General features: G+C 70.1%; 37 protein-coding genes (2 of these 37 running past the window's edge). 19 read left to right on the forward strand and 18 right to left on the reverse strand.

Annotated elements, in window-relative coordinates:
* The 3 genes from LXT21_RS42630 to LXT21_RS42640 form a co-directional block, all read right to left on the reverse strand.
* Nucleotides 1–683, reverse strand: the 5' portion of a protein-coding gene (locus LXT21_RS42630) for an oxygenase MpaB family protein (protein ID WP_254043992.1). Its footprint begins 259 nt before the window's first position; the window shows 683 of its 942 coding nt (coding positions 1–683); it begins with the start codon at nt 681–683; the stop codon falls past the left edge of the window.
* A 75-nt stretch (nt 684–758) separates the two neighbouring features.
* Entirely contained in the window at nt 759–1598 is an 840-nt protein-coding gene (gene nudC, locus LXT21_RS42635) for an NAD(+) diphosphatase (RefSeq protein WP_254043993.1), read from the reverse strand.
* Nucleotides 1599–1673: 75 nt separating this feature from the next.
* On the reverse strand, nt 1674–2141 hold the full coding sequence (locus LXT21_RS42640) for a DoxX family membrane protein (RefSeq protein ID WP_254043994.1): 468 nt from the start codon (nt 2139–2141) through the stop codon (nt 1674–1676).
* Nucleotides 2142–2306: 165 nt separating this feature from the next.
* Between LXT21_RS42640 and LXT21_RS42645 the strand changes: the two genes are divergently transcribed.
* Nucleotides 2307–3224 carry a LysR family transcriptional regulator gene (locus LXT21_RS42645; protein ID WP_254043995.1) on the forward strand — a complete coding sequence of 306 codons (918 nt, stop codon included), beginning with the start codon at nt 2307–2309 and terminating at the stop codon, nt 3222–3224.
* On the opposite strand, the gene gloA is transcribed toward LXT21_RS42645, so the two are convergent.
* From gloA to LXT21_RS42675, 6 genes are all read right to left on the reverse strand, one after another.
* Nucleotides 3221–3607 carry a lactoylglutathione lyase gene (gloA, locus tag LXT21_RS42650; RefSeq protein ID WP_254043996.1) on the reverse strand — a complete coding sequence of 129 codons (387 nt, stop codon included), beginning with the start codon at nt 3605–3607 and terminating at the stop codon, nt 3221–3223. The two genes, LXT21_RS42645 and gloA, sit on opposite strands and share 4 nt — an antisense overlap.
* A 58-nt stretch (nt 3608–3665) precedes the next feature.
* A complete protein-coding gene (locus LXT21_RS42655) occupies nt 3666–5981 on the reverse strand; it encodes a glycosyltransferase family protein (RefSeq protein ID WP_254043997.1) in 2316 nt (771 codons plus the stop codon).
* Between the two features lie 316 nt (nt 5982–6297).
* Nucleotides 6298–6708 (reverse strand): hypothetical protein, encoded by a 411-nt coding sequence (locus LXT21_RS42660; protein ID WP_254043998.1) that lies wholly within the window; start codon nt 6706–6708, stop codon nt 6298–6300.
* Nucleotides 6709–6810: 102 nt separating this feature from the next.
* The gene (locus tag LXT21_RS42665; protein WP_254043999.1) at nt 6811–8031 is read right to left on the reverse strand and encodes an NAD(P)H-dependent flavin oxidoreductase; all 1221 of its coding nucleotides are present in this window, start codon (nt 8029–8031) and stop codon (nt 6811–6813) included.
* 141 nt (nt 8032–8172) lie between these two features.
* Nucleotides 8173–8637 carry a GNAT family N-acetyltransferase gene (locus tag LXT21_RS42670; RefSeq protein WP_254044000.1) on the reverse strand — a complete coding sequence of 155 codons (465 nt, stop codon included), beginning with the start codon at nt 8635–8637 and terminating at the stop codon, nt 8173–8175.
* On the reverse strand, nt 8637–11483 hold the full coding sequence (locus LXT21_RS42675) for a TonB-dependent receptor domain-containing protein (RefSeq protein ID WP_254044001.1): 2847 nt from the start codon (nt 11481–11483) through the stop codon (nt 8637–8639). Before LXT21_RS42675 ends, LXT21_RS42670 begins: the two co-directional genes overlap by 1 nt.
* 181 nt (nt 11484–11664) lie before the next feature.
* On the opposite strand from LXT21_RS42675, the gene LXT21_RS42680 reads away from it, so the two are divergent.
* On the forward strand, nt 11665–12249 hold the full coding sequence (locus tag LXT21_RS42680; protein ID WP_254044002.1) for a Uma2 family endonuclease: 585 nt from the start codon (nt 11665–11667) through the stop codon (nt 12247–12249).
* A 9-nt stretch (nt 12250–12258) separates the two neighbouring features.
* Here LXT21_RS42680 and LXT21_RS42685 read toward each other — a convergent pair whose 3' ends face one another.
* Both LXT21_RS42685 and LXT21_RS42690 read right to left on the reverse strand, forming a co-directional pair.
* Nucleotides 12259–16869, reverse strand: coding sequence for an AAA domain-containing protein (locus tag LXT21_RS42685; RefSeq protein WP_254044003.1), 4611 nt, complete (start codon nt 16867–16869; stop codon nt 12259–12261).
* Nucleotides 16870–16930: 61 nt separating this feature from the next.
* On the reverse strand, nt 16931–17374 hold the full coding sequence (locus LXT21_RS42690) for an HIT family protein (protein WP_254044004.1): 444 nt from the start codon (nt 17372–17374) through the stop codon (nt 16931–16933).
* Between the two features lie 246 nt (nt 17375–17620).
* Here LXT21_RS42690 and LXT21_RS42695 point away from each other — a divergent pair, with 246 nt between their 5' ends.
* The 9 genes from LXT21_RS42695 to LXT21_RS42735 all read left to right on the forward strand — a co-directional run bounded on the left by LXT21_RS42695 (nt 17621) and on the right by LXT21_RS42735 (nt 36014).
* Nucleotides 17621–19273, forward strand: coding sequence for a carboxypeptidase-like regulatory domain-containing protein (locus LXT21_RS42695; RefSeq protein WP_254044005.1), 1653 nt, complete (start codon nt 17621–17623; stop codon nt 19271–19273).
* Nucleotides 19274–19756: 483 nt separating this feature from the next.
* Entirely contained in the window at nt 19757–21289 is a 1533-nt protein-coding gene (locus LXT21_RS42700; RefSeq protein ID WP_254044006.1) for an Ig-like domain-containing protein, read from the forward strand.
* A 214-nt stretch (nt 21290–21503) separates the two neighbouring features.
* On the forward strand, nt 21504–23165 hold the full coding sequence (locus tag LXT21_RS42705; protein WP_254044007.1) for an Ig-like domain-containing protein: 1662 nt from the start codon (nt 21504–21506) through the stop codon (nt 23163–23165).
* 152 nt (nt 23166–23317) lie between these two features.
* A complete protein-coding gene (locus LXT21_RS42710) occupies nt 23318–23788 on the forward strand; it encodes a response regulator (protein WP_254044008.1) in 471 nt (156 codons plus the stop codon).
* Between the two features lie 114 nt (nt 23789–23902).
* Nucleotides 23903–27715, forward strand: coding sequence for an nSTAND1 domain-containing NTPase (locus LXT21_RS42715; RefSeq protein ID WP_456094096.1), 3813 nt, complete (start codon nt 23903–23905; stop codon nt 27713–27715).
* 190 nt (nt 27716–27905) lie between these two features.
* Nucleotides 27906–28877, forward strand: coding sequence for an ADYC domain-containing protein (locus tag LXT21_RS42720; RefSeq protein ID WP_254044009.1), 972 nt, complete (start codon nt 27906–27908; stop codon nt 28875–28877).
* 207 nt (nt 28878–29084) lie between these two features.
* Complete coding sequence (locus LXT21_RS42725; protein WP_254044010.1) at nt 29085–30683, forward strand: efflux RND transporter periplasmic adaptor subunit; 1599 nt, start codon at nt 29085–29087, stop codon at nt 30681–30683.
* A gap of 39 nt (nt 30684–30722) precedes the next feature.
* Nucleotides 30723–33923, forward strand: coding sequence for an efflux RND transporter permease subunit (locus LXT21_RS42730; RefSeq protein ID WP_254044011.1), 3201 nt, complete (start codon nt 30723–30725; stop codon nt 33921–33923).
* A 126-nt stretch (nt 33924–34049) separates the two neighbouring features.
* Entirely contained in the window at nt 34050–36014 is a 1965-nt protein-coding gene (locus tag LXT21_RS42735) for a 4-alpha-glucanotransferase (RefSeq protein ID WP_254044012.1), read from the forward strand.
* A 145-nt stretch (nt 36015–36159) separates the two neighbouring features.
* On the opposite strand, the gene LXT21_RS42740 is transcribed toward LXT21_RS42735, so the two are convergent.
* Both LXT21_RS42740 and LXT21_RS42745 read right to left on the reverse strand, forming a co-directional pair.
* Complete coding sequence (locus LXT21_RS42740; RefSeq protein ID WP_254044013.1) at nt 36160–36966, reverse strand: AMIN-like domain-containing (lipo)protein; 807 nt, start codon at nt 36964–36966, stop codon at nt 36160–36162.
* Between the two features lie 108 nt (nt 36967–37074).
* On the reverse strand, nt 37075–38085 hold the full coding sequence (locus LXT21_RS42745; RefSeq protein WP_254044014.1) for a DUF1028 domain-containing protein: 1011 nt from the start codon (nt 38083–38085) through the stop codon (nt 37075–37077).
* Between the two features lie 376 nt (nt 38086–38461).
* Here LXT21_RS42745 and LXT21_RS42750 point away from each other — a divergent pair, with 376 nt between their 5' ends.
* The 3 genes from LXT21_RS42750 (at nt 38462) to LXT21_RS42760 (ending at nt 42444) form a co-directional block, all read left to right on the forward strand.
* Nucleotides 38462–39760, forward strand: coding sequence for a pyridoxal phosphate-dependent aminotransferase (locus LXT21_RS42750; protein WP_223749812.1), 1299 nt, complete (start codon nt 38462–38464; stop codon nt 39758–39760).
* A gap of 149 nt (nt 39761–39909) precedes the next feature.
* Complete coding sequence (locus LXT21_RS42755; RefSeq protein WP_254044015.1) at nt 39910–41205, forward strand: NTP/NDP exchange transporter; 1296 nt, start codon at nt 39910–39912, stop codon at nt 41203–41205.
* 45 nt (nt 41206–41250) lie between these two features.
* Nucleotides 41251–42444 (forward strand): NAD-dependent epimerase/dehydratase family protein, encoded by a 1194-nt coding sequence (locus tag LXT21_RS42760; RefSeq protein ID WP_254044016.1) that lies wholly within the window; start codon nt 41251–41253, stop codon nt 42442–42444.
* Between the two features lie 44 nt (nt 42445–42488).
* On the opposite strand, the gene LXT21_RS42765 is transcribed toward LXT21_RS42760, so the two are convergent.
* Nucleotides 42489–43025: an SHOCT domain-containing protein gene (locus LXT21_RS42765; RefSeq protein ID WP_254044017.1), complete on the reverse strand. Its 537-nt coding sequence runs from the start codon at nt 43023–43025 to the stop codon at nt 42489–42491.
* Between the two features lie 169 nt (nt 43026–43194).
* Between LXT21_RS42765 and LXT21_RS42770 the strand changes: the two genes are divergently transcribed.
* Nucleotides 43195–44703, forward strand: a complete 1509-nt coding sequence (locus LXT21_RS42770; protein WP_254044018.1) for a hypothetical protein — start codon at nt 43195–43197, stop codon at nt 44701–44703.
* 294 nt (nt 44704–44997) lie between these two features.
* On the opposite strand, the gene LXT21_RS42775 is transcribed toward LXT21_RS42770, so the two are convergent.
* Entirely contained in the window at nt 44998–45195 is a 198-nt protein-coding gene (locus LXT21_RS42775; RefSeq protein ID WP_254044019.1) for a hypothetical protein, read from the reverse strand.
* Nucleotides 45196–45742: 547 nt separating this feature from the next.
* Here LXT21_RS42775 and LXT21_RS42780 point away from each other — a divergent pair.
* Nucleotides 45743–50965 carry a DNA topoisomerase 3 gene (locus LXT21_RS42780; RefSeq protein ID WP_254044020.1) on the forward strand — a complete coding sequence of 1741 codons (5223 nt, stop codon included), beginning with the start codon at nt 45743–45745 and terminating at the stop codon, nt 50963–50965.
* Nucleotides 50966–51418: 453 nt separating this feature from the next.
* Nucleotides 51419–52813, forward strand: coding sequence for an MBL fold metallo-hydrolase (locus LXT21_RS42785; protein ID WP_254044021.1), 1395 nt, complete (start codon nt 51419–51421; stop codon nt 52811–52813).
* Between the two features lie 14 nt (nt 52814–52827).
* On the opposite strand, the gene cls is transcribed toward LXT21_RS42785, so the two are convergent.
* Nucleotides 52828–54282, reverse strand: coding sequence for a cardiolipin synthase (gene cls / locus LXT21_RS42790; protein ID WP_254044056.1), 1455 nt, complete (start codon nt 54280–54282; stop codon nt 52828–52830).
* A 478-nt stretch (nt 54283–54760) separates the two neighbouring features.
* Here cls and LXT21_RS42795 point away from each other — a divergent pair, with 478 nt between their 5' ends.
* Nucleotides 54761–55582 carry a M57 family metalloprotease gene (locus LXT21_RS42795; RefSeq protein WP_254044022.1) on the forward strand — a complete coding sequence of 274 codons (822 nt, stop codon included), beginning with the start codon at nt 54761–54763 and terminating at the stop codon, nt 55580–55582.
* Nucleotides 55583–55729: 147 nt separating this feature from the next.
* On the opposite strand, the gene LXT21_RS42800 is transcribed toward LXT21_RS42795, so the two are convergent.
* Complete coding sequence (locus LXT21_RS42800) at nt 55730–56113, reverse strand: DUF5335 family protein (protein WP_254044023.1); 384 nt, start codon at nt 56111–56113, stop codon at nt 55730–55732.
* A gap of 120 nt (nt 56114–56233) precedes the next feature.
* Nucleotides 56234–57379, reverse strand: coding sequence for an AAA family ATPase (locus LXT21_RS42805; protein WP_254044024.1), 1146 nt, complete (start codon nt 57377–57379; stop codon nt 56234–56236).
* A gap of 191 nt (nt 57380–57570) precedes the next feature.
* Here LXT21_RS42805 and LXT21_RS42810 point away from each other — a divergent pair, with 191 nt between their 5' ends.
* Nucleotides 57571–57671, forward strand: partial view of a hypothetical protein gene (locus tag LXT21_RS42810; protein WP_254044025.1) — the beginning only. It continues 397 nt past the right edge of the window; the window shows 101 of its 498 coding nt (coding positions 1–101); its start codon is at nt 57571–57573; the stop codon falls past the right edge of the window.

Raw genomic sequence — 57671 nt, forward strand, 5'->3', positions numbered from 1 at the left:
CGCGGGTAATGGAAGGCGTCCAGGAGCCCGTCCTCCATGAGCGTGCGCGCGAACAGCGTGACGAGCGACTTGGGCGCGAGGTTCGACGGAGGGAAGGTGGTGAGCAGCTCCAGCGTGGCGTCGGCGACGGCGCGGCTGCGTTCGTCGTAGGCGAAGTGCTTCGCCTCGTAGTCATCCATGAACGTGGTGAAGTCGTCGTACGTCTCCGGGATGTCCCGGATGCCCATGTGGCGCCCCATGGCGCGGTAGTAGTGGGTCCACGCCGTCACCTCGTGGGGCGTCAGGGCCCTCCAGCCGAACTCCGCGAGCCAGCGCACCGGCGTGACGACGAAGGTGCACAGCACGTAGCGCATGTCGTCGTTGGAGATGTCATAGGCGCCGTGCATCTGGTTCATCCGGCGCAGGGCCGTGCGTCCCGCGGGGCTGGCCATGCCGTGCTCGAGGATGGCGTCGAGCACGAGCACCGTGTCGTCGTAGCGCTTCTGGGTGCGCGCGGTGAACTCACCGGTGTCGTGCAGCAGCACGCCGATGCTCGGCACCGCGTAGGTGCGGAACAGCGCGAAGCTGAGCGCCTGGGTGATGTCCCAGGGGAACTCCTGGGTGGCGAGGATGCGGACGATGTCCTCGTACTGCGTCACCGCATCCAGGCGGTCGGTTCGGTCGCGCAGCGCGAAGCGCTTCATCCGGGTCCCTCCTGCGAGAGCTGGCCGGGCACTGTACCGAAGGCCCGGGGCGCCCGCTTGTTGGCACTTGCAGGCCTAACGGCCGCTGGGGGGGCTGCCCTTCACGCGCTCGACGAAGGCGTCGATGAGGTGCCGGGCGATGCTCAGGCGCGGCGGGACGCGGGGCATCTGGTCGGGGTGGAACCAGTGGGCTTCCGCGATTTCCTTGCCGTCGACCTGGATGTCGCCGCCCGCGTACTCGGCGGTGAAGCCCACCATCAGCGAGCGTCCGAAGGGCCAGGGCTGCGAGCCGAAGTAGCGGATGTTCTTCACGTCGACGCCGACCTCCTCCTTCACCTCGCGCGCGACGCACTCCTCCAGCGACTCCCCGGCGTCCACGAAGCCCGCGAGCGTGCTGAACATGGGCTCCGGCAGGGTGGAGTTGCGCGCGAGCAGCATCGTGTCGCCCCGGGTGACGAGGACAATCATCGCGGGGGAGATGCGTGGATAGAACGGAGTGTTGTCCACCGGGCACCTGCGGGCGCGCTCTCCGGCGACGAGCTGCGTGGGCTGGCCGCAGCGTCCGCAGAAGCGGTGCTGCACGTCCCACTCGGAGATGGCGAGCGCGCGTCCCGCGATGGCGAAGCGCACCTCGTCCAGTCGCTTGTAGAGCGCGCGGGCGGGCACCAGGGTGGTGCCCTCGGGTGGCGCGAAGTCCCGGGCGAGCGGCGCGGTGTAGCAGTCCACGCCGTCCAGCGTGCCCAGGTAGTGCGCCGTCGGGGCGACGTCGGGGAACGCCGCGCCGGTGGGCAGGACGATGGCGCCATCGCGCTCGGAGATGAGCAGCTCCATGCCGCGCGCGAGGAAGAGCAGCGCGTTGTCGCGAGGACGCTCGGGCGGTTCGTGACTGGGGAGGAAGATGGGGGTGGGGCTCACGCAGGGCAGCTTAATGGGCCGGGCCCACGCACGCAGGACTCGTTCCTCGCTGGGTGCAAGGTGCCCCGGGCGGCCTCAAGGACTCGGGGTCCCCCGGCGCGAGGCGAGCCAGCCATCCACGGTGAGGCGGGCATCCGCCGCGCGTGCCAGCAGGACGTAGTAGGCGAGGGCGTAGCTCAGGTGCAGGCCCACGGTGCTCCACTGCTGTCGCAGGGATTCGCCGAAGGTGAGCGTGGACATGAGCAGGGCCCCCAGGGTGAGCACGTGGCGCAGCCGCAGGCCCAGGAGGATGCCCACGCCCACCGCCAGCTCGACGAAGGGCAGGCCGAGCGCGTAGGCCCGCACGCTCCATTCGGGCAGGGGCGAGTCCGCGAAGTTCTTCACGATGGCGTCCGCGAACGCGCCGGGGGCGCTCACCCGCGTCAGGCCGTGCAGGCCGATGTTGATGCCGAGGATGAGCCGGAGCACGCCGTGGGCGAGCTGGCGGTCCTCCCAGCGCGCGGGGCTTCGGGTCGGGGCCACTTCGGGATGGGGAGACGTCACGTCGGTCCTCCTGCTCGTGGACACGAGCTGGGTTGGGGCGTGACGGAGCGTGCCCTCGATGTCGGGTCGGTGTCGCTCCGGTCACGAGTCCCTGAATGCGCCGGGAGGACGGTCTTGAACAGCCGTCAGGGATGCACGACATTCGTGCGCGAGGAGCACGAATCCATGGCGGGCAGGGACCGGTTCGAGTCGCTGAGGACGTTCGTGGAGGTGGCCCGCGCGGGGAGCCTCGCGGGCGCGGCGCGGGTGTTGAGGAGGGCGCCGTCGGCGGTGAGTCGCGAGCTGGGTGCGCTGGAGGCGCGGTTGGGCGCGGAGCTGGTGCAGCGCACGACGCGGCGGCTCCAGCTCACGGCGGCGGGCGAGCGCTACCTGACGCACGCGCGAGGCATCCTGGAGGCGCTCGACGAGGCGGAGCGGGACCTGACGGAGCAGGGCGTTCCGCGCGGGGTGCTGCGCGTCTCCGCGCCCATCGTCTTCGGCCAGTGGGTGCTGGTGCCGTGGGTGGAGGCCTTCCTGCGCGCGCATCCCGAGGTCAGCGTGGAGCTGATTCTCGAGGACGAGCTGGTGGACCTGGTGCAGGGCGGCGTGGACGTGGCGCTGCGAATCGTCACGCGCCTGGAGCCGAGCGCCCTCGTGGTGCGCCGCGTGGCCGTGCAGCCCTATGTCCTGTGCGCGAGCCCCGGTTATCTGCGCGAGCATGGGACGCCCCGGCGCGTGCGGGAGCTGGCGGAGCACCAGGTGCTGGTGCCGCTGCGTGGACCGGCGGCCCGTCCGCTGGAGCTGCTCCACGCCGGGCGCACGCAGGAGGTCCGCCTGACGAAGAGCCGCTTTCGCAGCAACAACCTGCCCGCGCTGCACGGGGCAGCGCTGCGCGGGTTGGGGATTGCGTCGCTGCCGGAGTACGTTGCCGCACCGGAGCTGGCGTCCGGCGCGCTGGTGCGCGTGCTGGCGCCGTGGCGGCCGACGCCTCGCTACATCTCCGCGCTGTACCTGCGCCGGGCGGCCATGCCCGCGCACGTGCGAGCCTTCCTGGACTTCGTCACGGAGCGCGCGGCGAAGCACTTCCCGCCGGACTTGGACTAGGAGCCCTGCTCGATGAGCTCGACGCGGTAGCCGTCCGGGTCTTCGACGAAGGCGATGACGGTGGTGCCGTGCTTCATCGGCCCCGGCTCGCGGACGACCTTGCCGCCGGCCTCGCGGATGGCGTCGCACGTCGCGCGGATGTCCTTCACGCCCAGGGCCACGTGGCCGTAGGCCGTGCCCAGCTCGTACTTCTCCACGCCCCAGTTGTGGGTGAGCTCCAGGGCGGGGTGCGTGTCCTCGGGGCCGAAGCCCACGAAGGCCAGGGTGAACTTCCCGTCGGGATAATCGCGGCGACGCAGCAGCGTCATGCCGATGATCCGGGTGTAGAAGTCGAGCGACTTCTCCAGGTTCCCCACGCGCAACATGGTGTGCAGGATTCGCATGCCGCGCTTCATAACGCCCCGGGCGCCGCGCGTCTCGCGCGGGCTGTCGGCACTCGGACTATGGGTTCACGGAGGACTCGTTGGCCCGGACCTTCCGTGGAACGGCGAACCGCCCCACGGCCACCCGTCCGTCGGAGACCGGCCGTCCAGACGCCTCGAGCAGGGGCACGCGCGACTGGTCGCCGCCCGCGTGCCACAGCCCCACGAGCACCGTCCATTCACCCGGAGGCCAGCCGCGCGTGGACACGGAGAACGCGTCGCGCAGCAGCGTGTCCCGGGGCGCGTCCGTGAAGAACCAGGTGCCCCCCACCACGTCGTGGTCCGCGCCGAGTCGACGACCGTCCGCGGCGACGATGTGCACGAAGATGCCCACCGAGCGCGGCACCGGCCCCGTCACGCGCCAGTTCAGCACCATCGACGCGATGCCCTCCGCGTCGGGCTCCTCGGGAATCTCCGCGGCCACCAGCTCGACGGGCACGCCGAAGCGCGCGTTGATGGGCGTGGCCTTCGCGGGCAGCTGCGCCACCGTCAGCGGAGAGCCGTCCTGGTTGCGCGGGTCCGGCTTCGCCACGGGCTCGCTCCATGCGCTGGCCACGAGGCCCCACGCGGCGAGCGGCACCAGGGCGACGCCCACCGTCACGGGCCAGGACAGCCGCTGTCCCCGACGCTCGCGCCACAGGAGGACGCCGAGCCCCACCCACGCGAGCACGGACACCATGGAGCCGCCGAGCCCCGAGCGCGGCAGGAAGCTCAGCACCACCTGGTGGTGGCCCTGGGGCACGCGCACGCCCAGCAGCCCGTCACGCGAGACGACCTCGCCCTGTGAGGACTTCCAGCCGGGGTGCCAGTTCTGGTTGACCAGGAGCACGGTGGGCCGCGTGGCGTCCACGTCCACGGTGACGCGGTTGGGGGTCCACTCCACGCGGCGCGCCGAGCCGGAGCCGGGCTCCTCCAGGTACTCCTCCTGGTTCAGGTCGCCGCGCAGCTTCGAGGACATGGGCACGGGCCACGCTTCGCCGCAGGCGATGGAGCCTCGGTTGAGCGCGAGCAGGTGCCCCTGCGTCCAGCGGTTGCCGCGTGCCTGCGCGAAGGGCTGCGCCTTCTCGACGGGCATCGGAATCATCTGCGCCCAGTGCGAGAGGTTGTCGAAGGCGCGCACTTGCAGGCCCCAGCTCGCCAGGGCCACCGCGCACGCGGCCGCCGCGGCCCAGGTCCACCGCGCGGGCGAGCGCCACGTGCGCGCCAGCAGGACGGTGAGGCCCAGCGCGGCCAGCTCCGCGAGGAAGAAGCAGGTGGGGACGAGGAAGCGCTCGGGGTAGCGGAACGTCTCGAAGATGGGCAGCGTGCGCAGGCCCGCGAACAGGGACGGTGACGCGGCGTAGCCCGCGGCCATCCACGCGCAGAGGCTGGCGACGATGGCGGGGTAGAGCGCGCGACGCCACGCGAAGGCGAGGGCCGGCAGCGCGAGCACGAGCGCGGCGGGGGCGAAGTAGAAGTTGCCTGTGTCGCTGTAGCCGGAGCGAGCCGGGAGCTCGAGCAGCATCTTCACGAGCGGCGCGAAGTCGTTGCCCGGTGTGCCCGCCATGACGCGCGGTGAGGAGCGCATCGTCTCGAGGATGGGCCACAGGCGGAAGGCGCAGGCGGCCAGCGTGAAGCACGCGGTGGCGCCCAGGGACCACAGGGCCTGGATGCGGCGGGGCGTGCCGCGCAGGGCGTAGAGCGAGCGGCCCGTCTCGAGGGCGACGAAGAGGGCGCCCATGGGCACGGGGTAGGTGCCGCCGAAGGCGAGCAGCAGGGAGAAGACGGCGGCGACGAGCGCGGCGCCGGACAGCTTGCCCTCGACGGCGCGGCGGGTGCCGACGAGCAGCCACGGCAGCAGGAGGAAGCCGGCGAAGTTGAGCCAGCCGATGGACCATGAGAGCGCGGTGAAGCCCATCAACCCGAAGAGGGGCGCGGCGCCGAGCGCGCCGGTCGCGGAGCCCACGCGTCGTCGGGCGTAGTGGAAGAAGCCCTCCATGCCGAGCACGAGGAAGGCCCACAGCAGCACGGGCTCCGCGCGGCGCGGACCGATGAGCGAGGACACCAGCACGGTGGGCGCGAAGACGCGCGTCTGCGGACTGCCGAGCGCGTACTGGCCACCGCAGGACCAGGGGTTCCACAGCGGGAGCTGTCCGTAGTGCGTCACGCTGCGCGTGCCCGCGTCCTCGTACGAGTCGAGCAGGTGCGAGTCGCGGAAGTCATTCAACCCTCCGGCGACGGACAGGGGACGCCAGCACGCGATGAGCGCGATGACGCCGAAGAGGGTCAGGCGCACGCTGGTGAGCGAGGCGGCGCGGTGCACGGCGCGGAGCAATCCGTGGGACGAGGTCGTCATGCGCGAAGGGGCGCGCCGTGGGGCGCGAGAGCGAGGGAAGTAGCTCGCATCCGTCGAGGATGGAGTGAGAAATCGGTGGGGCGAGGGGGCCTGTCGGCGGCTCCGAGAGGCGTCACGTGCACGAGGTTCCCACGCGACATGGCGAGAATCTCCGCCGTTGCCGACTGCCGAGGATGCAGCGAGGAGTTCGCGGGGCCAGTCGCTCCAGCGGCCTCGGACGACGTCAGGTGCGCGAGCTCCTCATCCACCCGCTCGCGAGTGACACGGTCGCGCGAGGCACGCAGAGGCCGAGCGAGGCGGGAGGTCTCGCCGCGCATCAGTCGTAGAACGGCCGTGGCTTGCACGGGCTCGCGGTGGCCTTGCGCGGAGTCGTCACGGGAGACGAGGCGCGCAGCTCCGTGTCGATGGCGTCGAACACGTCCGTGACGGGCACGTCACGCCGCCGCGCCTCGGTCATCACCCAGCCGCGCTCGGAGGCGCCGAAGTCGTCATCCTGGGACCAGTGGTCTCCGGGGAACGAGTGCATCGAGCGCCGCCGCCAGTGGGGCTCGGCCTCCGCGGCCATCCTGCCGAGCACCTCGCGCTCCTCCGAGGACAGGCGCCGCGAGGGCGCCTTCACCTCCGAAGTCACGGCCCGCGCCACCGCCACGCCACCGCACAGCGCGAGCCCGAGCCACCCCGAGAGTGCCACGCGTCGCCAGTGCGCCTGCGTCTTCGTCATCGTCATGGAGCCCACCCGTCGTCGATGGGTTCCTACTCCAACTCCCACGGACGCATCACCCGAATCCGCTGCCCGCGACCAGGCGGGCGAGGCACCGGCCGTCCGCGCTCAGGAGCGGTCGTTCTCGTCGGCGTCCGCTTCCAGCTCGTACGGGTTCGCGAGCAGCCGGTGTGCCCCCTCCATCATCTCCACCACGATCTGCCCGGCGGGCTGCACGCTCTCGATGCGCGCCATGCTGGAGCCGCTGGCGGGCAGCACCATCTCCTCCAGGTCACCCTGCGTGTCCGGCGTGGGCACGAAGGCGCTGAAGCGCGGCATCGTGTAGAGCGCGTCCCCACCCGCGAGCCCCGGGAACAGCCGCGTCGTGCCGATGGTGTCCTGCGTCTGCGTCGGCGCCTTCGCCTCCCGGCCCGCCCACTCGCGCACCACGCGGTTGCGCAGCACCCGCTGCCTGGGGCCGCTCCACTCCGGACCGAAGAGCGTGGTGAAGTCCGAGTCGCGAGCGTCCCCGTCGACCAGCCGCTGCTTGTAGCCCGGGTGCGCGTACGCCTCCACGGAGGCCACCATGCGCGTGCCCACCCAGACGCCGTCCGCGCCGTGATACATCGCGCGCGCCGCGCTCAGCGCGTCCGCGATGCCTCCCGCGGCCAACAGGGGAAGCTCCCCCGTCAGCGCGCGCAGCTCCCGCACCAGCTTCAACGTGGGCGTGGTGCCCCGGTTGTAGCCCGCCGCCTGTCGCCCCTGCGCGATGAGCCCGTCCACGCCGAGCGCCAGCGCGTCCTTCGCGAAGTCCACCGAGCCCGCCTGCACCCAGACGCGGATGCCCGCGGCCCTCAGGTCCTTCACCCACGCGGCGGGCGGCAGGGCCCAGTGGAACGCGACCACGGGGACGCGCTCGGTGATGCACGTGTCGATGTGCTCGCGCGTGGTGAGGTCCCCGGCCCGCGCATGGTCCAGGATGAAGTCCACGCCGAAGGGCCGCTGCGTGCCGGCGCGGATGGCCTGGATGCGAGCGCGCAGGAACGGCGCGGGCTCGGGCGCCGAGCCCAACATGCCGATGCCACCCGCCTCCGAGACGGCGATGACCAGGGGCGGCAGCGCCACGAAGGCCATGCCCGCGCTGACGAAGGGGTAGTGCACCCCCAGGTCCTTCGTCAGCCGCGTGTGCAGCGTGTTGTCCTCCAGCACCTGGATGGGGCGGCGAGGCGCGCGCTCGGCCTCCGCTTCGGAGGAGAGGCCCTCGTCATCCAGCTCGCTGTCTCTCGGAGCTCCGGAGGGGCCGGCCCGAGGGGAGGAGGGCGCGCCGCGTCCGTCGTTCGTTCCGTTCATCGTGTCTCCTCGATGTCGCTGGCTCGCTGGAAAGGTTACCAGCATCCCCCGGTTGTTGAGGTCAGGGGGCGACACGGCGATGGTCAGCCCGGATGCTCGACGACAGATGCCGGTGTCCGCTGGTGAGCAGCGCTCACGTGCCTACGTCCCGAGTGACTTCCGCATGTGCCGATGCGGAATGCCGACTTCCAGGAACGCTTCCGCGTACGTGGAATAACCCAGTCGTTCGTAGAAGGGGACAACCGCCTGACGGGCGTGCAGGTGCACCTGGGTGAAGCCTCGCCGCGCGAGCTCCTCCTCCAGTGTCCGCACCAGTCGGGCACCCAGCCGTTGTCCCTGCAACTCGGGCGTCACGGCCATCTGGAACAGCCGTCCGCCGTGCGTGTCCTCGGGATGGAAGAGGACACAGCCGAGCACCCGTCCGCCCTCGTGAGCCACCAGATGGAGGCTCGCGTCCTCGAAGGGGAACGTCACCTGCTCACGCGTGTAGCCGAGTGGCTCGCGCAGCACCCGGAAGCGCAGCTCCAGCTCCCCGGCATACAGCGCGTGGCCGGGTTGGATGAAGTCGAGCGCGAGCTCCGATGGGGCACCGCCGGACGCGCTCATCAGAACGTCCCGGTGAGCTGCAGGGTGAAGGTGCGACCGTACTGTGGCACCGGCGCGATGGAATTCTCGTCCGACACCGGAATCCGGTAGTTCGTGTCGAGCAGGTTGTGGACGCCGGCGAAGTAGCGAAGCGGGCCGTAGTCACCGGAGAGGCCGAAGCTGATGAGCAGCGCCTCGCCGCTGTCAGCACCCCCTTCACCGGTGGGACGCGCGCTCTGGTAGGTGGCCTGGGTGGCCAGCCGCATGTCGCCGCCGCCGATGGGCATCAGCAGCCGACCGGAGACCAGGTGCGCGGGAGACGCGACGGACACCTCTTCCGAGGCGTTGCGCAGCTTCACGTACGAGTAGCTCAGGTCCACCAGCAGGTAGCGGCCCGGCTGCCAGTGCACGCCGGCCTCCGCGCCCCACGCCAGCGTGGTGCCGCTGTCGTTGCCGAAGACGAGGCACCGCGTGGTGCCGCACTGGCCGGAGGTGGCGCCTTCTTCCTGCAGCCGCACCAGGTTGGAGATGCGGTTGTGGTAGCCGGCCACGGTGAGCCGCAGCTCGTCCGTCAAGTCGTGCCCGTGCTCCAGCTCGAAGGTGGTGATGGTCTCCGGGTCCAACGCTTCCGGCGCGGCCTGGGTGATGCCGTCCGCGTAGTGCAGCTCGTAGATGGTGGGCGCGCGGAAGGCGTTACCGGCCACCAGCTTGGTGAGGCCCGCGTCATAGGGGCGGGCGATGAGCGCCACGCGAGGGGTGATGGGGGTCTCGTCCACGTCGGTGTACTTGTCCAGGCGCAACCCCGCCGACAGGCTCAGCCGCGGGTGGAGCTTCCACTCGTCGAGCAGGTACGCGGACAGGATGGTGCGCGTCTTGGACTCCAGGAGGGGGCCCGGGTTCGTCGACTGCCGCACGCCCAGCTGGCCCTGGGCCTCCACGCCGAGGGTGAGCCGGTTGTTCTCGAAGAGCCCCACGCGCGCGCGAAGCTCGGCGTTGACCCAGTCCGCGTCGCCGGTCTCCTCGCGCGGGCCGCCGGCCGACTCCTCGTACACGTAGATGCCGTCATAGCGGCTCAGGTCGAACGAGCCGCGCGCGGACAGGCTGAAGTTCTCGGTGAACTCATGCTCGTAGCGGGCCTCCGCGAAGAAGCGCAGGTCCTTCACGCGGTTGCCATCCGTCCCCGGAAGGGTGTTGTAGGGCGCGGTCGGCAGCTCCTTGGAGCGCACGTTGAGCATGGCCTGGAAGGCGAAGTCGCCCACACGCGCGCGCATGGAGCCGGTGGCGGCGCGCTCCGCGTCCAGGCCGGTGACGAGGTACTCCTCGGTGGGGCTGACAATCAGCCGCGTGGTGTCGGCGCCGGAGGCCGTCATGGCGGCCGCGCTCACCAGGATGGAGCGGTTGCCGCTCGAATACGCGGCGGTGGCGTGGCCGCGGGTGGTGCCCAGCGCGCCCACGGCCCCGGTGACCTCCAGGTGCTTGTCCTGTCCGAGCGACTCGCGGGGCACCACGTTGATGACGCCGAAGAAGGCGCCGGTGCCGTAGAGCGAGCTGCCCGGGCCGCGCACCACCTCGATGCGCTCGATTTCGAGCAGGTCCACGTTGAAGTCGTGTGAGGCGAAGCCCTGGCCGGCCCACACGTCGTTCATCGGGTGGCCGTCCCAGAGGATGCTGATGCGCGTGTTGAGGTCGCCCGGGGGCGAGAAGCCGCGCACGCCCAGATAGGTGTACGTGCGGTCGTCGGTGAGGAAGAAGCCGCGCACGCCGGACAGCGCCTCGGCGAGCGTGCGCCAGCCGAAGGCGCGCAGCTCCTCCTGGGTGAGCACGGTGGTGGAGGCGGGCGCGTCGTCGACGGCGACCAGGCTCTTGGACGCCGCGCGCACGGGCGGGGGCGCGTACCGCAGCTCCGCGTGGATCTTCACTTCCTGGTCGGCGACCACCGTCACCTTCTGGCGCAGCGGTCGCACCTCGCGGCTCTCCACCTCGAGCTGGTGCTCGCCCTCCGGGAGGGTGACGACGGTGGGCGTGAAGCCCGCGGGCTGGCCGTCCACGCGCACGGTGGCGCCGTCGCGGTTGGCGGTGACGACGAGCCGGCCCGAGGGGCGGTCCTGCACGCGCAGGGACACGGACAGCGGCACGTTCCCGTCGGCGGGCACGTCCACCACGTACTGGCCGGGGGCGTAGCCGGGCGCGCGCACGTAGAGGATGCGCTGGCCGGGCGGCAGGCGGGCGCGGCCGGGCAGCTTGGTGATGACGGGGCCGTTGGGGGCGTCACGCACCTCGGCGCCCTCGGGGGTGCCGGTGAGCTCCACGCCGCCGGTGATGAGGAACAGGTCGAAGGGCTGCTCCGTCTCCTTGCCGCGCGCCACCACGACGGTGGCCTCGGTGGGACGGTAGCCGTCCTTCTTCACCATGATTTTGTGCCGGCCCGGGGACAGCGCGAGCGTCTGCGGCGAGCGGCCCCGGCTGCCCAGGTCCATGCGGTCCACGTAGACGTCCGCGCCCTTGGGCACGGTGGTGACCTTCACGAGCGCGACCTTGGGGCGCAGCCGGTCCAGCGAGCGGGAGACCTCGGAGGCGTCCTCGGTGGGCAGGTCCTCGGTGAGCAGGTCGTTGTAGTAGCGGTACGCCTCGTTGAACTTGCCCAGCGCCTCGAAGCAGCGGGCGATGTTGAAGAGCACGTTGCGGTTGGGCACCAGCCGGTAGCTGGTGAAGTACGAGCGCAGCGCCTCGGTGTACTGCCCCTTGGCGTAGGCGTCATTGCCCAGCTCGAAGGCGATGTCCGCCTCGTCGGCGTTGTTGTCCGCCCACGCGGGGGAGGACAGGAGCAGGAGCGACAGGACGAGCAGGCCAGAGCGTGAGGGAACCATGGGACGGCGACATTCTTCCCTCTATGGAATGGGAGGTCCATGGGGGCTTTTGGGTGGGGGTTCAGATGTCAGACCCATGAAGTAGGAATGAGTGGACACGCGGTATGGGGTGGGGTTCCACTTCGGGGAGGCGGCGCGGATGTTGGAGGGGTGGGGAGCAGGCGGTGGGAGGAGCAAGGCGATGGGAGATGGACCGAAGCGGCCGGCAACGTACGAGGACCTGCTCGCACTGCCGGAGCATGTGGTCGGACAGATCGTCGACGGGGAGCTCATCGTGATGCCCCGGCCGGCGAGTCCGCATGCGGTGACGCACACGGCATTGCTGGCGGAGCTGTTCAATCCGTTCCACCGAGGGCGAGGCGGGCCCGGTGGGTGGTGGCTCCTGTCAGAGCCGGAGCTTCACTTCCGCAAGGACGTGCTGGTGCCGGACCTGGCGGGCTGGCGGCGGGAGCGGATGCCTGAAATCCCGGATGTACCGTACTTCAATCTCGCGCCCGACTGGGTCTGCGAGGTGCTCTCGCCCTCCACGGCTTCGTTGGACCGGGCGAAGAAGAAGCGCATCTACGCGCGGGAGGGCGTGGGCCACGTGTGGTTGGTGGACCCGAAGGCGCGCACGCTGGAGGTGTTCCGACGGGACGGGGAGCGGTGGGTGGAGCTCGGCACGTACTCGGGAGACGAGCGGGTGCGGGCCGAGCCCTTCGAGGCGCTGGAGCTCGTGCTGGGCGACCTGTGGCTGACTCCGGAGGTGAAGTCAGGGGCGCCCTGAGGTGCGGGCTCAGTGCAGGGCGCGCTTGTCGGGGGCGTCCACGGTGGGCGGGGCGGGCTGGCGCATGAGCACCTCACCCACGCGCTGGAGCACCTGGGTGGTGGCGCCCTCCGGGTCGCGGAAGAAGTGGGGCGTCCAGAGCCGCACGAGCTTCCAGCCCTGGCCCTCGAGCACGCCGGTGCGGAACAGGTCCCACTCCACGCGGTCCGCGGCCTTGGGGTAGCGGGTGCCGTCGCACAGGAGCCCCACGGTGACGTCGCCGGGCGAAGTGGGGTGGTGCAGGGCCACGTCCACGCAGAAGCCGTCGTTGCCCCAGTGCACGTCGGAGGAGACCTGGTGGCGGCGGGCCAGGTGGTGGGCCAGCGCGCGAGCGAACGTGGAGCCTGCGTCGGTCTCCCGCTCGTGGACGATGAGCTCCCGGGTGGCGGCCTCAGGCGTGGGGGCGCGCTGGGGCTGGGAGATGGACTCGGCGAACTGGAGGTAGGCGAAGAGCAGCCAGCCGCCGTTGGGTTGCCGGCCGGGCTCCACGGGGGGCAGGGCGGTGTACGCGTCGCGGGGGATGGAGGTGACCAGGTGCACCTGCTGCCGCGCGCGGGTGACGAGCACGTTGAGGCGTCGTCCTCCGCCCGAGCTGCCGAGCGGTCCGAAGCGGCGGTAGAAGCGGCCCTGTCGGTCTGGGCCGTAGGTGGTGCTGATGATGAGGTGGTCACGCTCGTCGCCCTGGACGTTCTCCAGGTTCTTCACGAAGAGGCCCTCGAAGGAGCCGGCGCCCCGACGCGTGCGCGCGGCGGCGAGTCGGGTGGAGAAGGCGGCGTCCTCGGCGGCGAGCTCATCGAGCACATCGGTGATGGCGTCGCGCTGCGAGAGATTGAAACAGGCGATGCCGATGGACGGGGGCTCGGGTCGGGCGAGCAGCTCCTTCACGAGCTGGCCCACGGCGCGCGCCTCGACGAGGTTCACGCGCTTCTCATAGGTGCCGCCGACGGGGAGCAGGCGCAGGGCGGCGTGCGGCGCGCGGTGCGAGGGGTGGGCGGGGATGGCCTGGAGGCGCTTGTCGTAGAAGTGCTCGTTGCTGAAGGCGATGAGGTCCGCGTCCCGCGAGCGGTAGTGCACGTCGAGGTAGCACTGGTCGATGTCCAGGTTGAGGGCGGCGGAGAGCAGGTCCTCCACCTCGGACTGCTGCTCCTCGAAGAGGCCCTGTTCTGTCTCGGCTTCGGAGTCCTGCTGGCTCTGCACCACGGCGGACTCGAAGAAGCGCGTGGGCGGCAGCTGCTTCGGGTCTCCCGCGATGACGACGCGCCGGGCACGCGTGAGCACGGGCAGGGCCTCCTCCAGTCGGCACTGTGAGGACTCGTCGAAGATGACGACGTCGAAGATGGGGCGGCGCGGGAAGATTTGCGCCACCGTCTGGGGGCTGGCCATCCACACGGGGCGGGCGTCGAAGAGCGGGTCTCCGCCGTCGATGTCCAGGCCGGTGGCGATGACCTGCCGCACGCGCATGGCGCGCTCGCCGCGCAGCATGAGGCGTCGGCGCAGCTCCGCGCCCTGGCTGTTGAGTCGACCGCCGTTGGCCGCGAGCAGGCGCTCACGCTGGCGCTGTGTCCACCGGTGGAGGATGGCGTCGCGCACGAGGCCGCGCTTCTTCTCCTCGAGCACGCGGTAGCGCGCCTGGGTGGCCTGGGTGCGCTCGGCGTCGACGTGCTGGAGGGTGGGGTCCTCGCGCAGGCGGGTGGTCACCTCGGCGGCGAGCGTGGCCTTGAGCACGGCCGTCCAGCCTGTCTCCGCGTCCGCGCCCAGGCGCGCGAGCGACTCGACCGAGGCCGCCAACTCTGGGGGCATGCCTGACAGAAGTGAGCGCAGCCGCAGCATCCCTTCCACCGTGGACCCTCGCGACTGGAGCGCGGTGGCGACGGGGGTGAAGAGGGCACCGGCGCGCAGTTCGTGTGCACGGAGGGCGAGCCACTCGGAGGAGCACAGCCCTGTCTCTGCGAGCCGCTTCTCCAGCTTCGCCACGGCCGCGCCCCGGGCGGCGGAGCGTCGCAGTCCCGCCAGCAGTGTGGTGCGCGTCGCGGCGTCCGTCGTCAGCGCCCTGCGCACGGCGTCGCGGCACGAGGCGAGCCGGGGTGTCGAGTCCAGTGTACCGAGGACTTCGAAGAGCGCGGCGTGGGCGCGCAAATCTCGGGAGAGGGTCTCGTCGGGCAGGCTCGCGGAGGTGGCGGAGGGGACGAGGGTGGCGCGGTGGAACTCGCCCAGGAGCGCGCGTGCACGAGCGCCGGTGAGGAAGTGACGGACGCGCTCGGCGGTAGCAGCGCCCAGGGTGAGGCCGAACTGCTGGAGCACCTTTCGTGCGCCGGCCTTCCGGGCGAAGCAGAAGAACGCGTACCACTTGCGAGCGATGCCCAGGTACGCGCCCAACGTGGCGAGCGCGGTGGACAGTGCGCCCAGGGCCTGCGGCTGCTCGCGATGAATCAGCGCGAGCTCGGTGTCGAGCGGGCCCTCGGAGAGCACCTGGATTTGAGGGGACAGACCTTCGAGCTGGGCCTTCGTGTTGTGCACTGTGTCCGCGGAGGCCGAGGCCCAACGAGCGAGGGACTCGGGGCTCGTGGTCTCCAACACGGGGGCGAGCTGCTCGGCGAAGTGGGCGCGAGCGAGCCCCTCGGCTTCCGGCTCCGCGCCGAAGGCCGGGATGTCCGGCGAGGCGAGCGCGTCCGCGTCACGGGCCGCCTCGACGGTGGCGCCGAGTCGTTCGCGCCAGGTGGTGAGTGGCGTGGCGAGGTAGGTGGCCAGGTCGACGCCCAGGGCTTCGCGCCAGGGATTGTCGGGGTAGTCCTCCTTGAGGGCGCGCTCGAACACCTCACGTGTCTCCCGCTCGCGAATGGAGACGTCGGCGAGGCGCGCGGAGGTGAGTGACGCGGTGGCGGGCGTGAGCGCCGCGGGGGGCTCGAGGCCGAGCCACTGGCCCACCAACTCGTGGAAGGACGGGGCGGAGCCGTCCTCGGGGCGTGCGGAGAGGGCGTGCTCGGCGGTGGTGAGTTCGTCGTGGAGCGACTGGAGCTCCGTGTCCACGCGGGACAGCTCGCGAGGGACGGCGGCGTCGGTGCGCGTCTCCGCCAGCGTGTCGAGCTGCTCGCGGATGCCCATGTAGAGGTCGCGTTGGTCTCGCTGGGCGTCGTGCACGACGGCGCACAGGTTGCCGAGGCCCAGGTGGTCCAGGCGGTGCTTCACCACGTCGAGCGCGGTGCGCTTGTCGCAGACGAACAGCACCCGTTCACCCCGGGCGAGATGGTCTCCGATGGCGTTGGCGATGGTCTGGGATTTTCCGGTGCCTGGCGGCCCGTGGATGACGAGCCCCCGGCGACTGCGCGCGAGGCGCACCGCGCGAGCCTGGCAGGGGTCTGCGATGGTGACGAGCCGCTCGTCCTCGGCGCGCTTGAGTCCCTCTAGGTTGCGCTCGCCGCCGCCTGGGTGGGCGGGTGGGTCGAGTGACACGTCCACGCGCAGGAAGCTCTCGAGGGGCCCGTCGACGGGCTCGCCGTCCACGAGCGCGCGCATGTCGTCCACGAGGCTCTGGTTGGACAGCGGGTACAGGCCGAGCACGGCGCTGGGGAGGATGGAGGCGCGTGAGGCGCTGTCCTCGTCCGGGCGGGGCACGGCGGACAGGGGCGCCTGGGACGTGAAGGGCTCGGGAGTGGGCAGCTCCAAGGCCTTGGAGACGAGGGCGACCAGCTCGTTGACCTCGCGCCACGGGTCCTCGCCCGTCTCGTCGGCGAAGAGCGCGTTGAAGCGTTGGCCCGTCTGCTGTTCCAGCCAGGCGAGCAGGGCGGTGTTGGGGGCGACGCGGTCGACACCGTCCTCGGCGCCCTCGAGCTCCACGGAAGGGGTGCGTCCCTTCTTGAGGGTGATGCGCACGGGGACGAAGGCGATGGGGGCCAGGATGCGCCGGGTGCCGAAGCCGCGCTTGTCCTTGGGACCTGGGGGAAGCTGCAGCAGTGGGAAGCCGACGTGGAGGACATGCGCGCCGGTGTCCTGCTCGAAGATGCGCGCGTCCTCGACGATGGCGGCGAGCTTGCGCAGGAGCGCCTGTTGCTCCTCCTCGGCGCGGGTGGGCGAGGCGCGGTCGTCGGGGCCTTCGGCCTCAGAGGCACGCTCGTCGTTGATGAGCGCCGGGGCGCTCTCGTCGACTGTGGGGCGGGTGGATGCGGCGAGCGCGTTGCTGGCTCCAATCGCATCAGGGGCCGAGGCTTCCTCCACCGGGGTGGTGAGCTCGTCGCTGGCGTCGTCCTGGGGGCGCGTCGAGACTCTCGCCGCACGAGGTGGGGCGGAGCTCGCGTCGCGCGCTTCGGCGGCCAGGCGAGCCGAGGTGGCCCTGGTGCCGCCGGGCGCGGTCAGACGCCCCTTGGACTCGGGAGGCTTCACCGCGAGCCGGACCGTGGCCTTGTCCCCGAGGAGCGAGGCCAGCACGGCGTGGGGCGCGGTGCCGTCCAGGCGGGTCAGCGTGGCCAGGTCCAGGCGCTGGCGGCTGTGGTGGGGGCGGCAGTTGAGGCTGGGGCCGGAGGCGAGCGCGGCGTAGAGGCGCTCGAGCATCTTCTCGAGGACGCGGTTGCGAGGCTCGGACGACACGGGCGGGACCTCTCGAGAGGAAGGAGCGGGTGGGTCTAGCACGTCCTCCCGAGCAGGGACCTCAGCCGGACAGTGCGGCGGACAGGGCGCGAGCGGCGGCCTCCAACTCCTCTTTGGGCAGGTGGTCGGCGGGAGGGGCGTCGAACACGGCGCGTCCCCACAGCCGCTGGGGCGTGCCGGCGAAGCGAGGCACCAGGTGCAGGTGGCAGTGCCGGAGCACATCGCCAATGGCGAAGGCATAGGCGTGCTCGGCGCCGAGCACCTCACGTTGGGCCCTCATGACGCGAGCCGCGAAGGCACCCAATTCTCGGGAAGTCGCGTCATCCAGCTCATACCAGGCACGGGCGTGCTGCTCGCTGGAGATGACCACCCACCCCGGCACGGGGCTGGGGCCCGCGACGCCATGCAGCACGAGCCCGGGAGCCCGCGCGAGGATGCCCCCGACAGGGCGATGCTCACCGCGAGTGATGGCACAGCCGAGACACGGTTCATTCACATCCACCATGCGGGCAACGTATCAGCCATCCGCTCAGGTACCGCGTCTCAGCGGATGAGAGTCAACCCATCGGGGTCTGGATGGACCCCGCTGTCGGACCCGGGAGGTATGTGATCGGCAGGGGCATGCCGCCGAGTGGCGATGCACCCGCGACTGTCGCCTTCTTGACGAGGAGGGCCCGGGTCGGAGAGTGTCCGATGCGCGCTCTTTCGAGGTTTTGGGGCGTCAGAGCCAATCCAATACAAGGTGGGGAAGATGAAGAAGCATCTGGTCATGGCCGTTGTGCCGTTCCTGGCGCTCGGGTGTGGAGACGATTTCAAGGACGAGAACGGGGACGGAATCGCGGACGGCATCCGTGAGCCGGACACCGTGACGGTGGTGACGCCGGCGACGCCGAAGGGCACGGTGTCGGGCCAGGTGTTGGGAACGGACCTCAAGCCGCTGGCGGATGCGTCGGTGGAGATCACGATTGGCAGCTCCGAGGAGCCGCTGGCGGGGACGACGGACGCGAAGGGCAACTTCGAGTTCAAGGGTGTCCCGGCGGGCTCGCAGGTGCTGCTGACGTTCACGAAGACGGGCTACGCGACGCTGCGAGCCACCTCGACGGTTCCGTCGTCGGCGGGCAACGTGCCCATCAACAACGCGAACGTGAGCTTCGGTCCGGTGACGCTGACGCGCCTGGACGGCTCGCTGCGCTTCCTGCTGGTGACGCCGCAGGGCCGTCCCGCGGCGAACGTGCGCGCGACGCTCGAAGCCTCGCCGGCCGGCACGGTGGTGCTGTCGAACGGTGACAACACCACGCGCGTGATGAGCACGGTGGTGGTGGAGGCGACGTCGGACGACCAGGGCGTGCTGCAGTTCCAGAACATCCCCTCCGCGCAGGAGCTGGCGCGCTTCACGAGCCAGACGGGCCAGTACCGCCTCTGGGTGGCGCCGACGGACTCGAACAACGACGGCGTCCCGGAGATCAACGGCTACGTGGACACGTACACGGCCGCGTCCGTGGTGACGGTCGGCACCACGCGCATCCTGAACCTGCCGGCGTCACGTCCTACGGGAAATCGGCTGGCCATCGAGGGCAGCAACGTGGCGGCCCTGCGTGCTGCCGCGACGCTCCACCCGCTGAACAACATGGTGCGTCCGGGCGAGCCCATCTACCTGTACTTCAACCAGCCCGTGCAGCAGGGCTCAGTGCTGGCGCGCCTGACGGACGAGTACTTCAAGGAGTCGCTGCCCGTCACGGTGACCGTCGGGAACGGTGGCTACAGCGCGACCATCACTCCGGCTGGCAACGCGATTCAGGTGGGCAAGGAGTACAACATCGACCTGCGCGCTGCTTCCGTGGAGACGGGCGAGGTCTACCAGAACCACGCCTCCTTCTTCGGAGGTGAGCCGGGTACGCCGTCGCCGGTGACCATCGTCGAGGCGCGGTATCAGGAAAGTCAGGTAGGAGTCGTCCCCGCGCTGAATGATGGCGAAACGGTGTACATCAACTTCAGTGCTCCCGTGACGATTCCTGCAGCGGGGGGCGTCCAAGTGTTCTTCGACAATCCCCTCGACAACGTGGCGGATGCCACTGCGACGGGAGAGAAGGGCAGCAGGAACGGCTTCCCGTTGTTCCTTGCGGAACCGGTTGGCCCCTATGTGACCCAGTGGGATCGGCCGGAGGAGCCTATCTATCCTCCCTTCACGTCGGGCTACAGCACGCGCTACGCGTTCACCTTCCGGACGACCCTGGCGGGTGGTCTGCAGCCAAGCCAAGCGAAGATCTCGATCGAGTTCTCGAATCTACCGCGCAACGGTGTTGTCGGGACCTACCAGAGCATTTGGGGGCAGCCCATCGTGAATGACCTCGCGATCAACGGGCTCGCGGTCCAGCCGGCTCCTCTTCCCGCTTCGGTGCGGTAACTGCGGAGCGACGAACCCGTCTGAAGGTAGCCGCTGTTGACGATGGCGCCCCTGTGGATTCTCCACGGGGGCGTTGTTGTTTGTGGTGTCCCTTCCTGGTCCGGAGGGTCGGGTATCGGAGAACAGTCCAGGGGCCTGGACGGAGGTCTGATAAGTGAGAACTCCACCTGCTATCTCTGATGCGTCAGGAATCACTCCTCCCTTGGAAGTGCAGGAGGGAGGACTCGCGCTTGGATGGAACGCGAATTGCCCTCTAGTCCAGTCATGCTTCATTGCTCACTTCGTGTTGCGGTGGTCTCTCTTGGGTTCCTATGGGCAGCTTGTATCGATATTCCAGGAATCCATGCGGTTGAGGAGCCTCCTGGGGAGGAGGTACCCGACGCCGGAGGCGCCACGATTGAGTCGAGGCTCTTTCTGTCTCGGTCCGTGACCAACGGTTTCGTTGACCTTCACGTGGAACTGAGGGGGGCAATCCCGGAGCGCGTGGAACTGTTGGTGGATGGCAAATCGGTGGAGACGATGCTTCCGCCGTACAGATTGCGTCTGGAGACCCATGCATGGGTGGAGGGCGATCACGAACTGCTCTTGCGGACGTCATTGGGCGAGCAGGTGTTCCTGAGCGAGCCTCGACCACTCAGGGTCGATAGGACTTCGCCAATCCTCGTGTCACGAAGCCCTGTGTCTGGTGAGCGTCATGTTCCAGCGGGGCAGGTGATTCGAGCTTCATTCTCAGAAGCGCTCGACCCGGCGACGATTCATGGAGGCTCCGCTCGGTTGACGGCGGAGTCGAGGGACCTCGCTGGGGATGTGGAGCTGTCCATCGATGGGAGAGCGCTGACGATTCATCCGAGGGTCCGGTTGCCCAGGGATGTCGCAGTCCATGTCGTGCTGGATTCTTCGGTGACTGACCTGGCTGGGAATCCGATTCAGCGCGAGGAGGATGGCTGGAGTTGGACCATGCCAGGCTTTCTCCCACTGGGGAACTCGTTCTCGACAGACTCGCCCGCGGAAAGCACGCCTGCTTTTCCTGAGATGCTTATCCCCTCATCTGGATTGCCCATTGTGGCCTGGGCCGATACCGGCAGCAGGGGTGTGTTCGTCCGACATTGGACGGGTGAAGCATGGGAGTTTCTTGGAACGCCCATGAAGAACGTGGATGCGTCTAGATACCTCAATGCCCAGTTGAATACTGAAGGGCATCCAGTGATTGCCTGGATTGATGATCTCGCCTCTGAAATCCACGTCCGTTATTGGACTGGGAGCGAGTGGAGGACGATGGGCGACGCGATTCGTGGCCTTCCGCCCTATCTCTGGGCTCTCTCGATGCGGACGGATGGAGCGGGACAGTGGTTCATGAGCTTCGCTTCTCGCCAGGAAATCCTTGTCTGGAAATGGGATGGAGCGAGCTGGGGCCGGATAGGACTGTTCCCGGTGGCAGAGACCTCCAGTGTCATGGCTGCCTATATGGAACTCGATGCTGCGGGACAACCGCTTGTCATCTGGGGAGAGCGAGATGTGATGGGTGTGGACCGCTATCGTGAGGCACGATGGGAGGGGGGCGAGTGGGTGTCGAATCCCTCAGCGCTCAACGCACTGGGAATGTGGTCGTGGGGGGTGGGCGTCGCGGGGCGTCCCCTTGCTGCGACACTTGTTGAAACAGGCGCCCTGATTCGGGAATGGAATGGCGTGTCCTGGTCTTCGCTGGGCACCTCGTTCCAGGAGCGCTTTCCTGGAGGCGCACCCGCGGCAGTACATCGCTTCGTCGAGGACCCTTCGGGTGCGCTGGTGGTCCTGCTGGGGGAATCCGAAAGTGCAGGACAACCCGACACGCTGCACTTCCGGAGGTTCGTCGAGGGGGATTGGGCACCCCTCGATTACGTACTGCGTCCTTCACGCTCCTCGGGCATGCCCCGATTCGGAGTGACTCCCGCAGGGCGGTTCATCGTAGCCCGAGTCGAAGCAGCTCATGCTCCGCCGACGCACTACTTCATGCAGGTCTATATCTCTAACGACTGAGTTCACGACACAGGCCACATCCTGCGGCGTCCATGCGCTCGGGTCCTGCGGGGCGCTCAGCGCGTGGAGCGAGGCTTGGCATCGATGGAACGAAAAACTGTCCTCTGGTTACATCATGCGTCATTCCACATTACGTCTTGCCGTCGTCTCCCTCGGGCTCCTCTGGGGGGCCTGTATCGATATCCCAGGCATCCATGTGGAGGAGCCTCCGATAGTGGTGCCCGACGCTGGGGTACCCACCGTGGGGGCACGCCTCATCCTGTCCCGACAGACGACGAACGGCGGTGTCGACGTCCAGGCCGAACTGACTGGGGCCTCACCAGAGAAGGTGGAGTTGCTGGTGGATGGCAGTGCGGTAGAGACGATGCTGCCTCCGTACAAGCTGCGTCTGGATACCCAGGCGTTGATTGAAGGGGACCACGAACTGCGCGTGCGGACGACGCTGGGGGGCAATGTGTCCCTGAGCGAGCCAAGTCAGTTGACGGTGGATAGGACACCGCCGGTTCTCATGTCGCGCGTCCCCGCTCCAGGCGACTTGAGTGTCCCAGCAGGTCAGGTGGTTCGCGTTGAGTTCTCGGAGGCGCTTGAGCCGGAGACGGTTCATGCAGGCTCCGTTCGGCTGGAGGTAGATTCAAAAATCGTCGCTGGGGACGTGACTCTGTCGGCTGACGGCAGGGGCGTGACGATAAGTCCAGTGGGCCGGCTGCCCAAGGATGTTGCAATTCAGGTGGTGCTGGACGTCTCGGTGACAGACTTGGCTGGAAACTCGATTCAGCGAGGTGATGAATGGCGCTGGACGGTTCCTGGCTTCCTCCCGCTGGGGAATGCGCTCGCGAGCGCCCCTCCCCAGTACAGCACCCCCAGTTTTCCCGAGGTGCTCGCCCAGACCTCGGGAATGCCCCTTGTCGCATGGGGCGACAGCGGCAGCGGAGGCGTGTTCATCCATCAATGGACGGGCGCTGCCTGGGAATTGATGGGCGGAACTCCACTGAGGGTTGCTGGGAGGGTCTCCTCTTTCAACGCGCGCCTGGATGAGGCTCAGCACCCGGTGGTGGGATGGCTCGACGATGAATTGGGAGAAGTTCATGTCCGACGGTGGACCGGGAGTGAATGGGTCTCGATGGGAGGCGTGATTCGTGCCCCGAAAACCTACTGTTGGGGACTCTCCTTGAGAACGAATGGGGCGGGGCGCTGGTTCGTGAGCTTCGCGATTCGCGAGGAATTCTTCGTCTATGAATGGGACGGCACAACCTGGCTTCAGCGCGGCCTGTTCCGGCCGGCAGACAATTGGGGTGTGGCATCGACGGCGATGGAACTCGATGAAGGCGGGAACCCGGTTGTCATCTGGGGAGAGATGAATGCCGCAGGCGATACCATTCGCTATGAGACGCGCTGGTGGAGTCAGGGCGAATGGAAGAGCGCTGCTTCGTCGCTGGGGCACCCGAGTGGGTGGGCCTGGGGTGTGGGGGCTCCTGGTCGCCCGCTCGTGGCGATCCATGATGCGGCGGAGATCGATGTTTGGGAGTGGCGGAGCACTGCATGGCGCGAGCTTGGCACTGCCTTCGAGGAACGATTCCCCGGTGGGGCGCGGGCTGAAGTGCGCCGCTTCGCCCTGGATTCTTCCGGGGCGCTGGTGGTCCTCCTGGGGGAGCCAGAGGCCGCTGGGCAGCCCGAGACGCTGCACATGAGGAAGCTCGTCGGTAGCGAATGGGTTCCACTCGAGGGCCTGCTTCGTCCGCCACCCGGGTTGACGCCCAATCCCGCGTCCCGATTCGTAATCACTCCTGACGGACGGACCCTCGTTGCCCGAATCGAATCCGCAGGTCAGCCGCCGAATGAGCAACACCGCATCCAGGTCTACATCTCCAACGACTGAACCCCGCGACACAGGGCCACGTCGTGCACCACCGTTCTGCATTGAACGGTGGTGGGGTGCCCCTTGGGGCGATGTGGGGTGGGCGCGACGACGGATGCGTGCATAGATTGTCGTGTCCACCGCTGTTTCCCTACACGCGAGGCACCTGTTTCATGAAGCGCACGGCCGCCCAGACCTCGGAAGAGCAGGTGCCGGACGCGACTGCGGCCGTGTCCCCCGGGAACCGCAAGCGCATCCTCGTCGTCGACGACTTCGACGATGCCCGCGAGATGTATGCGGAATACCTGGAGTTCGTCGGCTTCGAAGTCGACACCGCTCGGGACGGCGTCGAGGCGGTGGCGAAGGCCCAGTCGAGCGAGCCGGACATCATCCTCATGGACCTGTCCCTGCCCGTCATGGACGGCTGGGAGGCGACCCGACGTATCAAACAGGACACTCGGACCCGCGATATCCCCGTCATGGCGCTGACGGGCCACGTGCTCGCCGGCAACGCCGAGCACGCCCGCGAGGCCGGTGCCGACGAGTTCGTCGCCAAGCCGTGCCTGCCCTCGGACCTGGAGAACAAGATCCGAAACATGCTCAAGCCGAGCAAGGCGCGTAAGCCGAACGGGCAGGAAGGCTGACACCTCCCACCGGCGGGAAGTGATGACCACCCGACATCGGGTGGTCTCACCCGGCGCGCTCCTGCCCTTTCGGGCGGGGCAAGGGTTGCCGCGGGACGTCCGGATGCCTAGCCCGTGGGAGTGGGCACCCCCGCCACTTCCCGGCCGCCAGACTCGTGGACTCCTCCCGAGGAGTTCGACGAGTACCGAATCGTTCGGCCCATCGGCCGAGGACGCACGGGCCGGGTGTACCTGGCCCAGGACACCCTGCTCGAACGGCCCGTGGCGGTGAAGTTCATCCCCGCCCTCGGCCCCAATGCCCTGGCGCGCTTCCTCGTCGAGGCCCGCGCCGCCGCCCGCATCCAGCACCCCAACGTCGTCACCCTCTACCGGGTGGGACAACTCGACGAACAGCCCTACCTCATCTCCGAGTTCATCCGCGGCGTCAGCCTGGACCGGCTCGTCAAACCCCTGCGCTGGGAGCGGGTGCTCGCCATCGGCAGGGACCTGGCCCGGGGCCTCAGCGCCGCCCACCGCCGTGGCGTCCTCCACCGAGACATCAAGCCCGGCAACGCCGTGCTCACCGAGAGCGGCGCCGTGAAGCTGCTCGACTTCGGCCTCGCCAAGCTGCTCGACGGCGCCGTGGGCGACGAGGTGCCCCCTGCGCGCACCACCACGCCCCCCGAGCTCCAGATGGATCTGGACCCGGAGCTCAATCCGCACTTCTCCGCCCGCTCGCTCGACGGCGTCTTCCTGCCCTCGCTGCCCCAGGGCGCCCTCGTCGGCACGCCGTACTACATGTCCCCCGAGGCCTGGGCCGGCGAGGACCTGTCGGCCCGCAGCGACGTGTACTCGCTGGGCATCGTCCTCTACGAGCTGTGCGTGGGCCGAGGCCCCTACCGGGACGTCGTCTGGCGCGAGCTGCCCCATGTCGTGCGCACCCAGGATGCCTTGCCGCTGTGCGAGGTCGCCCCGCAGGTGGACCCGACCTTCGCCGCCATCATCGACCGCTGCCTGCGCCGTGAGCCCTCCGAGCGCTTCGCCTCCGCCGCCCAGCTCCTCGAGGCCCTCGAGACCCTGTCCCGCGAGGACACGCCCACCCACGTCCCCGAGGGCAATCCCTATCGCGGCCTGCGCGCCTTCGAGGCCGAGCACCGCGCCCTCTTCTTTGGCCGCCGCCGTGAGTGTCGCGCCGTCGTGGAGCGCCTGCGCGGCGAGTCCTTCCTGCTCATCACCGGCGACTCCGGCGTCGGCAAGTCCTCCCTGTGCCTCGCCGGCATCCTCCCCGCCGTCATCGAGGGCGGACTCGAGGACGGCCGGCGCTGGCACACCGTCCGCCTCGTCCCGGGACGCAAGCCCCTGGTCGCGCTCTCCGCCGCGCTCGCCTCACTCCTCGCGACCGAGGAGGAACTCCTCGCCGAGGCGCTGCGCGCCGAGCCCGCGTGCCTCGCCCGACGCCTTCGCGCCCGTCTGGGCGCCCGTGAGGGTCTGCTCGTCTACGTGGACCAACTCGAGGAGCTGGCGACGCTCGCCGAGCCCAACGAGGCGGCGCTCGCGGGACAGGCCCTCGGCAGCCTCGCGGAGGGCGCCAGCGGGGTGCGGCTGCTCGCCTCCAGTCGCAGCGACTTCCTCACCCGGCTCACCGCAGTGCCCGGCCTGGGCGCCGAAGTCCCGCGCGCGCTGTACCTCCTGCGCGCCCTCACCGCCGAGGAGACCCGCGAGGCCGTCACCGGCCCCTCGCGCGTGAAGGGTGTCCGCTTCGAGTCGGAGACCCTCGTCGACGCGCTCGTCACCGCCGCGGCCGAGGGTGGCCTGCCGCTGCTCCAGTTCGCCCTCGCGGAGCTGTGGGAGGCCCGCGATACGAAGACGCAGATGATTACCCAGGCCGCGCTGGACTCGATGGGCGGCGTGGCCGGCGCCCTGGCCCGACACGCGGACGCGGCGGTGGAGCGCCTCTTGCCAGACCAGCGCGTCGCGGCGCGAGGCGTCCTGCTCCGACTCGTCACCGCCGACGGAACCCGCGCGCGCAAGACGGACCGTGAGCTCGCCGGAGACGACCCGCGCTACCAGGCCGCGCTCGAGGCCCTGGTCCGCGCGCGCCTGCTCGTGGCGCGCGAAGCGCCAGAGGGCACGTCCTACGAGCTGGCCCACGAGGCGCTCCTGTCGGGCTGGGATTCACTCGCGCACTGGCTGACCGAGGCCGCCGAGCGGCGCGAGGTCCAGGCGCTGTTGGAGACGGCCGCGGCCCACTGGGAGAAACACCACCACTCGCGCGAGCTGCTCTGGGGTTCACGTCAGCTCGCCGAGGCGGCGGTGCTGGACGTGGCCGAACTCAACCGCCGCGAGCGCGACTTCCTGCGCGCCTCCCGCCGCACGCTCATCCGCAGCCGCGGTCTGCGCCACGCGCTCGTGGTGGGCTTCGTCCTCTCGCTCGGCCTCGTGTACGGCGGCCTCAAGCTGCGCGAGCGCTGGAGCCTGGAGCGTCAGGTGCGCGCGGAGCTGGAGGAGGCGCGCAAGTCGCTCGAGTCCGCGCTGGAGACCAAGGACCTGCTCCACTCCGAGCGCTCGGAGGCCTTCCGGCTCTATGGCAGCGGCCAGAAGCCCGAGGCGGAGCGACTGTGGGGCAAGAGTGTCGCGCGCGCCGCACAGGTGCGCCATCGCTTCGACGGGGTCGCCGGACGTCTCGAGCGGGCCCTCGCGCTCGCGCCCGAGCGGCCCGATGTCCGCGACGCGCTCGCGGACTTCCTCTTCGAGCGCGCCCTGTGGGCCGAGCAGGACGGCGAGGTGGCCATGGTGCCCACGCTGCTGCAGCGCCTGCGCCTCTACGACGCGCAGGGTGAGCGCTGGCAGCGCTGGACGGCCCCCGCCCGCCTCACCCTGGGCGTCGCCGCGCACGACGTGCAGGTGGAGCTGCGTCCGTTGACGCGCGACACGCTCGGCAACGAGCAGCCCGGTGAGCCGCTGCCCTTGGAGTCCGAGCCCTGGATGGACGTCTCCGTGCCCCCTGGCGCCTATCGGCTCACGTTGCGCGCGCCGCACCACGAGGCGGTGACACAGCCGCTGCTCCTGCATCGCGGCGAGGCGCGGCGTCTGGAGTTGCGCCTGCCCCGCGAGGGCTCGATTCCCTCGGGCTTCGTCTTCGTCCCCGCGGGCGAGGTCCGCTTCGGCAGCGCCGCCGACGCCAGTGTGCGCGAGTTCTTCAACGCGGTGCCGCAGCACGCGGTGCAGGTGCCGGGCTTCCTCATCGCGCGTCACGAGGTGACGTACGCGGACTGGCTCGTCTTCCTGGAGACCCTGTCCCCCGAGTCACGTGCCGCGCATTCGCCTCGCGTGGGCACGGGGGGCTATGCGGGACACCTCGCACTGGACCAGGTGGAGGGGGTCTGGCGACTGCGCTTCCAGCCCGGCAACGTGCCCTACGAGGCGCTCGCGAACGAGCCCATCCGCTACGCGAACCGCACGCGACGCGGGGCGCAGGACTGGCTGCGCTTCCCGGTGAGCGGCATCTCCTTCTCCGACGCGGAGACGTACGTGTCGTGGCTGTCCTTCAGCGGCCGGGTGCCGGGGGCGCGGCTGTGCTCGGAGCTCGAGTGGGAGCGCGCGGCGCGCGGCGTGGATGGGCGCGAGTTCCCGCACGGAGACAGGCTGGGCCCGGACGACGCGAACATCGACACGACGTACGGCAAGCAGCCCGGAGGCTTCGGGCCGGACGAGGTGGGCAGTCACCCCGCGTCCCGCAGTCCGTTCGGCGTGGATGACATGGCGGGCAATGTCTGGGAGTGGACCCGCTCGTGGCTGGAGCCGGGGCGCGCGGTGGCGCGAGGTGGGAGCTTCGCGTTCGCGGCCACCTCCGCGCGCTCGACGAATCGCGAATTGCCCGAGCCCTCGTTGCGCGACGTGACGATGGGCCTGCGGGTGTGCGCGGACCTGACCTCACCGAGGCTGTGAATCTCTCGCGGGTGTGGGTCCGGGGAGGGGCCCGGCACAGGACGTTGGAACCGCCCGTTCACCCTGTCGTGCCTGCTCGCCACCCCCTCGAGGGTGGGACGATTGTCATCGGTTCATCACTCCTCCTTGCGAGCGGGCAGGCTCCTGCGAACCTTGTGTCCAGTAGCGCAGGGCCGGGGAGGGTCGGGGCATGGTGGCGAGGCGGATGGTGGGGGCGGTGGTCGTTGCCTGCGGGCTGGTGGGCTGTGGAAGCGCGGTGGAGGTCGAGGAGTCCCGGACGCTGGGGACCCAGGTGGCCGAGTTGTCGTCGCCCAACGGGCGCAACCTGAATGGCCGCAACCTCAACGGGCGCAATCTCAACAGCACGGAGCTGGGGCAGATGCTGGTGTCGGTGCGCTTCGCGGGCGCCGAGCGCGCGGACGCGGGGGCTCCCGCGCTGTCGAACACGTGGCTGGACGGCAGCGTCCTCCACGGGGCGACGTCGCACGGCATGGTGTCCGGGATGGACTTCCTCGGGGCGCGCTTCGTCGGGGAGCTCGGGAGCGGGGACACGGTTCCCCTGCGCATCGATGACATCCAGCCGGCGACGAGCGCGAGCGCGGATGTCTGGGTGTATCGCGTCTCCTATTACGCGGCCGACGAGGGGATGTGGAAGCCCGCGTGCCAGGCGGCGGATGGCTCGGCGCTCGGGGCGATTGCGCTGACGGGGCGCTGGGACTACCGGCAGGGCGTGGCGGGCGGCGGCGCGAAGATCGAGGACGCGCAGTCCTTCACCCTCGCGTGCGAGGGCGCGGCCCTGGCCAAGTGCGTGCGCTTCGGCTACCGCCCCTGGGCGGGGACCGTGAATGGACAGAGCCTGGGTGAGCTGCACCAGGCCTGCACGCGCATGGTGCGCGCGGACTTCTGTGGCGACGGTACGTCGTACACGGCGGATGGGAACTGGGTGAACCTGTACGACGCCTCGGGCGTGCAGCAGGACTCCGAGAGCTGGAGCCTGGAGGCGGAGTGGGACGCGGCGGGGGCGCGCTGCCGCTCGCAGACGACGCGCGCGGGGACGCAGGCGGTGTCGTGCTCGTCGGGCACGGTGGTCCCCACCTGTGGCCAGCCCTCGAACTTCGAGGCGGGCACGCTGTTGATGAGCGAAATCCCGGTGGCTCCGTAGTCGCGGACGCGGGGACCGCACATCCGCTCGGTGAGGCTGGTTGCCCACTGTGCCCGGGAGCAGGCGGCCTGCCTTTGTCTCCTGGGGCGGACGACAAGAACAGCCGACTTCCGGAGGCGAGAGAGCGACACCACGTTTAGCCGGCCCGCCAGGGGCAGGGGAGGGACTGGCGGAGGACGGAGACGCGCGGTGAGACGAGCCCGACGGATGAGAGGGACGGTCGCTGGCGGAATCAAAGGGGTGCTGCTGGCGGCTGCCTGCGCGGTGGCCGGATGCACGAAGGGCTCGGAGGAGGCAGCGCCTCCGGCCCCGCCCGTGCTGACATTGGGACAGGAGAACGTGGCGCGCGCCCAGGCGAGCGAGCTGCGCTCCGGTCCCGGTATCTCCGGCACGCTTCAAGCCCGCACCGCGGCGGCGGTCCGCGCGCAGGTGGGCGGCACCATCCTCGACATCGAGGCGCAGCAAGGCCAGGTGGTGAAGCAGGGCGAGGAGCTGGCGCGCATCGACGACGCGACGTTGCGAGACCAGGTCATCGCCGCGCGCACCGCGGTGGCGACGGCGCGCAATGCCTTGCAGGTGGCCGAGGCCGAGCAGGAGCGCAGCGCGAAGCTGGCCAAGGCGGGCGTCATCACCCAGCGGGACTTCGAGCGGGCACAGCTCTCGGTGGCGCAGGCGAAGGGACAGCTCGCGGAGGCGCGCTCGCGTCACGCGCTGGCGCAGGAGCAGTTGGGACGCACGCGCGTCGTGGCGCCCTTCGCGGGGGTCGTGAGCGAGCGACAGGCGAGCGCCGGTGACGTGGTGCAACCCGGTGCGCCGTTGTTCACGGTGGTGGACCCGCGCACGTTGCGGCTGGAGGCCTCCGTGCCGGCGGCGAACCTGGACCAGGTGAAGGCTCAGACGCCCGTGGAGTTCCGGGTCACCGGCTACGGGAACCGCGCGTTCACCGGGCAGGTGGAGCGCATCAACCCGGTGGTGGACCCGAACACGGGCCAGGTGCGCATCTACGTCGCGATTCCGAACACGAATCTTCAGTTGCTGGCGGGCCTGTTCGCGGAAGGACGCGTCGCCTCGAAGTCGGTGCGCGCGCTGGCGGTGCCGCTGGATGCCATCGACGACAGTGAGGGCAAGCCCTCCGCGCTGCGCGTGCGCGACGAGAAGGTGGAGCGCGTGAGCGTCACGCTGGGGCTGCGCGACGACGTCGAGAAGCGGGTGGAGGTGCGCCAGGGTCTCCAGGAAGGAGATGTGGTGCTGCTCGGCTCGGCGCGCGATGAGGTGCGTGAGGGCATGCAGGTGAAGGTCTCGCCGCCGCGTGAGGGGGATTCACCACGCGAGGACGAGGGGCCGGGCGTCGGTGGTGGTGGCGCGCAGCAGGGCGAAGGCGCTGCGCCGTCAGGACAGCCTCCAACTCCCAGCGGCGTGGGTGCTGCGCCTGGGGCTCAGCCGCCCACGTCGGGTGGGCAAACGGCTCCGGGACGTGAAGACACGCTCGGGGCTCAGCCACCCACGTTGGGTGGGCAGACGGCTCCGGGGCGTGAAGACACGCTCGGGGCTCAGCCGCCCACGTTGGGTGGGCAGACGGCTCCGGGCCGTGAAGGCGCGCCCGCGGCAGGGGGAATTCCACAGGGTGGTGGAGGAGTCGCGCCTGCTGAGGGAATGCCGCCAGAACGTGAGCGTGCTCCCTCCTCGTCGCCGGAAGCCTCCTCACGGGGAGAGGGGGGCTCCGCCCCGATGTCGTCACCTGACGGTGCACGTCCCACGCAGTCCCCTCGAGGCTCCATCGAAGGCACGACGCAGCCCGTGCCCTGAGCCCACGCCGTTCCTTCGCCTCCTCGCGGGAGACACTCCGTGTTCATCTCCGATTTCGCCATCAAGCGGCCCATCGTCACCATCACCGCCATGGTGACGCTGGTCGTCTTCGGCCTCGTCGCCTTATGGCAGCTCGAGACGGACGAGTTCCCCGACGTGCAGGCGCCCGTCATCGCCGTCACCATCGTCTACCCGGGGGCCTCTCCCGACACGGTGGAGCGCGAAATCGTCGAGCCCATCGAGGACGCCATCTTCGCCATCAGCGGCGTCGACCCGAAGGAGACGACCGCCACCGCCACCGACGGCCTGGCCACCTTCACGGTGTTCTTCGAGTTCGAGAAGGACATCCAGGAGGCCTCGCAGGACATCCGCGACGCCATCTCCAGCAAGCGCGCGGACCTGCCTCGCGAGATGGAGGAGCCGGTCCTCACGCGCTTCGACCCGGCGGACGCGCCCATCGTCTCGCTGACGCTCACCTCGGAGCGGCTCGACGTGCCGGCGCTCTCACGTGTGGCGGACCCACTGGTGGTGGGCGAGCTGCGCTCGGTGCCAGGCGTGGCGCAGGCGGACGTCATCGGCGACGTGGAGCGCGAGATGACGGTGCAGCTCAAGCCCGAGGCGCTCCAGGCCGCGCGCGTCTCGCTGGCGGAGGTGGTGCAGGCGCTGCAATCGCAGAACCTGGCCGCGCCGGTGGGGCGCATCAACTCGAAGCTCGAGGAGGAGTCCATCCGCCTCAAGGGACGCCTGGAGAACGTGGACGCGTTCCGCGACATGGTCGTGGCCACGCGCGACGGACAGGCCATCCGGCTGGGACAGCTGGCGGACGTCTTCGTGGGCTCCGAGGAGCCTCGCACGCTGGCGCTCTACGACGGCGCGCAGGCGGTGGGCATCGACGTGCTCAAGTCGAAGGGCTACAGCACCACGGAGGTCGCGGACGCGGTGCGAGCGCGCGTGGAGGCGCTCCAGAAGAAGCTGCCTCCGGACGTGAAGCTGGCCATCGTCCGCGACGCGGGCGTGCGCGTGGAGAGCGCGGTGGAGAACGTGCAGTCCGCGCTGGTCGAGGGCGCGCTGCTCACGGTGCTGGTGGTGTTCATCTTCCTCAACTCGTGGCGCTCCACCGTCATCACGGGGCTGGCGCTGCCGGTGAGCGTGCTGGCGGCGTTCATCAGCGTGTGGGCCTTCGGCTTCACGCTCAACACGATGTCGTTGCTCGGCCTGACGCTGGCCATCGGCATCCTCATCGACGACGCCATCGTGGTGCGCGAGAACATCGTCCGCCACATCGAGATGGGGAAGGACCACTACACGGCGTCACGCGAGGGCACCTCGGAGATCGGGCTCGCGGTGTCGGCGACCACGTTCTCCATCGTCGCCGTGTTCGTGCCGGTGGCCTTCATGTACGGCGTGGCCGGTCAGTGGTTCAAGCCGTTCGCGCTCACCATCGCCTGCGCGGTGCTGGTGTCGCTGTTCGTCTCGTTCTCGCTGGACCCGATGCTCAGCGCGTACTGGGCGGACCCGCAGGTGGAGAAGGGGGCTCGCAAGGGCTTCATCTCGCGCATCCTCACGCGCTTCAACGAGTGGTTCGACCGGCAGGCGGACCGGTACAAGCGTGTCATCGCCTGGGCGCTGGACCACCGGCTCATCATGGTGTTGGTCGCGGTGGGCTCGCTCGTGGGCGCGCTGGTGCTCCAGGGCACCGTGGGTGGCGCCGGCTTCGTGCCGGTGAGCGACCGCGCGGAGGTGGAGTTGCTGGTGGAGACGCCGTCCAGCTCCAGCCTCGAGTACACGCGGCGCAAGGTGGAGGAGGTGACGCGCATCGTCCGCGAGCACCCCGAGGTCTCCTATACGTACAGCACCATCGGCGTGCCGCTGCCGCTGAGTGCGCCGGGTGTGGACCAGGCGCTCATCTACGTGCGGCTCACGCCGAAAGCGGACCGCGATTTGAGCCAGGACGCGCTGGGCAGCAAGCTGCGCCAGGAACTCGCGGCCGTGGGTGGCGCGAAGGTGTCTGTCTTCACGTCGGGGTTTGGCGGAGCCATCAAGCAGATACAGCTCGAGCTGCGCGGCCCGGACCAGAAGATGCTCACCCAGCTCGCGCAGCAGGTGCAGCGCGAGGTGGAGCAGGTGCCCGGTGCGGTGGACGTGGGCCTGTCCACGCGAGGCCAGAAGCCGGAGCTGGTGGTCGACTTGAACCGAGGGCTCGCGGGGCAGCTCGGCGTGACGGTGGGGCAGGTGGCGCAGGTGCTGCGCCCAGCCTTCGCGGGTTTGGATGTGGGCGATTGGGTGGACCCGATTGGCGAGACTCGCGATGTCATGGTGCGCCTCGCGCCGGAGGCGCGTGACAATCCGGATGACCTGGCGCGGTTGCCCATCCTGGTGGGCGCGGTGCCAGGCGGCACGCCGCAGCTCATCCCACTGGGGCAGGTGGCGAGCATCGAGCAGGCGCTCGGCCCCGCGCAAATCACGCACCTCAACCGCGAGCGCGTCATCAACGTGCAGGCGAACGTGCAGGGGCGCTCGCTGACGGAGGTGATGCGGGACATCCAGGCGCGGGTGGACACGGTGCAACTGCCCGCGGGCTACGAGCTGACCACGGGAGGTGAGTCCGCGGACCAGGAGGAGGTCTTCTCGCGGGTGTTCATCGCACTCGGGGTGGCGGTGATGCTGATGTACCTCATCCTCGTCATCCAGTTCGGCTCGTTCCTGGACCCGCTGGCCATCCTCATCTCACTGCCGCTGTCGCTCATCGGCGTGGTGGGGGCGCTGCTGATTACAGGGGACACGCTGAACATCATGAGCCTCATCGGCGTCATCCTGCTGATGGGCATCGTGGCGAAGAACGCCATCCTCCTCATCGACTTCGCGAAGTGGTCCCACGAGAAGGGCATGCCCTTGCGCGAGGCGCTCATCGAGGCGGGGCGCATCCGTCTGCGCCCCATCATCATGACGACGTTCGCGCTGGTGGCGGGCATGATTCCGGTGGCGATCGGCTCGGGCGAAGGTGGCGACTTCCGAGCGCCGCTGGGTCGCGCGGTGATTGGCGGCACGATTACGTCCACGCTGCTGACGCTGCTGGTGATTCCGACGGTGTACGAAATCCTGGTGGATGGCCGGACGTGGATGGGACGCAAGCTGCGCAAGGTGTTCCGCTTCAAAGCGCCCCAGGACCCCGGGCACCACGGGCCGCCGCAGGGTGGCGGTGGTGAGCCGCGCCCCGTGCCCCAGTCGCCGCAGAAGTGACCTCCGGTCCGCTCCGGGTGTCCGCGAGCACGCTCGGAGTGTCGTCCTCGGACGGATGTTGAACGTGGACCCGGATGAAGGGTTGGCGTGTCCGGCTCGGGCACCTAGGGTCGGTCGTCATCCGCCATGTCCCGAGCCTCGCTGCCTGAAGACCACCATCGACTCGTCACCCAAGCCCTGGCCGCGCTCGATGTCCGCAACCTGGTGCTGAGCATCCACGACCCCAGCTTCCCCAGCCTGCCGTCCGAGGACTCGGGACGGGGCTCGCCCTACTCCGAGGGCGCCGCGCTCTTCCTGGAGTCAGCGCGCGCCCTGGGCTTCACCGGCATCCAACTGGGACCACAGGGGCAGACCACGGAGGCGAACGCATCGCCGTATGACGGCACCCTGTTCTCGCGCAATGTCCTGAACGTCGCGCTCGCGCCACTGGAGAACGAACCGTGGGGCTCGCTGCTGCCTGCCGGCCGTGTGGCGATGCTCGCGCAGTCTCGGCCGCAGGAGGCCCATCCGGGTGAGCGCTATCGATGGGCGTTCCGCGCGCAGCTCGCGGTGCTCGATGAGGCGTGGGCGTCCTTCCGTCGACAGCGCTCGGAGCCGAAGCCGTCCGCCGCCATCCAGGACCTGTCCCGGCGCTTCACCTCCTTCCGGCAGCGCCACCGTGCGTGGCTCATGCGCGATGCGCTGTTCGAGGTGTTGTGCGACGAGAAGGGGGTACCGGACTGGCGGCCCTGGGCGGACTCGCTGGACGGGCGCCTGTGGAACCCAGCTCCGGGTGAAGAGTCCGCCGCGGCGGCTCGGGTGCTTTCGCTGGAGTCACAGGATGGGGACGTGCTGGAGCGCTATGCGTTCCTCCAGTTCCTGGTGCACACGCAGCACGAGGTGCTCCGGGAGCGGACGGCGACGTGGCGCCTGAAGCTCTATGGCGATTTGCAGATTGGCTTCTCGCCTCGCGACGCGTGGGCGTGGCAGGGACTGTTCCTGCGCACGTACCTGATGGGCGCGCCGCCCAGTCGCACGAACCCCGACGGCCAGCCTTGGAACTACCCGGTGCTGGACCCGGAGCAGTTCTTCATGGAGGGCGGCGAGGGACCGTCGCAGGGCTTCCGTCCGGGCGCGGTGCTGCGCTTCATGGATGCTCGGATGGACAAGATGCTCGCCGAGTACGACGGGCTTCGGTTGGACCATCCCCATGGGCTCGTGTGTCCTTGGGTGTATCGCTCGAACCAGTGGGACCCGGTGGTCGCCGTCCAACAGGGCGCGCGGCTGTTCTCGTCGCCCGACCTGCCCGAGCATCCGGAGCTGGCGCGCTATGCGCTCGTGTCGCCGGAGCAGGTGGACCGCTCGGTGCCTCGCTACGTGGACGGAGAGGTGAAGTCGCTGACGCCCGAGCAGGTGGAGCGCTTCAGCGTCCTCTTCGACACGGTGGTCGCCGCGGCACGACGCAATGGTCGCGAGCTGGGGGATTTGCTGGGCGAGGTGCTGAGCACGATGCCGTATCCATTGGGACGCGTGCTCGCGCGGTACGGGATGGGCCGCTTCCGCGTCACGCAGAAGGCGGACCTGCGCAACCCGGCGGATGTGTATCGCAGCGAGAACGCGGCGGCCGAGGACTGGATGATGGTCGGCAACCACGACACGAAGTCGTTGTGGCGCCTGGTGGGCGACTGGCAGTGGCGTGGGACGCTGCGAGCACAGGCGGACTATCTGGCGACGCGGCTGTGCCCGGAGGTCGAGCGCCGTGAGGCCTTCGCGCGAGCGCTGGCGACGGACCCGGGGCGACTCGCGCAGGCGAAGCTGGCGGACCTGTTCGCCAGTCGCGCGCGCAACGTCATGGTGTTCTTCACGGACCTGCTCGGGATGCCGGAGACGTACAACGAGCCGGGCACCATCGACGAGCGCAACTGGTCGCTCCGCGTGCCCTCGGACTGGATGCGCGAGTATCGCGAGCGGCTTCGCGGCGATGCGGCCATGAACCTTCCCGGAGTGCTGGCGATGGCGCTGCGCGCGGGCGGAGCGCCGGCCAGGGAGAAGCACCGCGAGTTGCTCGCGGGACTCGACCGGCTGGCGATGGAGCTGCGCGGCGGGGCGTGAAGGGCCCCTCTGTTGCTCGATGCCCGCGGAGGCGTCGTGGGGCTGTTGCCGCATCGGGGCGGGCCGTGGAGGCACCGCATCACAGACTGGGTCCCGCGCATGCCCGTGGGAGGGCGGTGCACGGGCTCGCTTCGGACCAGTCGCCTCAGTGCTTCACGTCCACCACGAGTCGCGTGGGCTCGCGCAGCTCGAGGATGCGGAACGGCGCGTTGCTCTTGTTGCCCAGCACCCACGTCACCTCGCCCTCGAAGTCACACGTGCGCTCCAACTCGAGCAGCACCGGCAACGCGGGCTTCATCTCTCGCGTGGCCACCGTGGGCTCGCCCGCATCGGTATGCGCCTTCGCGGGCGTGAAGCTCACCTGGAGCTGGCCCTTGCCCGCCAGTGTCACCGGGTTCCCCGAACCGCACTGCACCGCGGGCTCCTTCGTGTACTCCACGCGATAGCCGGGCAACTGCGCCCCCTCGAACTCGAACACCACGCGGTCGTAATCCGGATGGGCTCCCGCGCGCACCGAGCGCAGCGTGGCCTGCGGCACGTCCCTGCGGTCCAGGCTCACCGCCTCCGTGGTCCACTCGCGGTTCTTGGGGTTCTCGGGAGTGACACCCCCCGAGCCCGTCGCGCTACCACCGCCCGAGGGTGTCCCCGCGCCGCCCGGTGCCGCGCCGCCCGACGGCGAGCCCGCGCCGCCCGACGGCGAGCCCGCGCCCGACGGCTCCGCTCCGGGTTCCTCGGGAGGCAGCTCTCCCCCGGCCACCGGCGGCTTCTCGGCGACTCCACCTCCCCGCGGAACCGCACCCTCGGGAGCACCCGAGGGCTGCGCGGGAGTGTCATCGGGCGCTGGCAGTTCGGCGGCCGGATGCGGCGGGGCCTCTTCCTTCTTCGAGCACCCGGTGCCCACGAGGCATCCGGCCAGCCACAGCGATGACAGCCAGCGTCCCGCACGCTTCATCGTTCCACCCCTGGGGGCCCGCGAAAGAGGGGCCACGGAGGACACCCTCTCTCACGACAGGGGGGCCACGTGCCAGCACCACCCGCCCGTGACGAGAAGCCGACAGTGTCACTCCGCCGAGGCCGTCGCCCGCGTCAGCGCGCCCAGGTCCGCGTCCCGCAGGAACTTCACCAGCACCCCGTCCATCTTCCGCGTGCCGTTCTCCACCACCGTCGGCTTGAGGAAGAAAAGGTTGTTCCAGTTGAAGTCATACAGCGCCTGCTCCGCCGCGTCGGACCAGCTCCCATCCATGGGCCCGCGGTAGTACCCGAGCTTGCGCAGCACCCGCTTCACGTCCCGCGCGATGTCCGCCGTCAGCGGCACGCGGTCCTGGGCATACACATCCGCGAGCGTGCCCTGGTAGCGGTTGAGCTCCACGCCCAGCTCCTGGAGCGCCTTCGTGCTGCCGTGCACCACCGCCTCCGCGAGGACATGCGTGTAGAACGCCGTGTCGCTCGTGGTGTTCCACACCCGGATGACGCCCGAGCGCTCGCCGTTGTTGTCCCCGCCCGCGCGTGCGCCGTGCACGAGCGACGCATACAGCCGCTGCGGCAGGCTGCCCTTCGCGCGTTGGAAGCCCGCGACCATGGCCGTGCACATGTCCGGCGTGGACATGTTGTTCGCCTGCACCACGAACGTCGCGCCCTGGATGGCACAGGTGTGCGCGCTCGTCTCCGAGCCCGAGCGCTGCCCCGTCGTCACGCTCCCGTCCGGATGCAGCTTCACCGCGGCGAGCTGTCGGATGGTCGCGTAGGGGTCCAGCGCCAGCACCGCGTCGATGGCCGCCTGGGGCGCCTCTCCCGCGTCGATGCGCGCGATGACGCCCTGGGCATCATCCACCGACGGCAGCGCCATGGTGGCCACCGCGATGTCCGAGCGCCCATAGGGCACCAATCCGCTGACGCCGCTCGGAAAGGAGATGACAGCCATCCCGCACGACTGCTCCACCGGGTCACACGCCACGATGGCGCGCGTGCCGAAGAGGCTCCGGTTGAGGGGACGGCTCCCCTCCGCGGCCGCCTGGGTGGAAGCGAGCAACACCAACGCGACGACCCACGAGCCACGCTCGAACCACTTCATACGGACACCTCTGGGCAAAGCGCTCCCGTGGCGGACCGCGATGTCCGCGTGGAGGAGCCCTTCCTGTCAGGGATTGATGTCGGTGCGTGGACCCGCCCACGCCCCGGAGCTGCTGGCGCCATGAACGGAAGGCCCTTCCGGGACATATCGGGAAGGCTCGCCAACCCTTTCGCCCGGCAAACACCCGTGGGCCGGGCCGGGGAGGGCCCGCCGGGCCGGGTGCCCCGCGGGTTCGGCTTCCGGTCCGCGCGACGCCGTGGCACTTCCGCCCCGGGATTGCAGGACGGACCCCACAAGTTGCCGGGTGGCGGGTATGGTGCGCGCCCGGCCGCAGCCCGCGTCCCCCTTCCGCGCACGAACCGGAGACACATCCCCCATGGCTCTCGACCTCACCTCCCTCCCCCGTCCCTCGAGGGACGACGCCACCGTCGGCACCATGGCGCGGGGCCTCGTCGGCAGCGAGATTCTCCGCATCGCCGCGGAGGTCCGTGAGCTCGTCGCCAAAGGTCGCAAGGTGTGCAACCTCACCGTGGGCGACTTCAGCCCGCGCGAGTTCCCCATCCCGGAGGGCCTGCGCACGCACATCACCACCGCGCTGCAGGCCGGCGAGACGAACTATCCGCCCTCCGACGGCGTGCTGGACCTACGCCAGGCGGTGCAGCGCTTCTACGAGCGCGCCCTGGGCCTGAAGTACCCGCTGGAGGGCATCGTCATCGCGGGCGGCGCCCGGCCCATCATCTACGGCACCTTCCGCAGCGTGCTCGATGACGGGGAGACGGTCGTCTACCCGGTGCCGTCGTGGAACAACAACCACTACATCCACATGATGAACGCGAAGGGCGTCGTGGTGACGACGGACCCCTCGCACGGCTTCATGCCCACGCTGGAGCAGCTCACGCCGCACCTGGGCACCGCGCGCCTGTTGTGCCTGTGCAGCCCGCTCAACCCCACGGGCACCATGATTTCGAAGGACGTGCTCGGCGCCATCTGCGAGCGCGTGGTCGCCGAGAACCGCGAGCGCGAGAAGACGGGCAAGAAGCCCCTCATCCTGATGTACGACCAGATCTACTGGGTGCTGAGCTTCGGCTCGGAGAAGCACGTGACGCCGGTGGAGCTGGTGCCGGAGGTCGCCCCCTACACCGTCTTCGTGGATGGCATCTCCAAGGCGTTCGCCGCCACGGGCGTGCGCGTGGGCTGGGGCGTGGGTCCGCCGAGCATCATCGCGCGCATGCGCGACGTGCTGGGCCACGTGGGCGCGTGGGCGCCCAAGGCCGAGCAGGTCGCCGTGGCCCGCTACCTGGACGACGTGCCCGCCACCGAGTCCTTCCTGAAGGAGATGCACCAGCGCGTGGACGCGCGGCTGGAGGCGCTGCACAAGGGCCTGTCGCGCATGCGCGAGGCGGGGCTGCCGGTGCGTCACATCGCGCCGCAGGGCGCCATCTACCTGTCCGTCCAGTTCGACCTGGTGGGCAAGAGCGGCCTGAAGACGAACGACGACATCCGCAAGCTCCTCCTGGAGAAGGCGGGCCTCGCGGTGGTGCCCTTCCAGGCGTTCGGCCTGAAGGAGGACACCGGCTGGTTCCGCCTGTCCGTGGGCGCGACGTCCGTGGCGGAAATCGAGGACGTGCTGCCCCGCGTGGAGGCCACCCTGCGCGAGGCGCTCGGGGCGAAGTAGCCAGCCATCTCGAAGCCCGGGCCCTCGTCCCCCTGGACGGGGAGTGGGCCCGGGAATACACGGAAAGGACCGGAGTTCAGCCTGGGACGCGCCCGGCGGACGTATCCCAGTCGCCGGTCCCCACCCGAGACGCGCGCGCCTTCGTGCCCATGCTCAAGCGATTCGTGGATGTCCGTGACGAGGAGGTCGGCGCCGTCCTCGGGTCCTTCGTCTATTTCTTCACGCTGATGTGCGGCTACGCCATCCTGCGCCCCATCCGCAACGAGATGGGGACGGCGGGCAGCGTGAAGGGGTTGCCGTGGCTGTTCACGGCGACGTTCATCGTGATGCTGCTGGCGGTGCCCGCGTTCTCCGCGCTGGTTGCGCGCTGGCCCCGGCGCGTGGTGCTGCCGCGCATCTACCGCTTCTTCCTGGTGTCGCTGCTGGTCTTCTTCGTGCTCCTGAAGCTGGAGGTGGCGAAGGAGCCGGTGGCGCGCGTCTTCTACATCTGGCTGAGCGTCTACAACCTGTTCGTGGTCTCCATCTTCTGGAGCTTCATGGCGGACGTCTTCGCCAGCGAGCAGGGCAAGCGGCTGTTCGGCTTCATCGCCGCGGGTGGCACCACGGGCATGCTGGTGGGGCCCTTCCTGGTGGGACGGCTGGCGGAGCCGGTGGGGCCGGTGAACCTCATCCTGTTGTCGGCGGTGATGCTGGAGGTGAGCGCGCAGTGCGTGCGGTGGCTGAGCCGCTGGGCGCGTGACGTGCAGCACCAGCCGCCCTCGGCCGAGGGGCCCGTGGGAGGCGGGGTGCTCGCGGGGCTGAAGCTCCTGGTGGCGTCGCCGATGTTGTTGGCGCTGGGGCTCCAGGTGCTGCTGTACGCGGCCACGTCCACGTTCCTGTACTTCCAGGAGGTGCAGCTGGTGGCGCAGGTGGGCAAGGACGCGGCGTCGCGGACGGCCCTCTTCGGGGACATCGACTTCTATGTGCAGTTGTTGACGTTGGCGCTGCAGACGCTCGTCACCGGGCGCATCATCTCGCGCCTGGGATTGGGAGCGGCGCTGGCGGTGGCGCCGGTGGTGACGGGGCTGGGGTTCCTGGGGCTGGCGGCGGTGCCGGTGTTGGGCGTGCTGGTGGCGTTCAAGGCGCTGCGCGGGGCCAGTCACTACGCGCTGGAGCGGCCCTCGCGCGAAATCCTCTTCACCACGGTGGACCGCGAAGCGCGCTACAAGTCCAAGAGCTTCATCGACACGGTGGTGTACCGGGGCAGCGACACGGTGAGCGCGTGGTTGCAGGGCGGGCTCACCGCGCTGGGGTTGGGGATGACGGGGCTGTCGTTGGTGGCGGTGCCGTTGGCGGGGCTGTGGCTGGGGGTGTCGCTGTACCTGTCGCGGGAGCAGCGGCGGCTGTCTCGCGAGGGTGGGGATGTGCTGGCGCCCGCGGCGCCGGACAACGCCGCCGCCCGTTGAGCAATCTTCCTCGCAGTGCTTCCTCGTGGCAGGAGACGACACGCTATGAAGCTGTCTCGCAGGGACTTGATTCAGGGAACCGTGGTCGCGGGCTCGCTGTTCGCCATGGGCTGTGCGTCCTCCAAGGGCGCGTCGGGTGGCGGCACGACGGAGCCCGGGACGCAGGGGCAGGGCAGCGCGGGGACGAAGGCGGGCAAGCCCTTGAGCATCCTCATCCTGGGCGGCACGAAGTTCCTGGGCCCTGCGCTGGTGGAGTCCGCGCAGGCCCGGGGGCACACCGTCACGTTGTTCAACCGCGGCAAGACGAACCCGGGCCTGTTCCCCAACGTGGAGAAGCTGCAGGGGGACCGGGACCCGAACAAGGCGGAGGGGCTCAAGGCGCTGCAGGGCCGCAAGTGGGACGCGGTGGTGGACACGTCGGGCTATGTGCCGCGCATCGTGAAGGCGTCCGCGGAGCTGCTCGCGCCCAACGTGGGGCACTACACCTTCGTGTCGACCATCTCCGTGTACAAGGACGCGTCGAAGCCGGGGCTCAAGGAGACGGCGCCGGTGGCCACGGTGGACGACCCGAACACGGAGGACGTGAACAAGTACTACGGCGCGCTGAAGGCGCTGTGCGAGAAGGCGGCGGAGACGGCGATGCCGGGCCGCGTGTTCAACGTGCGGCCGGGGCTCATCGTCGGGCCGGACGACCCGACGGACCGCTTCACGTACTGGCCGGTGCGCGTGGCCCAGGGCGGCGAGGTGCTCGCGCCGGGCACGGGGCATGACGCCACGCAGTTCATCGACGTGCGCGACCTGGCCGCGTTCATCATCCTGGGCGTGGAGCAGAAGCTGGCGGGGCTCTACACGGCGACGGGGCCGGAGAAGCCGCTGTTGATGCGGGACTTCCTGGAGCGCAGCAAGAAGGCGCTGCGCAGTGACGCGACGTTCATCTGGGCGCACCCGTCCTTCCTGGAGAAGCACAAGGTGGAGGCCTTCGGGGACATGCCGGTGTGGGTGACGCCGACGGGGGAGGAGGCGGGCCTGCTGCGGGTGAACATCGACAAGGCGCTGGCGGCGGGGCTCACGTTCCGGCCGCTGGAGGACACCGTGCGCGACACGGTGGAGTGGTTCAAGTCGGAGCCACCCGAGCGTCAGGCGAAGCTGAAGGCGGGCATTGCTCCGGCGCGCGAGAAGGAGGTGCTCGCGGCGTGGCACCAGGAGCACGACCAGGGCACCGCGACTCCCACGCGCTGAGCTGTGAAGACCCGAGGGTGTCCGGGCCTGTTCGGCCCGGGCGCTCAGAGTCGCCCGAGGATCTCCGCCTTCTTGCGCTCGAAGTCGTCCATCGTGATGAGCCCCTCGCCGAGCAACCGCTGCAGGTCCGCGAGGGACTTCACCGGGTCCTTCGGAGGGCTGACGGGTTTGCCCACCAGCAGCGCGGCGAGCTGACCCAGGTCCTGCTCCACGACGGGCCCCATGACGGCGACGCGCTGCGCGTCAGTGGGGTCCACCCTCACGTCCAGCTCCAGGCCTGGCGCGAACACCCGCACGTTCCAGTCGCGGAAGCGGTCCGACACCCAGACCTCGTACGTCGGGCGGTCCGGCAGGGTGACCTCGAGCAGGTGGTTGTATCGAGGGCGCTGGTGGCTGCTCATCGCGGTGCGCTCACTGCGCAGCAGGATGGCCCGGGCCGGTAGCCCCTGCTCGCGCACCTTCCGGTGCTTGCGCCACGTTCCGAGGACCTGGACGATGACCCAGATGCTCACCGCGACGCCGACCAGGACGAGCAGGGGAATCAGGAACCGGTCTGCGGACAGAGATGCTTCGGCGTTCATCGTGCTCTCTCGACGGTGACGGCGCGACCTCGACTCGGCCGCGTCCAGCGACTCTAAACGCATCGCCCTCGACTCGAAACCCGGCATGTCCGCGCGACATGCCATGATGTCGCGGAATGCGGGGCCGACTCATGGACGCCTCGGCCGCGACAACCGAAGAGGACTCACGATGACGTCTCGCCCGTCCTGGTGCTCGCCCTGGCGGCAGGGTGCCGTCGCGCTGCTCGCCGTGTCGCTCGTGGCCTGTGGTGGCAAGGAGGTCCGTCCCGAGGGTGACGCCGATGCGGGGACTCCGGACGCGGGCCCCGGTCAGGCGCATCCCTGTGTGCCGGTGAGCCTGGAGCAAGACGTGGACCTCCAGGGCTTCCACACGGACCGCTACACGTGGCGCGATGGCGACTGCGCGCCCCGCTCGGCCTTCCTCGTGCGCAACGACTCCGAGGACCCCGCTGGGTGGCACGGTGGCTACATCCGCCGCTATGTCTACGAGGCCCAGGGCGCCGCGCGCACCTGTGACGGCGCCACCAACGAAGTCCCCGGCTGGGGCATGGTGACCTGCCACGTGCGCGCCGGCGCCGACTGGGGCAACTGGACCGAGAAGGTGACAGGCACGGGCCGCACCCTCTTCGCGGGGCGCCACCACGCGCTGCACGAGTTCCGCTGGCCGCTGCCGCTCGACGGCCACATCGTCGACGTCACCGTCCACTACCTCTTCGCCACCGGCCGCGACCACCCGCTCTATGCCATCACCCACGATGTCTCGCGCATCGCGCCCGACGCGCTGGAGGCGGACGTTCGCTCGCCCTATGGCGACCTGCTCTTCGACGGCAACGCGAACGCCGAAATCGCCGGGCTGGGCTGGGGAGACCGCTACCGCTTCCGCACGCTCGCCTCGCCCGTGCGCATGTCCAGCGGCTGGGACTACCGCGAGCCCAATGTCGTCCCCTTCACCCGCATGTGGACCACCGCTCCGGACGCGGAGATGGGCGTGGTGCAGACGCAGACCTGGCAGCAGAAGCCCGCAGGCGGCTACTGGCTCTACTCGAGCTGGGGCCAGCGCAACGAGAGCGGGCCCCTGCCGGAGGACTGGAACTGGACCTTCCAGCTCAACCAGTACCAGCTCCCCTCCACCACGCGCTCCCACCGCATGGCCTGGGGCAGCAACTACGGCGCGCTCGGCTGGCGCCAGTACGCGCGCTACGGCGACGACGGGATGCTCTCCGGCCACCCCTACCAGAGCTACTCCGTCTTCATGGTGCTGGGCACACACACGCAAGACCCCGTGCTCCGCCGTGTCTCCGAGGTCGAGTCCTGGCAGCGCGTGCGCCTCACCGCCACCCGGGGCACCGTGGTGACGCAGGGCCCCGGCGGCGTGGGCCGCACCGACTCCGTGCCCTTCGACGTGCCCGGCTACAACCCCGTCTACGCGACGTGGGAGGCCCGCGCCGCGGACAACCGCGCCGAGCTGCGCTTCGACACCGGCACCCAACCGCTCGAGCGCCCCGTGCTGGTGCTGCGCGGCTACACCGCCACGACGCCTCCGTCGCGCGTGCTCCTGGACGAGCGGGTGCTCACCGCGGACGCGGACTACTTCGCCTCCGTCGACGACGCGGGCGACGCGCTGTGGCTCACCCTCCACCACACCCTCACCGGCGCCGCGACGCTGCGCCTGGAGTGACGGGCCCTTCAAAAAGCAACGGGGGATGCTCCGGTGTTCGCGGAGCACCCCCCGGATAAAATGACCCTAGCTCGGAGTCCGCTCTCCCCCTCTGGCGAGCGTCACTCCTCCGGGTCCCCCTGCCATGGATGACGCCGCCCCCGCGACGCCACCCTCCTACCCGCCCTGAGTGTCCGGAGGGCCTTGGACCCCTCCAGCGAAGACCTCGACTGCGACTCGAGCGCTCCCCCCGGTGCGCCCGCCGATGACTGGACCCTCAAGTGCCCCAAGCACCTGGTGTCCCGGCCACCGGCTTCAGGGCCAGGACCGCGCCGGCTGCGAGATGGCTCGCATCCGCGCCAGCGTCTGGGCCCAACCGAACGTCTGCGGGCGCATGGAAGCCACCCGCGTCACGAGCTCCATCTCCTGCCGCAACACCCCCAGCGCCTTCGACTTCGTCAGCGCCCCGAGCTCCATCCGTTTCGCCCCCGCGAAGACGGCCAGCTCCGGCACCGCGATGTCCCCCTCTCGTGCTTCGAGAGCGCTGGGGTGTTCCCCCTGGATGCGTCCCCGGGCCCTGTGTGCCGCGGCCCCCCGTCCCGTGTCCGTACGCTTCACACCGCCTGACCTGCTGTTTCCCCCTGAAACCCGCTGGCCCGACTCATGCGCGACGTGCGACATTCGCCTCTCCCTTCGCACCACTGATGACCGCCGTCCCCCCGGCCACACGCGCCGTGGCGTGTGTCGACCAGGGCATACTGGCTCAGGCCGTAGAACGAGTTTTCCGCTCTAGCGCCAAATGCTTGCGCGAACGCGCCAGCTTGTTGGGCGAGCTGGCGGCGGGACGAACGTGGCGGGTTCCACCGGGAGTGGTGGGCGACCTGGGAGGTGGGTGTGGGGCATGGGGTGGTCCGCCTCGACTGGCGGAGGGGCGGGCGGGCGTCGTGGGTAGGGACAGTGAGGGGCTGGGCATGTCAGCCTGACGCGGTAGGGAAGACGGTTGCGACGTGTGCCTGGGGCGGATGTCCCGGGTATTGGGCGGCGGGAGGGGACAGGTTTCATGAGGTGGGAAGCGATGGGCCAGGTGCCCGGCGAGGACAGGCGAGGTGGGGAGGGCGCGGCGGCGCGAGGCGCGGGGCGCTCGTCGCTGCTGGCGGTGCTGGCGGAGAAGCCGGCCGTGGCGCGGGACATCGCGCGGGTGCTGGGCGCGCAGGAGCGCGGTGACGGCTTCCTGCGTGGCAACGGTTATGTGGTGACGTGGGCCATCGGCCACTTGGTGGGCCTGGCGCAGCCGCACGAGATAAGGCCGGACTGGAAGAAGTGGAGCCGCGCGCTCCTGCCGATGCTGCCGGAGGGCTGGCCGCTGGTGGTCTCCGAGCAGACGCGCTCCCAGTTCGACGTGGTGCGCCGGGTGCTGACCTCGCCGGAGGTGGGCGCGGTGGTGTGCGCCACGGACGCGGGCCGCGAGGGCGAGCTCATCTTCCGCTACATCTACGAGGCGGCGGGGTGTCGCAAGCCGGTGCGGCGGCTGTGGGTGTCGTCGCTGACGGAGCGGGCCATCCGGGACGGCTTCCAGAAGCTGAAGGACGGGCGGGAGTACGAGCCGCTCGCGGCGGCGGCCATGGGGCGCAGCCGGGCGGACTGGTTGGTGGGGATGAACCTGTCGCGCCTGTACACGCTGGCGCATGGCGGGCAGGGGGAGATGTTGAGCGTGGGGCGGGTGCAGACGCCCACGCTGGCCATGGTGGTGGAGCGGGAGTGGGCCATCCGCAACTTCGTGCCCCGCGACTACCTGGAGGTGGTGGCCACCTTCGCGCCGCGGAGCAAGGACGTGGCGCCGGGCGCGCGGTACGACGGGACGTGGTTCCGCTCGGGGCCGGACGGCAAGCCGGTGATTCCTCCAGGGATGGAGGGCGTGCGCGAGGCGCGCCGGCTGGACGCGGACGGGGTGGAGGCGCAGGCCATCATCGACCGCGTGAAGCGGGGGCAGGCGACCCTCGAGTCACTGGAGGCGGAGGAGAAGAAGATGGCGCCTCCGCTGCTCTACGATTTGACGGAGCTGCAGCGCCACGCGAACCGGCTGTATGGCTTCAGCGCGCAGCGCACGTTGGAGGTGGCGCAGGCGCTCTACGAGAAGCACAAGCTCCTGAGCTATCCGCGCACGTCGAGCCGGCACCTGTCGCAGACGGTGGCGGACACGCTGCCGGAGGTGGTGGGCACGGTGCGCGGCCCCTACGAGGAGGACCTGGCACCGGGCACGGGTGTGCGTCCGTTGGGGCGGCGCTATGTGGACGATGGGAAGGTGACGGACCACCACGCCATCATCCCCACGCCCACGTCGCCGCACGGGTTGCGCCTGTCCTCGGACGAGCAGCGCATCTACGACCTGGTGTGCCGGCGCTTGTTGCAGGCGTGGCACGAGGACCACGTGTGGCGCGTCACCACGGTGGTGACGGCGGTGACGTCGCCCGGGCCGAAGAGCGCGGTGCCGGTGGTGGACCGCTTCCTGAGCACGGGCACGCAGGTGGAGCGCATCGGCTGGAAGGTGCTGGACATCGGCGGAGGCAAGAAGGCGCCGAAGCCGAAGTCGGACGCGCGCAAGGGGGACGAGGAGGCGGAGCCGGAGGACGATTCGCAGTCGCTGCCCTCGGGGCTGGCGCGGGGACAGCCGCAGACGGTGGAGGATGTGGAGGCGGTGAAGAAGCGCACGCGTCCGCCGCCGCGCTTCACCGACGCGACGCTGCTGACGGCGATGGAGACGGCGGGCCGGCTGCTGGATGAGAAGGAGCTGGCGGAGGCGATGCGCGAGACGGGGCTGGGGACGCCCGCCACGCGTGCGTCCATCATCGAGGTGCTGCTCGACCGCGAGTACCTGGTCCGCAAGGGCAAGATGCTGGAGGCGACGGAGAAGGGGCTGCACCTCATCCACGTGGTGCACCCGGACGTGAAGACGCCGGCGATGACGGGCCAGTGGGAGGCGTGGCTTCAGCGCATCGAGCGGGGCGAAGGCCAGCTCGACGAGTTCATCCAGGGCATCGAGAAGTACGTCATCGAGGTGGTGGGGCAGGGGCCCTCGGGAGCGGTGCGCACGGGTGTCCCGGGTGGGCGCGGCGGGCCGGTGGCTCATGAGGGCGGGTCGGGGGGCGGAGTCTGGGGCGGCGGAGCCTCGCGCTCGGGTGCCGAGGTGCAGGCTCCGGGGTGGGGCGGCACGATGGGGGCGGAGCGTCACGCCGAGACCTCGTTCTCACGGGGCTCGCTGTCCGCGGGCGGTGACGCGCGGCGTACCGCGACGGGTTCGTTCACCGGCGCACCGAGGAATGAGGCCTCACGCGGCGGCGCTTTCCCGGACGTGGCGGCGGAGGGTGGTGCCCGGCGGCAGGAACGCGCGGGTTCTCCCGGTGGCTCCACGGGGCTCGACGGCAACTTCGCGGACGCGAACGGTAGTGCTCGTAGCGGACGCTCCAGTGCACCTGGTGGCCCCACGGGGCTCGATGGCGACTTCGCGGACGCGAACGGTAGTGCTCGTAGCGGACGCTCCAGTGCACCTGGTGGCCCCACGGGGCTCGACGGCAACTTCGCGGACGCGAACGGTAGTGCTCGTAACGGACGCTCCAGTGCACCTGGTGGCCCCATGGGGCTCGATGGCGACTTCACGGACGCGAGTGGTGGCGCTCGTCGTAGCGGACGCGCCGGTGCATCTGGTGGCCCCACGGGGCTCGATGGCGACTTCACGGACGCGGCGGCGGGCCGAGGCTCTCTGCGCAATGCTTCGCCTGCGGCTTCCGCCTCGTTCGGCGGTGGCTCCTCGGCGCTCGAGTCAGCGCGTCACATGGGGCGAGGCACTTCGCCCGGCGGTGACGTCGAGGGCGGTGGCGCCTGGCGCGCGGATGCGACATCAAGCTCACGCTCCTCGCAGGGCGCCGGGTTCTCGGACGCGGCCGTGGTGTCGGCGCCTCGCCGGACGAGCGCGCAGGGCTCGTTCACCACGGGGGTGTCGCGTGGCGCCAGCTCCTCGCGAGGTGGCGTCTCTGTGTCGACGGCGAGCAGGCCAGAGCGTGTCCCTCGCGCGCCCACGCCGCCGGACCGGCTCCGACCGCTCCTGAAGGAGGCCTTCGGCTTCTCCGACTTCCGTCCGTACCAGGAGGCCGTGTGCCGCGCGGCCACGGCGGGCGAGGACCTGCTCCTCGTCATGCCCACGGGCGCGGGCAAGTCGCTCTGCTACCAGCTCCCCGGACTGGCGCGAGCGGGGACGACCATCGTCGTCAGTCCGCTCATCGCGCTGATGGAGGACCAGGTCCTGCGACTCCAGTCGCTCGGCTTCGCGGCGGACCGCATCCACTCCGGTCGCGACCGCGCCACCTCTCGGCAGGTGTGCTTCGACTATCTGGAGGGGAAGCTCGACTTCCTGTTCATCGCCCCGGAGCGACTCGGCGTGCCGGGCTTCGTGGAGTTCCTCGCGCGGCGCCCTCCCACGCTCATCGCCATCGACGAAGCGCACTGCATCTCGCAGTGGGGCCATGACTTCCGCCCCGACTACCGACTGCTCGGCGCACGGCTGCCCCTGCTGCGTCCCGCCCCCGTGGTGGCCCTCACCGCCACCGCCACGCCGGACGTGCAGCGGGACATCGTGCAGCAGCTCGGCCTCCTGGGCGCGGGCGGCAAGGCACGCACCTTCATCCATGGCTTCCGCCGCACCAACATCGCCATCGAGGTGCGAGAGCTGAACCCCGGCGCTCGCGGAGACGCCATCCACGGCCTGCTCCAGGACGAGGAGAACCGGCCCGCCATCGTCTACGCCGCCACGCGCAAGCACGCCGAGCAGCTCGCGGAGTTGCTCGCGGGGGACTTCCCCTCGGCCGCGTACCACGCGGGCCTCCCACCGGGAGACCGCGACAAGGTCCAGGCGGAGTTCCTCGGAGGCTCGCTGGAGGTCATCGTCGCCACCACGGCCTTCGGCATGGGCATCGACAAGGCGGATGTCCGCACCGTCATCCACGCCGCGCTGCCGGCCAGCCTGGAGGGCTACTACCAGGAGCTGGGGCGCGCGGGCCGCGATGGGAAGCCGTCGCGCGCCGTGCTGCTGCACTCGTACATCGACCGGCGCACGCACGAGTTCTTCCACAAGCGCGACTACCCCGAGGCGTACGTCCTGGAGCGCCTCTTCCAGTCCACGGCGATGGAGCCGGAGCCGAAGCCGTCGCTCCAGGGGCGCGTGCGCACGGACCCGGAGGTGTTCGACAAGGCACTGGAGCAGCTCTGGATTCACGGCGGCGTGGTGATGACGCCCGACGAGACGGTGCGGCGCGGACGCCCCAACTGGTCCGCGGCGTACAACGCCCAGCGCGACCGCAAGCTCCTGCACCTGGAGCAGATGGGGCGCTACGCGGAGGCCCACGGCTGCCGCATGAAGCAGCTGGTGTCGCACTTCGGTGACACCCAGGACTCCGGTGAGGCGTGTGGCCTGTGTGACGTGTGCTCGCCCGAGTCGTGCGCCACGCTGCGCTTCGCCGAGCCGTCGGCGTCCGAGCGCCACTGGCTCGAGCGCATCCTGGAGTCCCTCCAGGAGCGGGATGGGCAGGCCACCGGACGACTCCACCGGGAGCTGTTCGGAGAAGCGCTGCCCCGGCGTGACTTCGAGCGGCTGGTGGGGGGGCTCGTCCGCGCGGGGCTGACGCGACTGGAGGTCGACTCGTTCGACAAGGACGGGCAGGTCATCTCCTTCCAGCGCCTGTCGCTGACGGACGAGGGCCGGCGCACGCGCGTGGTGGACCCGCAGCAGGTCTTCCTCCCGCTGGCGCTGGAGAAGGCGTCCAAGAAGAAGCGCGGGAAGACGACCCAGCGCGCGACGAAGAAGCGCGCGGGCTCCAGCCGGGGCGCTGCCGCCGGCCGACAGTGGAAGGCCGCCGCTCCCTCGGGCGACTTCGAGCAGCGCTCCTCGTGGAATGCGTCGAGGACCGCGCTGTCCCCCGAGTCCCGCATCCCCGTCGGGCGAGGCACCGCCGAGGAGCCCGTGGCCCGGGGGGCTCGCGCCTCGCGCAGCCGCGGGGTGACGCAGGAGGAGGCACCCGCCGGGCTCGTGGATGCCCTGAAGGCGTGGCGGCTCGCGGAGGCGCGCAAGCGCAAGGTGCCCGCGTTCCGCATCCTCACGGACCGGGTGCTGGGCGCCATCGCCGCCGCGCGGCCGGAGAACGGCGCCGCGCTGATGGCCGTCCACGGCGTGGGGCCCGCGCTCACCGAGCGCTACGGCTCCCAGATTCTCTCGCTCGTCGCTCGCAAGCGCTGAGGACACTGACGCTCGGAGCGGGCCCCGCGCCTGGGTGCCTGCTCCGTTCGCCGCCTCGCTCCCGAGCCATGTCTCGTCCCCGGGGCCCCGGGGGTCTCCACTCGCGAACAGCGTCGACGCGGGCGCACGTGCCTGCCTCCTCTCGCACGAGGGCGGTCGAGCAGTCCGCGCGCGCCGTGCACTTGTCACCCGTGCCGGTGTGTCCCTCACTCGCGCGGACCCCTCGAGAGGCGCCACCACGCCTTGCCCGGACCACGCCGCCTCCGCGTGAGGGCGTGGCCGACGCCGTGCCCGGAGAAAACATCTTCTCCCCCACCGGGCCTCGGGCAGCCTGCCGGGCGTGCAATTCCTTTCTCTGCACGCGGGGGCAGTGGGTCTCTCCCGCGTTGCGCGTCACCTTCCGGCCCAGTGACCGCGATGCCGAGCAGCCGCGGACTCGAGGGGGAGCGGAAGATGGAACTCGGATTCGAGACAATCGGAAACGCCACACTCATCTGCCACGACAACGGACCGGTGCTGGTGACCGACCCGTGGACACACGGCGCCGCGTACTTCGGCAGTTGGACCTTGTCTCATGACATTCCCGAGGAGCAGCGGGACAACATCCAGCGCTGTCAGTACGCGTGGCTGTCCCACGGGCACCCGGACCACCTGAGCCCCGAGTCCCTGGAGACGCTGCGCGAGCTGACCATCCTGGTCCCCAACCACTTCGGAGGACGCATCCGCGATGACCTGCGCGAGCAGGGCTTCAACGTGCACGTGCTGGTGGACCGCGTGTGGACGCAGCTGTCGCCGCGCATCCGCGTCATGTGCATCCCCGACATGAACCAGGACGCGGTGCTGCTCGTCGACGTGGGCGGGCGGCTGCTCGTCAACCTCAACGACGCGGGAGACCGGGGCTGGGGCCGCTTCGTGCGCGGCCTGGTGCGCCGGTATGACCAGTCCTACCTGTTGGCCCTGTCCGGTTACGGCGACGCGGACATGATCAACTACTTCACCGAGGACGGGCAGCGAATCTCCCCCTACGCCGCGGCGAAGACGCCCGTGGGGCGCACCATCGCCCGGCAGGCGGAGTTCTACGGCGCGCGCTACTTCGTGCCCTTCAGCTCCATGCACAAGTACCAGCGCGCCGACAGCATCTGGGCCTCCGAGTACACCACCACGCTGGAGGACTACTCGCGCGGCTTCGAGTCCCCGACGTGCACGCTCATGCCCGCCTTCGTCCAGGTGGACTTCGCCCAGGACGACGTGCGCCTCATCCGCCCCACCGAGCGCGCGCTGACGCCCGTGGACCCGAAGCAGTTCGGCGACGACTGGGGCGAGATGCTCGACGCGGACGAGTCCCGCATGCTGCGCGAGTACTTCGGCGCCATCGAGCACCTGGGCTCGGTGCTGGACTTCCTGCGCTTCCGCGTGGGCGGCCAGGACCACGTCATCGAGTTCCACCGCCGCCGCTTCCGCCGGGGCATCACCTTCGAGGCCCCGCGCCACTCGCTGATGACGGCGGTGCGCTACCGCGTCTTCGATGACCTGCTCATCGGCAACTTCATGAAGACGACGCTGCACGGCGACTTCGGCGAGGGCCGGCTCTACCCCGACTTCAGCCCCTACGTGGCCAAGTACGCCGACAACGGCCGCGCGCGCACGCGCAACGAGCTGCGCACGTACTTCTCCGAGTACCGCCGCAGGGACCCGGTGGGCTTCCTGCGCGGCCAGGTGGAGGCGCACTGCGTGCGGCCGCTCCAGACGCAGTCGGCGGAGCTCTTGCGCTCGTTCCTGCCGTCGGACTCGCAGGCCTTCCGCACCGCCAAGGAGGCCTTCTGGAAGGTGCGCCGCGTGCTGCTGTAGCGCGCGCGTCGGCCTCAGAGATACGGGGACAGGAGTCGGGCCAGCCCATCCCTCAACCGGATGGGCAGGGGCCGCGCGTCCACCTGCTCACGGGTGAGGGGCCGCGCGCGCGACAGCCGCTCGTCCACCACCGCATCCAGGCGCCGGGCCAGCCCGGCGTCGTAGCACTCCACGTTCAGCTCGAAGTTGAGCCGCAGCGAGCGCGGGTCCCAGTTCGCCGAGCCGATGAGGCCCCACTCGCCGTCCACCACCATCAGCTTGGTGTGGTCGAACGGGGGCTCGGTGAGGAACACCCGGCACCCGTCCGCCAGCACCTGCCACAGCTGCGCGGTGCTCGCCCACTGCACCACCGGCAGGTTGCCCTTTCTCGGCAGCACCACGTCCACCCGCACCCCGCGCAGCGCCGCCACGTTGAGCGCGGTGATGAGCGCCGCGTCCGGCAGGAAGTACGGCGTGACGATTCGCACCGACGCTCGCGCGGTGGACAGTGCCCCGAGCAGCACCGTGCGCAGCGTCTCGAAGTCCTCGTCCGGTCCGTCCGGCACCCCCCGCGCCAGCACCGGCCCCACCGCCTGCTGCTCCGGGAACCACGCGTCCCCCGTCAGCCGCTCGCGCGTGGTGAAGACCCAGTCCTCGGCGAAGGTCTCCTGCAGCTGCGCCACCACCGGGCCCTCCAGCCGGAAGTGCAAATCCCTCGCGGCCTGCGCCCCCGGCCAGAAGTGCTCGCGGATGTTCATGCCCCCGGTGAAGCCCACCCGCCCATCCACCACCAATATCTTGCGGTGGTTGCGCAGGTTCATGAACGGCAGCCGGTACGGCATCAGCGAGGGCAAGAAGCGCGCGGCCGTCACCCCCTCGCGCGAGAGCCGCCCCAGAATCGTCGGCCACGTGTAGCGAGCGCCCACCGCGTCCACCAGCACCCGCACCTGCACCCCGCGCCGCACCGCCTCGCCCAGCGCTCCCGCGAAGTGCCGGCCCGCCACGTCGTTGTCGAAGATGTAGCTGCACAGCGAGATGGACGTGCGCGCCCGGGCAATCGCCTCCAGCATGGTGGGGTACGCGTCCGTGCGGGACTCGAGCACCGTCACCTGGTTGCCCGGCAGGAGCGGCCGGTGCATCACCGCGTCTCCCAGCCGCGCCAGGGGCGCCAGGTGCGCGACCTCCGGCTTCACCCGGGACACGCCCTCGGCCACCACCGCCTCCACCCCTCGGATGGGCGGGAACATCCCGTGCCCACGCCGGGGCGACAGCGAGCGCGCGCGCCGACGAATCCGGTTGATGCCCAGCACCAGGTACAGCGCCGCGCCCAGCACCGGCACCAGCCACACCAACCCCACCCAACCCACCGCCGCCCGGACGTCCCGCTTGTGCAGCACCACGTGCGCGCTGGCCAGCACGCTCACCAGCACCGTCAGCCCCGCGGCCAGGTGCGGCCACACCGCCTCCAGCCAGGACAGCCACCACGCCATGTCGAACGGAAGAGGGCCCACGACGCCTCTGGCTATACACGACGCCACGGCGCGGCGCGCCGTGAGCCGCCTGCCGCACCGCATCTCCTTGACGCGCTCCGGCGGGGATTGCATGGTTCCAGGGCTGATTGCGCCCCCAAGCGTGTGCGGGGAAACCCTGACCCGGTTTCCGACAGCCCCTGGGCCGCTGACTGATTCGCAGACAGAATCGTCCGATTCCAGAACAGTCCCGGCGCGAAGCGAAAAGCCTCACAGCCGCGCCGACTTCCATCGGACTTTGTCAGGTCTATTTACATTCGGGCGCCTGGACTTGGAGTGCAGATAATCCAGTTTATGCGCGAATGACTGGCTATCCAGCTATATGAGCGTCATTGGCCCGACAGTTGCTCAAGGGGTGGGCGCGCCGTTGCCGCGGCTGGTGGAGGGACCAGGTGGGGCGGCGCATCCCCCGCAGTCGTGTGTTTCCAAGGAAAGACCGATGCTCAAGTTCCGCTCCATGGCGCTGTTGGCTGGTGTGACGCTCCTGGGTTCCGCGTGTGGTCCCGAGAGTGCCGAGACGCTGGCGCCGAAGATGACGTGGGAGGAGTTCAAGGCGGGCGCCGTGCAGGATCCGGAAGGCAAGTGGATCTTCGACATGGACCAGGCCGTGGACAGCGAGGAGGAGCTGCGCGCCTACTTCGACAACAACGTCGTCGCGGACCAGGGCAAGAGCCAGAACGGTCTGGCCGTGTACAACAGCGGCGGCACTGCGGCGGGCGACATCAAGTGGAGCTCCGCGCAGAAGGGCAACCTCACCTACTGCATCAGCAACACCTTCGGCACCACGAACAAGGCGAAGATGGTGACGGCGATGAACAGCGCGACGGCGGCCTGGGAGGCCACCGCCAGCGTGAACTTCACGCACAGCACCACCTATGACGCCAGCTGCACCGCGTCCCAGACGGGCGTGCTGTTCGACGTGCGTCCGGTGAACTCCGGTGGCCAGTACCTGGCGCGCGCGTTCTTCCCGAACTCGGGCCGCTCGGGCCGCAACGTGCTCGTGGACAACACGGCCTTCGGCAGCATCTCGCCCTGGACGCTGGCGGGCATCCTGCGCCACGAGCTGGGCCACACGCTGGGCTTCCGCCACGAGCACACCCGCTCCTCGGCCAGCGGCTGCTACGAGGACGCGAACTGGCGCGCGCTGACGTCCTACGACCGCTCCTCCGTCATGCACTACCCCCAGTGCAACGGCACGCAGACCGGCGACCTCATCCTCACCGCGCTGGACAAGCAGGGCGCCCGCGCGCTGTACCCGTGATTCGCGCTTGAAGCACCCGGCCGACCTGGGTCCCCGTCGGTGACGGCGGGGGCTTGCGAAGGCCCCAGGCCGGAAGGTTCCTTCTCCCGCGGAGGGGGGTGCCTTCCGGCCTTTCTGTCATGGGCGCGGGGGGGCGCCCTCCCAGGCTCAGTCCATCTTGCGCGCGCCGGCCGTGGTGGCCTGGCCGAAGTAGATGAGCGTCTTGGTGTTGTCCTCGCTGCTCTCGATGTCGAGGCACTCCAGTTCGCCGCTCTCGCTCTCGTCCGCGTAGATGTGGTCCGGCTTCTGGATGCGGTGGGTGATTTCGCCGCCGGGGCCTCCGACGATGATTTCCACCACGCCCCGGTCGCTGCCCTTCTCCTCCAGGCTGATCTCCACCAACTGCAGCCCCGTGGCGAGCGGCTGGTCTCCCAGCTCCATCCCCTCCACCTCGATGCGGACGGGCTGCTCCTTCTCCATGTTGCTGAGCAGGGCCAGATAGTCCGCCCAGCCCTCCCGGGGAATCTCTCGCGTGTGGTCCGTGTGCGCCATGTGTGCGACCCTCCGGTGTTCGTGTTCCCGCTCAAACCGTAAGGTGCGTGCGGGCTGGATGGGGGGCGGGCCCGGCTCCCCGCTCGGCGGGGGAGGGGGCGTCAGGGCCTCCGGGCGGCGCTAATCCGTGAGGGAGCGCACCGTGTCGCCGTCCAACACCAGGCGCACGGTGGAGGCCGCGTCTGGACGTCCGAAGTGCTCGTAGGCCGCCTGCTCCAACAGCGGCGCGAGCGTGGTGCGCAGGCCGCGCGCGCCCGTCTCGCGCTTGAGCGCGCCGGCCACCACGTGCTCACGCACGGCCGGCTCCACGTGCAGGCGCAGGCCCTCCTGCTCGAACTCGCGCTCGTACGCGCGCAGCACGTTCTGCTGGAGGATGTCGCCCAGCGTGGCCGCGTCCAGCGGGGTGAAGGAGACCAGCCGGTTGAAGCGGCCGATGAGCTCCGGGATGAAGCCGTAGCGGGCGAAGGCCGTGGTCTGCTCGAGCTGCTCCTGGGTGACGGCGGTGGCGATGGACTCCTCGGGCTCGCGGCGGGGCTCGCGGCCGAAGCCGAGCCGCTCGGTGCGCGCCATCCCCTCCGCCGTCGCGCGCAGGCCGCTGAAGGCGCCACAGGCGATGAAGGTGACACACGCCATCTCCATCGAGTCCGGCGGCATCCGGCTGGTGAAGCCGAAGTCGGGCGGGAAGTCCGCGCGGGCCGCGGAGAGCAGGTGCAACAGGCTGCGCTGCACGCCGAAGCCGCTGACGTCCTTCGTCGTCTGCTGTCCGGCGAAGCGGCTGTCGGAGCGGCTGGTGGCGAGCTTGTCGAACTCGTCCATGCAGATGACGCCGCACGCGGCCCACTCGGTGTCGCGGTCCGCCACTTCGTACAGGCGCGACAGCAGGGTGTTGACGTCGTCACCCACGTAGCCCGTCTCGGAGAACTGGGTGGCGTCCGCCAGCACCGTGGGGACCGCGAGGATTTCGCGGAAGAGCAACTCCACGAGGAACGTCTTGCCGGAGCCGGTGGGTCCCAGGAACAGGCAGTTCTCGCGCATGCCCGGCTCGGGGGCGAGCCCCTCCAGGTGGAGGCGGCGGATGCGGCGCAGGTGACGGTAGGCCAGCACGGACGCGGCGCGGCGCGCCTCGGGTTGGCCCCGGTAGCCCAGGTCCGTGAGGCGCGCGTCGATTTCGCGCGGGGACAGGACCTCGATGGCGGCGACCCGCTCGGCGACGTCCTCGCCGCGGGGGGAGGGCCGAGGCTCCAGGCCATGGCGGGCGACAGTCATTGCGGACGGCTCCGAGGGCGTCGGTCCGGAGGTCCCCGGACCCGAGGGGCCGCATCATCCTGGCGGCCCGGGGTGTCCACAAGCAGCCCGGCGACCTCACCCCGCCCCCGTGAGTGGGAAGCCCCGCCCCCGGGAGGGCGGACGGGCGGGTGCGCGCGGGCACCTGGCGCCCGGCTGCATACTGTTGGCGGATGAGCCTCTCATCCCCGTCCCTCCCCTCGCTCGTGCCCGTCACCCAGCCGCGCCGGTTCAGGGAATGGCGAGCGCTGTTCGTCGGGCTGCCCACTCCCGC

It is taken from the genome of Myxococcus guangdongensis (assembly GCF_024198255.1).
Classification (GTDB): Bacteria; Myxococcota; Myxococcia; order Myxococcales; family Myxococcaceae; genus Myxococcus; species Myxococcus guangdongensis.

Bases quoted from the DNA above. Each gene is read 5' to 3' on its own strand.
- LXT21_RS42670 (WP_254044000.1), bottom strand. From the start codon at position 8,637: ATGAGCGCGTCCGGCGGTGCCCCATCGGAGCTCGCGCTCGACTTCATC.
- LXT21_RS42675 (WP_254044001.1), bottom strand. From the start codon at position 11,483: ATGGTTCCCTCACGCTCTGGCCTGCTCGTCCTGTCGCTCCTGCTCCTG.
- LXT21_RS42745 (WP_254044014.1), bottom strand. From the start codon at position 38,085: ATGAAGTGGTTCGAGCGTGGCTCGTGGGTCGTCGCGTTGGTGTTGCTC.
- LXT21_RS42680 (WP_254044002.1), top strand. From the start codon at position 11,665: ATGGGAGATGGACCGAAGCGGCCGGCAACGTACGAGGACCTGCTCGCA.
- LXT21_RS42805 (WP_254044024.1), bottom strand. From the start codon at position 57,379: ATGACTGTCGCCCGCCATGGCCTGGAGCCTCGGCCCTCCCCCCGCGGC.
- LXT21_RS42665 (WP_254043999.1), bottom strand. From the start codon at position 8,031: ATGAACGGAACGAACGACGGACGCGGCGCGCCCTCCTCCCCTCGGGCC.
- LXT21_RS42760 (WP_254044016.1), top strand. From the start codon at position 41,251: ATGAAGCTGTCTCGCAGGGACTTGATTCAGGGAACCGTGGTCGCGGGC.
- LXT21_RS42690 (WP_254044004.1), bottom strand. From the start codon at position 17,374: ATGGTGGATGTGAATGAACCGTGTCTCGGCTGTGCCATCACTCGCGGT.
- LXT21_RS42660 (WP_254043998.1), bottom strand. From the start codon at position 6,708: ATGACGATGACGAAGACGCAGGCGCACTGGCGACGCGTGGCACTCTCG.
- LXT21_RS42765 (WP_254044017.1), bottom strand. From the start codon at position 43,025: ATGAACGCCGAAGCATCTCTGTCCGCAGACCGGTTCCTGATTCCCCTG.
- LXT21_RS42655 (WP_254043997.1), bottom strand. From the start codon at position 5,981: ATGACGACCTCGTCCCACGGATTGCTCCGCGCCGTGCACCGCGCCGCC.
- LXT21_RS42720 (WP_254044009.1), top strand. From the start codon at position 27,906: ATGGTGGCGAGGCGGATGGTGGGGGCGGTGGTCGTTGCCTGCGGGCTG.
- LXT21_RS42800 (WP_254044023.1), bottom strand. From the start codon at position 56,113: ATGGCGCACACGGACCACACGCGAGAGATTCCCCGGGAGGGCTGGGCG.
- LXT21_RS42780 (WP_254044020.1), top strand. From the start codon at position 45,743: ATGAGGTGGGAAGCGATGGGCCAGGTGCCCGGCGAGGACAGGCGAGGT.
- LXT21_RS42725 (WP_254044010.1), top strand. From the start codon at position 29,085: ATGAGAGGGACGGTCGCTGGCGGAATCAAAGGGGTGCTGCTGGCGGCT.
- LXT21_RS42750 (WP_223749812.1), top strand. From the start codon at position 38,462: ATGGCTCTCGACCTCACCTCCCTCCCCCGTCCCTCGAGGGACGACGCC.
- gloA (WP_254043996.1), bottom strand. From the start codon at position 3,607: ATGCGAATCCTGCACACCATGTTGCGCGTGGGGAACCTGGAGAAGTCG.
- LXT21_RS42695 (WP_254044005.1), top strand. From the start codon at position 17,621: ATGAAGAAGCATCTGGTCATGGCCGTTGTGCCGTTCCTGGCGCTCGGG.
- LXT21_RS42710 (WP_254044008.1), top strand. From the start codon at position 23,318: ATGAAGCGCACGGCCGCCCAGACCTCGGAAGAGCAGGTGCCGGACGCG.
- LXT21_RS42755 (WP_254044015.1), top strand. From the start codon at position 39,910: ATGCTCAAGCGATTCGTGGATGTCCGTGACGAGGAGGTCGGCGCCGTC.
- LXT21_RS42645 (WP_254043995.1), top strand. From the start codon at position 2,307: ATGGCGGGCAGGGACCGGTTCGAGTCGCTGAGGACGTTCGTGGAGGTG.
- LXT21_RS42785 (WP_254044021.1), top strand. From the start codon at position 51,419: ATGGAACTCGGATTCGAGACAATCGGAAACGCCACACTCATCTGCCAC.
- cls (WP_254044056.1), bottom strand. From the start codon at position 54,282: ATGGCGTGGTGGCTGTCCTGGCTGGAGGCGGTGTGGCCGCACCTGGCC.
- LXT21_RS42795 (WP_254044022.1), top strand. From the start codon at position 54,761: ATGCTCAAGTTCCGCTCCATGGCGCTGTTGGCTGGTGTGACGCTCCTG.
- LXT21_RS42740 (WP_254044013.1), bottom strand. From the start codon at position 36,966: ATGAAGCGTGCGGGACGCTGGCTGTCATCGCTGTGGCTGGCCGGATGC.
- LXT21_RS42770 (WP_254044018.1), top strand. From the start codon at position 43,195: ATGACGTCTCGCCCGTCCTGGTGCTCGCCCTGGCGGCAGGGTGCCGTC.
- LXT21_RS42735 (WP_254044012.1), top strand. From the start codon at position 34,050: ATGTCCCGAGCCTCGCTGCCTGAAGACCACCATCGACTCGTCACCCAA.